The sequence below is a fragment of the Brevibacterium sp. S22 genome, from assembly GCF_004745485.1.
In the GTDB taxonomy this organism is placed as follows: Bacteria; Actinomycetota; Actinomycetes; order Actinomycetales; family Brevibacteriaceae; genus Brevibacterium.
This window is the reverse complement of record NZ_RHFG01000030.1, coordinates 1-48,540: the sequence shown is the minus strand read 5'-3', so window position 1 is coordinate 48,540 and position 48,540 is coordinate 1. Positions and strand designations below refer to the sequence as shown.

Below are 48,540 nucleotides of genomic sequence, written 5' to 3'. Positions count from 1 at the left end.
GAAGAAGTCGAAGAAGGAAATCCGACGCAAGCTCAAATGGTATCTAGCGCGTCGGGTCTACAAGATCCTCAACGCGCTAGATACCGTTCCTCAACCTGCTTGACAAGACATAGAAGGATCGAGGTTGTTAAGCCCCCGTCAGGTAGCAAATTGGGGGTGGTCAGCCGATGGGTTTGAGAGCGTGGGCGTTGACTCCGGCGACGTCGGCACCGGACAGGGCCCGGGCCACCCACAGTGACCGGGCGGCATCGGCCAGACTCGACGTCGATCCGCCCGAGGCGGCGCGCAGGTACCAGAACATGTTCGTGATCTCCCGGGCCACCGTCGCACCCATCCCGTACTGCGGATCGACCCCGGCACACAGCGCCAGATCGGTGGCGAATCCGCGCAGCCACGCCGCCTGCGCCTGCGGATGATCAGACGGGATCTCGGCCAATCGGTTCCACAGCACCGGAGCCAAGGTGTACGCGGTCGGACCGGCCAGGGGCTGCGGGTCGATGGCCTTCCATGTCGAGATGCCCGTCGGATCGGGATTGCCGGCGAGGATGTTGTAGTAGTGCAGATCGGCGTGGATGAGCCAATTCTCGTCCGAGGACGCCAGCGTCTGCATCCAGTTGCGGGCAAACGACAGCAGCAGAGGATCGTGCGGACCCGCCTCCGACCACCCGGTCATCAGCCCGGCATCGGCATCGAACGAATTCAGCCACCCGGCCACGACATCCTGGACGCGCAGGAACTCCGAGCTCGCCGGAATCTCCAAGGACCGCTGCAGGGCACCCCATACCGGCGGCACATCCGCCAAGGGCAGCACGGACAGATTGTCCTTCGTGCGCAGCCGCTCCTGCAGAGTGACCCGGAAACTGCGATCATCACGGATGACCCGGACCGCCCCGTGCCCGTTCCACATCTTCAGCGCCCGCAGCACCTGCGCATGTGCAGCCGTATGCGCCGAGGTGGGAGCGGCGAAGCGCAGCACTCCCTGATAGTTCTCCTGAGTGAGCACCGGAATCACCAACGACTCACACCCGGCCCACGGAGCCCCGGGCACATCGTCGAAGCGCAGCTTCCACCGGTCGAGGAGCTCATTGGCCATATAGTCGAGCGCGGCGACCCACGAATCGGTGCGGAAATCGCCGATGATCTCACGCGTCGCACGATAGAGAACCGGTGGAACCTTCACTCCTGCACCTCCGCCTGCCCGGGTTCGTCATAGGTGAAACGCAGCGGCTGCGGATCGGCGAAGACCGTCCGGGATCGAGCCGATTCCCACAGTCGCAGCATCGCCGAGGCGTCCGCCTCCAACCACGGCAGAAGTGCGGAGGCGATGCCGTCCTCGAGGGAGAGGGCGAGCTCTTTCGCCGAGTCCGCGTCCGTCGGGGTGGGATCGAGCTTCCACGCCGAGGCGGCCGGATCGGCCGCGTCCTCACCGAGGAGTTCCAGCATCTCTCCGGACAGAGCCCCCAAGGACTCGAGCCGGGTGAGCGCTCCATTGCGTTCGCGCGACTTCGCCTCGAAGTTCACGGCCAGACGTTCATATCCGTAGGCGGCGGCCCGGGATCGGTTGAGGATCGCATTGAAGACCTTCGCACGATCATCCTGTTCCTCGTCGCCGTCCTGCTTCGAATCCTGAGTCCTCTTCCCGCCCGTGTTCCGGTCCAACTCGTCACGACCGGTGCGGATGAGCTCATCGGCGGTGGTGATGAGCTCCGGCTTCTTCGTCCCGGCGACCAGGGTCAGGCCGGTCGCCGCATCGGCCAGGACGGCGATGAGACCCGAACCCAGGGACGACGAGGCTTCGAAGACGGCACGGGCGGCCACCTCGGCGGCCTGGACGAAGGTGCGCTCCTCCTCGGTCGGTGGCTTTTCAGTGGCGAACTCGGGCGGCGGTCTCCACACCGGTCCGACCGCTGCAACGAAATCGGCGAGGTCTTCACCTGCGGTTTCGGGGTCCCCTGCACCGGGAGAAGTGGAGTCGAGGACGCGGGCCAGACGATTGCGCAGCTGCTGGGTCGAATCCAGCGTGGGGATCTCGGGGTCCTGATCGAGTCGCAGGCCGCAGGCGGTGAGCAGGCCCAGACTCAACCCGCCGACGCCGGCAGTCAGCAGGCCGCGGCGACTGACGGGAAAACGCATACGGCAATCCTATCGGATGGCTGGTCATCGCCGAGGGATGCCCGAGTTGCCGCGGACGGAGACTCGTCGACCCCGCCGGGCCGGGGTGAAGGCTTAACCCAGGCGGCAGCTGTCGCTTAGGGTGGGTGAGAACAAGACGGCCACGCATGTGCACGGTGGGCCGGACCCCGCGCCCCACCTCGGCGCGGGAAAGGTCAGAGATATGGAGGAGAAATGGACGAAGACGTCGAGCGGATCAAGGGCCTGCTCGCCCCGCCCCTGCAAGAGGCGGGATTCCACCTCGAGTCCGTCAAGGCGGTAGCGGCCGGACCGCGGCGCACGCTCACCGTCGTCGTCGACCTCGACGAATCGAGCACCGACCCGATGTCGATGGAGAAGATCGCCGAATCGACGAAGATCGTCGGCGACGCCCTCGACGAGGTCGAGATCTTCCGGGACAAGCCCTACCAGCTCGAGGTCACGAGCCCCGGCGCCACCCGGAAACTCGAGACTCCACGCCACTTCCGACGCGTCATCGGCCGCCGCCTGGAGATCACCACGAAGAAGGACACCTTCAAGCTCGACCTCGCCGAGGTGGGGGAGAGTTCGATCACGGGCACCGACCCCCAGCGCAAGGAGTCGAAGACGGTCGACCTCGGCGATATCCGCAAGGCGCAGGTGGAACTGAAGTTCCGCTGAGGCAGATCTCACGCTCCGCCGACGGTGAGACGGCCCTATTGCAGACAGAGTGCAGGCGCGGACTGGGATAGACTGTGACGCCTGCATAAGTGAACACAGACAATTCAATGCTCGGTTGAGCCGGAGAGGATTTAGACATGGACATCGACCTCAATGTTCTGCGCGTGATCGAACGAGAGCGTGAGATTCCGCTGGAGACCCTCATCGAACTCATCGAACAGGCGCTCTTCCTCGCCTACCAGAAGACCGAAGGGGCATGGCCCGACGCCCGCGCCGAACTCGACAAGTCCACCGGCGAGGTGCGCATCCTCGCCGTGGAGTTCGACAACGACGACAACCCGATCGGCGAATTCGACGACACTCCCACCGGCTTCGGCCGCATCGCGGCCCAGACCGCCCGACAGGTCATCCATCAGCGGCTGCGCGACGTCGAGGACGAGACCCTGCTCGGCACGTTCAAGGGCCGGGAGGGCGAGATCGTCTCGGGCATCATCCAGCAGGGCAGAGACCCGCAGATGGTCCAGGTCGACATCGGCGATGTCGAAGCAGTCCTGCCTCCGCACGAACAGGTCCCCGGCGAGACCTATGCTCACGGCACCCGCCTGCGCGTCTACATCGCCGATGTCCACAAGGGGACGAAGGGCACCTCGGTCACAGTGTCGCGGACCCACCCGAACCTCGTGCGCAGACTCTTCGCCCATGAGGCCCCGGAGATCGCCGACGGCACCGTCGAGATCGTGTCCCTCGCCCGCGAAGCCGGCCATCGCACGAAACTCGCCGTGCGCGCCACGAAGCCCGGAGTCAACGCGAAGGGATCCTGCATCGGCGAACTCGGCTCGCGCGTGCGCGCGGTGATGAATGAACTCGGCCAGGAGAAGATCGACATCGTCGACTACTCTGACGACCCGGCGAAGTTCATCGCGCATGCGCTGTCCCCGGCCAAGGCCAAGAGCGTCGAGATCCTCGACGCCGCCGCCCAGGAATCGCGCGCCATCGTCCCCACCGACCAGCTCTCCCTGGCCATCGGCAAGGAAGGGCAGAACGCGCGCCTGGCAGCGAAGCTCACCGGCTGGAAGATCGACATCATCGCAGGCGAATAGCCTTTCACCGTGATTCGCACCACTGGCCCCCTGGCGCGAGCCGGGGTGTCGGTGCTGTAGAATCATTCATTGTGAATGTTGGTGATGGACCCGTAAGGACATGCATCGCCTGCAGGCAGAAGGCCGGTCGGGACGAGTTGACACGCTTCGTGTTCCGCTCCGATCAGCACCCCGCCGTCGTCCACGACGTGTCAGCGACACTGCCGGGACGTGGTGCCTGGGTGCACCCTGATGAGAAGTGCCTGAACAAGGCTCTGACCACTGCCGCCTTCGCTCGATCCTTTCGAACGAAGATCACCGCCTCGGACCTCCCGAGGCCGGACACCGAACCCAAAGAGAACGGGTAGCCGAATGGATGACAAGTTGTGAGTGTCGCACGATGACACCCAAACGGAATTCGAGAGAGCAGTGAAATGAGAACTGCTCTTCATTGATGAGGTTCTTTCCTGACCGGGAAAGAACCCGGACAGGAGAACTGTGGCAAAGCCCCGTGTCCATGAGCTCGCGAAAGAGCTCGGCACAACAAGTAAGAACGTCCTCGAAAAACTCCAGGACATGGGCGAATTCGTTCGCTCCGCCTCTTCGACGCTCGAAGCGCCCGTGGTGCGCCGCGTGAAGGAGGCATTCGCCGATTCCGCTCCCGCCGATGGTGCGAAGTCCGCGGGCAGTGCGAAGAAGGCCGCCAAGCCGGCCGCGAAGCCCGGAGCCCCGAAGCCCGGTGCGAAACCCGCACCCAAACCAGCCGCGAAGTCGGCGGCCAAACCGGGCGCTGCGAAACCTGCAGAATCGGCCCCCGCCGAGGATGCCGCCCCCGCTGCGAAATCCGCTCCGAAGCCCGGCGCCAAGCCGGCCGCTCCGAAGGCCGCAGAGCCGACCGAGGCGCCCGCAGCCGAGGCTTCCGCAGTCGAGGCTTCCGCGGCCGAGGCTCCTGCGGCCGAGGCCAAGCCGGCTGCCTCCTCGGCGCCGAAGCCCGGTGCACCCAAGCCATCCGGCGCGCCCAAGCCGGGTGCCCCGAAGCCCGGCGCACCCAAGCCCGGCGCACCCAAGCCCGGTGGCCGTGGTGCCGCGCGTCCCGGCAACAACCCCTTCGCCCCTTCCCAGGGAATGCCGAAGCCAGGCCGCGGACCCAAGTCCGGCGGTCGTTCCGGCGGTCAGGGCGGCCAAGGTGGTCAGGGTGGCCAGGGCGGACGCCCCGGCAACAATCCGTTCGCACCTTCGCAGGGAATGCCGAAGCCCGGCCAGAAGCAGCGCGGCGCAGGCGAGGATTCCTCGGGCGGTCCCCGTCCGGCACCTCGTCCGGGCGCACCTCGCCCCAACCCGTCGATGCTGAAGAACTCGGCGCTGAACAAACCCGCTCCCGGCCGCGGTCGCGGCGGAGGGCGCGGAAACGCCCCCGCCGGCGCACCCGGTGCCCCGGGCGGCGCTCCCGGCGGTCCGCGTCGTGGACCCGGCGGCGGTCCCGCTGGTCGCGGTTCGGGTCGCGGTCGCGGAAGCACACAGGGTGCATTCGGCCGTGGCGGCGGTCCCCGTCAGAAGGGACGCAAGTCGAAGCGGGCGAAGCGCGCAGAGCTCGAGCAGATGCAGGCTCCGTCGGTCGGTGGCGTCAGCGTTCCGCGCGGAGACGGGAATACGCCGCTGCGTCTGCGTCGCGGCTCCTCGCTGGCCGACTTCGCCGAGAAGATCAACACCGATCCGACGAACCTCGTGACCGTGCTCTTCCACCTCGGTGAGATGGCCACGATCACCCAGTCCCTCGACGAGGCGACCTTCGAGGTCCTCGGCGAAGAGCTCGGCTACAAGATCGAGATCGTCTCGCCCGAAGACGAAGACCGCGAGCTGCTGGAGACCTTCGACATCGACCTCGATGCCGAAGCCGCAGAAGAGGACGATGAGGACCTGCAGGCACGTCCGCCGGTCATCACCGTCATGGGTCACGTCGACCACGGTAAGACCAAGCTGCTCGATGCGATCCGTTCGGCCAATGTCGCCTCCCGCGAAGCCGGCGGAATCACCCAGCACATCGGTGCCTACCAGGTCGAAGTCGACCACGATGAACGGGAGCGCAAGCTCACCTTCCTCGATACTCCGGGTCACGAGGCGTTCACCGCCATGCGTGCCCGCGGTGCGAAGTCGACGGACCTCGCGATCCTCGTGGTCGCCGCCGACGACGGCGTCATGCCGCAGACGATCGAAGCTCTCAACCACGCTCAGGCGGCCGAGGTGCCGATCGTCGTGGCTGTGAACAAGATCGACAAGGAAGGCGCCAACCCCGCCAAGGTCATGCAGCAGCTGACCGAATACAACCTCGTGGCCGAAGAATACGGCGGCGAGACCATGTTCGTTCCGATCTCCGCGCTCAAGCGTGAGGGCATCGACCAGCTGCTCGAGTCCGTCCTGCTGACCACCGATGCGGCCCTGGACCTGCGGGCGAACCCCGACAAGTCCGCTCGCGGCATCGCGATCGAAGCCAAGCTCGACAAGGGCCGCGGTGCGGTCGCCACCGTCCTCGTCGAGTCCGGCACCCTGCGCCAGGGCGACGCCATCGTCTGCGGCACCGCCTACGGACGTGTGCGTGCGATGTTCGATGAGAACGGCAACCAGGTCGACGAGGCGGGCCCGTCCCGTCCCGTCCAGGTGCTCGGTCTCTCGTCCGTCCCGCGTGCCGGTGACTCGTTCATCTCCACCGATGATGATCGCACGGCCCGTCAGATCGCTGAGAAGCGTGACGCCATCGAGCGCAACGCCGCTCAGGCTCGCGGTCGCAAGCGCATCAGCCTCGAAGACTTCACGAAGGCTCTGGCTGAGGGCAAGGTCGACATGCTCAACCTCATCCTCAAGGGTGACGTCTCCGGTGCTGTCGAAGCACTCGAGGATTCGCTGCTCAAGATCGATGTGGGCGACGACGTCGACCTGCGGATCATCCACCGCGGCGTCGGTGCGATCACGGAGAACGACATCAACCTGGCCACGGTCGACAACGCGATTGTCCTCGGCTTCAACGTCCGTCCGGAAGCGAAGGCTCGGGACCTGGCCGACCGCGAAGGTGTCGACGTCCGCTACTACTCGGTCATCTACCAGGCGATCGACGACATCGAGAGCTCGCTCAAGGGCATGCTCAAGCCCGAGTACGAAGAGGTCCAGACCGGCACCGCGGAGATCCGCGAGGTCTTCCGGTCCTCGAAGTTCGGCAACATCGCCGGCTCGATCGTCCGCGACGGTCTCATCAAGCGCAACTCGACCGCTCGCGTCACCCGCGACGGAATCGTCATCGGCGACAACGTCCACATCGAATCGCTGCGCCGGTTCAAGGACGATGCGACCGAGGTCCGCGAAGGCTACGAGTGCGGTATCGGACTCGGCAAGTTCAACGACCTGCGCGAAGGCGACATCATCGAGACCTTCGAGATGCAGGAGAAGCCGCGCGACTGAACGGTCGCTTCCGACGAGTCACACTCGATGATCAGGAGCGCAGCAGCGCATCCAGAGAGTCGGATGGGACTCGCCACGTGAGTCGAAGGCTCCGGTCGGCCCCCGGACGGGGACCGACCGGAGCCGGTTCGATTCCACAGCTAATATAGGGTCGGAGAGAAGCTCCGGCCCCGAACAGAAGGACAAGCACCATGGCAGACTCGACACGGGCCCGCAAGATCGCCGACCAGATCAAGGTCATCGTCGCCGGCACCATCGAGCGCAGGCTCAAGGATCCCCGTCTCGGCTTCGTCACCGTCACCGATGTGCGGGTGACCGGCGATCTGCAGCACGCAACTATCTTCTACACCGTCTACGGCGACGACCAGGACCTCGTCGGCACCGGTCATGCCCTCGAATCGGCCAAAGGCTTCATCCGCTCCGAAGTCGGCAAGGGGCTGACGATCCGACTGACCCCGAGCCTCGAATTCATCGCCGACGCCGTCCCCGAGGCGGCCGCCCGCCTCGACGGACTGCTCGCTCAGGCCGCCGCCGACGATGCTCGAGTGGCCGGATTGGCCAAGAACGCGCACCCCGCCGGCGAGCCCGACCCGTACAGGAAGAACGACGGCGCCGACGAAGACTGAGACGCCACCGCGGCGATCACTGCATCGTTCCTGGTCATCGAGGGAAAGTCGCAGATCGACAGTGGAGAGCCCGATTTGAGCTTCGTCACGTCCGGAAAAAAGTTCTCGTAACAGTTTTGTTATCTTTCCGAGATGTCGTAGACTTTTTGCGGTAACGAAATGATTACGACTCTGTTAAGGGAATTCTGCATTGGGTAAGCACTCCTCACCGAAGCCGTCGTTCGCGAAGCAGCTGATCCGGGATCTGGCTCCCGGTAAGCGCCCCGCCGGCCGACGCGCAGCGAATGCGCCGTCCTCGGCGACTTCCGTGCTGGCGACCGTCAAGCAGCGTCCTGTCGTCGCCGCGATCGCTGTTCCCGCGGCTGCAACCGCGGCCGTCGTCGGTTCGACCGTTGTCATGGGACCGCCCGAGTCCGGCAACGTCACCACCGAGGCCGCATCGACGACTCCTGAGGAGTCGAGCAGCCCGTCGGCAGTGAGCCAGGAAGAGCTCGACGCCGAGCGCAAGAAGGCCGGCGAGAAGTACCTGGAGAAGGTCAAGGACGACCCGAAATACAAGAACAAGTCCTCGAAGTCCACCCTCGAGGTCAAGGCTCCGCCGAAGCCCAAGCCGACCGCCGAATCCTCGGCCGCTTCCGAGAAGGGCGACAGCGACTCGTCCTCTGATGAGAAATCCGACTCGAATGAAGGTGCTTCCTCGGACGAAGGAGCCTCCTCGGACACCTCGGCTCCGCCGTGCAGCGTGTCCTCCTCGATCGAGTCCGGTCTGCTGCCCAACGCCGTCAACGGCTACCGTGCTGTGTGTGCGAAGTTCCCCGAGGTCAAGACCTTCGGCGGACGCCGCCCCGGCACCGGCTCGGATCACAACACCGGTGAAGCCGTCGACATCATGATCAGCGGCGCCACCGGCGACCGCATCGCCGAATACCTCATCCAGAACCAGGGCGCCCTCGACGTCAAGTACGTCATCTGGAAGCAGCGCATCTGGAAGCCCGGCCAGGGCTGGAAGGGCATGGAGGACCGCGGAGACGCGACCGCCAACCACTTCGACCACGTGCACGCGTCGTTCAACTGATCGCCGGACCCAGTGAGCGATACTTCCCCGCAGGGCGTCCTCGTCTGCGATAAGCCGCAGGGACTGAGCTCCCATGGCGTCGTCTCCCGCATCCGCCGCTGGTTCGGGACGAAGAAGGTCGGCCATGCCGGCACTCTCGACCCGATGGCCACAGGCGTCCTCGTGCTCGGCCTCGGCCGCGGCACCAAGCTGCTCACCTACATCACAGGGGTCTCGAAGACCTATTTCGCCACCATCCGTCTGGGGTCGTCGACCCCGACGGATGATGCCGATTCGGAGCCCGATCGCTTCGCTGCTCCGGACGCTCTCGCCCGTGTCGACACCGCAGCCATCGAGGCCGCCGTGGCCGAGCTGCGCGGTCCCATTGACCAGGTGCCCAGCGCCGTCTCGGCGATCAAGGTCGACGGCAAGCGCTCCTATGCCCGCGTCCGCGCAGGTGAAGACGTCGAACTCAAGGCCCGCCGCGTCGAGATCTCGGCATTCGAGATCATCGACATCCGCTTCTCCGCCGACGACGGCCAGATCGACGTCGATGTCGAAGTCGACTGCTCATCCGGCACGTATGTGCGCGCCCTGGCCCGCGATGTCGGCACCGACCTCGGAGTCTTCGGCCACCTGACTGCGCTGCGGCGCACCCGCGTCGGAGACTTCCACATCGACCAGGCAGTGACCCTTCCTGAAGACCTCGATGTCCCCGCGGCCGACCTCATCTCCCTCGCCGAGGCGGCCCACACCCTCCTGCCGGTCGTGACCGTCGACGTCGACCAGGCCACAGCCCTCATGCAGGGCAAGACCGTGGCCTCCGCCGAGTGGCGTTCCGATTCGGGCGATGCCGACCTGCGTGCCGAGTCCGGTGCTGCGGATTCGGCGAACAGAGAAGTCGCCGTCGTCTGCGATGACGCCCTCGTCTCTGTGGCCGAGGTGCGCCGGGACGGCGGTCTCAAATCCCTCACGGCCTTCGCGATCGACCTCGCCTGAGCCGCTTCTCGTCGGTTGCAACATCAGTTTCAGTTGTACTTCAAGTTTACAACTGAAATGCTTGTATCTTCCGATGGTATCTGGTCTACTTGTCCTATGTTCGTCTTGACCATCGATCAGCAGGATTCGCGGTCGAACGTCGACGCGGTGCCTCGTATCCTCGATGCCCTGTCTCCGATCGCCACGGTCGTTCCCTTCGCTCGCACCATCGGCGATGAAGTCCAAGGTGTCCTCGACGATCCCGAAGCTGTCGCCGAGGGGGTGCGCCGAATCGGCACCGACTCCGGCTGGCATATCGGCATCGGCATCGGCGAGGTCGAGCGGCCTCTGCCCGAAGCGACCGCCGAGGGCAGGGGAGCGGCGTTCTATGCCGCTCGTCAGGCCGTCGAGACGGCGAAATCCGCACCTGCCCACCTCGTCGTGGACGCCGACCCGTACAGCGAGCACAGCGGCCTCGCCGAGGCGGCTCTGCGCCTGCTCGTCAGCACCCTCGGTGAGCTGCGCAGCCAGTCCCGCGGCTACGTCGGCTTCCGCCTCGACCATCCCGATGCGACTCAGGCCGAGATCGCCGCAGAATTCGACGTCTCCCAGCAGGCCGTCTCCCGGGTTCTGGCAGCCGGTCCGGCCGAAATCGTCGCCGGAGCCGAGCGCCTGGCCCGACATCACCTCGCCCAGCACGGCCCCGTCCAGTCGGAAGGAGCCGAGCATGTGGACTGACGTCCTCGTCGCCATCGCCGCCGCAGTGGCCGCGGCGCTCATCGGCTGGCCACTCGTCCCGATCCTCCTCCGTCTGACCCATTCGGGTCCGGGAGCCAAACCCGAACGGACCGGAGCCGAAGACATCGAGGTCCTGCGCGGAGGACTGTGGATCGGCATCGTCGAGCGTGCACTCATCGCCGGAGCGATCGTGCTCGGCCGCCCCGAACTCATGGCCGTCGTCATCGCGGTCAAGGGCCTCGGGCGCTTCGCCGAGATCAAGTCCTCGGCGGCCGCGGGGGAGCGATTCATCATCGGCACCTTCGTCTCGATCGCACTGGCCTCCCTCCTCGGCGTCATCGGCTGGGCGATCGTGTCCTGACGAGGGCGCGGCCGCCTCGGCGAGGTGCGGGTTATGAGGCGGAAGATCTCTGCGATAATCTGATTCGGTGCACGGAAGGAGCGAATGTCTGGTGGAGCGCTATCACGGACTCGATGAGGTCGAGGTCGACGCTGTCGGCACCGTCGTGACCCTCGGCAACTTCGACGGCGTGCACCGCGGACACCAGACGGTGCTGACCACCGTCGCCGCTCTGGCCAGGCAAGAGGGCCTGCGCTCGATCGCGATGACGTTCGACCCGCACCCGCGCACGGTCCACCGGCCCGAGGACCCGACCGTGATGATCACCTCCACCCGGCAGCGCGCCGAACTCATCGCCGCCACCGGGATCGACGGCCTCCTCATCCAGCCCTACGATCTCGAATTCGCCGCACAGTCGGCCGAGGACTTCGTGCGCAGATACTTCGTCGAAGCCCTGCACGCGAAGATCGTCGTCGTCGGCGATGACGTCCGGTTCGGGCGTGACAACGAAGGGACCATCGAGACTCTGCGCAGCCTCGGCGAGAAATACGGTTTCCGGACCGAGACGATCGACGAGGTCGGACGCGGGGGACGGTATTCGTCCTCGCGCATCCGGCAGCAGCTCACGGACGGCGACGTCGCCGAGGTGGCCGACCAGCTCGGGCGCTACCATGCACTCCGCGGCACCGTCGTCCACGGTGATGCCCGCGGACGCGACCTCGGATTCCCGACCGCGAACCTCTCCGACGATCCCGCAGGACTCGTTCCCGCCGACGGCGTCTACGCCGGATGGGCGACGTTCTCCGGTGAGGACCAGTCGTATCCGGCGGCGATTTCCGTGGGCACGAACCCGACCTTCCAGGGGCAGGTCCGACGGGTCGAGGCGCACGTGCTCGACAAGGAGTTCGGCGAATTCGACGTCTACGACCGTGAGATGACTCTCGAATTCGTCTCCCGCATCCGCGGCCAGGTCGCGTTCACCGGGATGAACGACCTCATCGTGCAGATGCATGAGGACATCGCCGATGTGCGCGAAGTCCTGCACACCTGATAAGCTGACCTCTGCCGTTTTCACCGGCCGCGGTCCCATAGTGCAGAGATTTCCGGTCCCTGCGCCGCGCAACGACTCAGAAGGAGAACTCCATGGCTCTCGATACCGCTGTGAAGCAAGAGATCATCAAGGAATATGCAACTCATGAGGGCGACACCGGTTCTCCCGAGGTTCAGGTTGCATTGCTGACCCGCCGGATCACCGAACTGACCGAGCACTTCAAGGATCACAAGCAGGACCACCACTCGCGTCGTGGTCTGCTGCTCCTCGTCGGTCAGCGTCGCCGCATGCTCAAGTACCTGCAGAAGGTCGACATCGAGCGTTACCGTTCGCTCATCAAGCGCCTCGGTCTGCGCCGCTGATTCGACGTCCACGCAGCTGTTGCACAAAGCGTCCCACCTTCGGGTGGGGCGCTTCTGTGCTTCTGCGGTAGACTTCGTACCGGACAATCACGCCATGGACGTTTCGGTCTTCGGTAGTGGCCTCCGGAGGAATGAGTGCCCCAAGCTTTTGCGGCGCCGGTTCCGTGGGCCCCGATCGATGACCGGCTTGGATCCATGGGATGTCCGAGCCAATATCCCGCCGGAACGGCGCGGGGTCTCGCACTGCTGAGGGCATACCGCCTGAAGCAGGGCGTTCACTCATGCGTTGAGAACAAGCACCTGCGCATCACAGACCACCGCGTGCCGGCACAACAGAGGAGACTACGTGGGACTCAACCCTGAATCCGCCGTTGCGAACATCGACAATGGCAGCTTCGGTTCGCACACCATCCGCTTCGAGACCGGACGGCTGGCCCAGCAGGCCGCCGGATCCGCCGTCGCCTACCTCGACGACGACACCATGCTGTTCTCGGCCACCTCGGCGGGCAAAAGCCCCCGTGAGGGCTTCGACTTCTTCCCCCTGACCGTCGACGTCGAAGAGCGCATGTACGCCGCCGGGCGCATCCCCGGATCGTTCTTCCGTCGCGAGGCACGTCCGTCGACCGACGCGGTCCTGACCTGCCGCCTCATCGACCGTCCGCTGCGCCCCTCGTTCGTCAAAGGGCTGCGCAACGAGGTCCAGGTCGTCGTCACCGTCATGTCGGTCAATCCCGACCACATCTACGACGCACTGGCCATCAATGCCGCGTCGATGTCGACTCAGCTCTCCGGCCTGCCGTTCTCCGGCCCCATCGGCGGCGTGCGCATCGCGCTCATCGACGGCCAGTGGGTCGCCTTCCCGAACCACTCGCAGCTCGAGGACGCCGTGTTCAACATGGTCGTCGCCGGCCGCGTCGTCGGTGACGATGTCGCCATCATGATGGTCGAGGCCGAGGCTACGGACAATGCCATCGACCGGATCAAGACCGGTGCTCCCGCCCCGACCGAAGAGGTTGTGGCCGAGGGACTCGAGGCCGCGAAGCCCTTCATCAGCGAACTCTGCCGTGCGCAGCAGGAGCTGGCTGACCGCGCCGCCAAGCCGACCGTCGAATTCCCCGTCTTCAAGGACTACGAAGATGACGTCTTCGAGGCCGTCAAGGAACTCGCCGAGGCGAAGCAGACCGAGAACTTCAAGATCGCCGACAAGCAGGAACGCGACGCCGCCGGCTCCGCCCTCCTCGACGAACTCCTCGAGAAGCTCGGCGAACGCTTCGCGGGACGCGAGAAGGAGATCGCCGGTGCGCTCAACGCTCTGACCAAGCAGGTCGTGCGCCAGCGCATCCTGACCGAACAGATCCGCATCGACGGCCGTGGTCTCAAGGACATCCGCCCTCTGACTGCGGAGACCAACGTCATCCCGCGCGTGCACGGTTCGGCCATCTTCGAGCGCGGCGAGACCCAGATCCTGGGCATCACGACGCTGAACATGCTCAAGCTCGAGCAGACCATCGACTCGCTGTCGCCGGTGACCTCGAAGCGCTACATGCACCACTACAACTTCCCGCCCTATTCGGTCGGTGAGACCGGTCGCGTGGGCAGCCCGAAGCGCCGCGAGATCGGACACGGAGCCCTGGCCGAGCGCGCCCTGGTCCCGGTACTGCCGAAGCGCGAGGACTTCCCGTACGCGATCCGTGAGGTCTCCGAGGCCCTCGGCTCGAACGGTTCGACCTCGATGGGCTCGGTCTGCGCCTCGACGCTGGCCATGCTCTCGGCCGGTGTGCCGCTGCAGGCCCCGGTGGCCGGCATCGCCATGGGGCTCGTCTCCGACGTCATCTCCACCGACCAGGGTGAGCAGACCGCCTACGCGGCTCTGACCGACATCCTCGGTGCCGAAGACGCCTTCGGCGATATGGACTTCAAGGTCGCCGGCACGCGGGACTTCATCACCGCGATCCAGCTCGACACGAAGCTCGACGGCCTTCCCGCCTCGGTGCTCGGTGCCGCACTCAAGCAGGCCCGCGAGGCCCGCATGGTCATCCTCGACGTCATCAACGAGGCCATCGACGCTCCGGCCGAGATGGCACCGACGGCACCGCGGATCATCTCCGTGAACATCCCCGTCGACAAGATCGGTGAGGTCATCGGGCCCAAGGGCAAGATGATCAACCAGATCCAGGAGGACACCGGGGCCGACATCAGCATCGAAGACGACGGAACCGTCCTCATCGGTGCCACCGACGGACCGGCCGCTGAGGCCGCCCGTTCGATGATCAACGCGATCGCGAACCCGCAGGTCCCCGAGGTCGGCGAACGCTACCTGGGCACCGTGGTCAAGACGATGAGCTTCGGTGCGTTCGTCTCCCTGACTCCGGGCAAGGACGGCCTGCTGCACATCTCCGAGCTGCGCAAGCTCAACGACGGCAAGCGCGTCGAGGACGTCGAAGACGTCGTCGGTGTGGGCCAGAAGGTCCAGGTCGAGATCACGAAGATCGATGACCGCGGCAAGCTCTCGCTGGCCCCGGTCACCGACGAAGACGAGACATCGGACGAAGAGGGATCAGACAACTGATACTGGATAGTTCACACACCGGGGAGGGCAGCCGAATCGATCGGTCTGTCCTCCCCGGTGGTTTGACGCTGACCACCGAACACATGCCCGGTCTGGCTTCGGAGACGATCGGCATCTGGGTCGCCGCCGGTTCCCGAGACGAATCGGCCGAGACCGCAGGTTCGACGCATTTCCTCGAACACATGCTGTTCAAGGGCACAGGGACGCGCGATGCGAAGTCGATCGCCGCGGCCTTCGACCGCACCGGCGGAGACTCGAATGCGATCACGGCCAAGGAGCTCACCTGCTACTACTCGCGGTGTCTGGTCACTGACCTGCCGAATATCACGGGGCTGCTGCTCGATATGGTCTCGAACGCCCAGCTCGACGTCGACGAGTTCGAACGAGAGCGCGGCGTCATCATCGAAGAGCTCGCGATGTCGGCCGACGATCCCGGAGACGTCCTCTTCGACGACTTCGACTCCCTGGTCTTCGGTGAGCATTCGCTGGCGCGGCCCGTGGGGGCGACGAAGGACCAGATCCGTGTGCTCGGCCACCACACCGTGATCGACCACTACTCCTCGACGTACATCCCGCCGCGGCTGGTCATCGCCGCCGCAGGTGGGGCAACGCATGAAGAGGTCCTGACGATGGTCGAGGACGCCCTCGCCGAGGCGGGGCTCGGCTCGCGTGCCGATGTGTGGTCGGGTGCGGTGGCCGGTGCCGATTCCTCACCTGGCGGGGCCGCCTCGGTGGCTGGTGTCGGTCCGGACTCCACGCTTGGCGGGGCTGCTTCGGTGGCGAAGGGATCGCACCTGGGCGGGGCCGCACGTGTGCGTCCGGAATTCCAGACCGGGAAGTCGCATACGGTCAAGGACATCGAACAGCTGGGCATTCTGCTCGGCTGCGAAGGCTTGGAAGAAGGTCACGACGACCGGTTCATCTACTCGGTCATGCTCACGATGCTCGGCGGCGGAATGTCGTCGCGACTGTTCCAGAGCGTGCGCGAAGAGCGCGGACTGGCCTATGCCGTTAACTGTGTGGCCAGCCAGTTCACGGACACCGGCACCTTCGGCATCTACGCCGGCTGCACTGCCGAGAATGCTCAGGCCGTCGTCGATCTGGCTTTGAACGAATGGGACCGGCTGGCGCAGGAGACGCCGAGCCAGTTCGAACTCGACGAGATCGTCTCCCAGCTGTCGGGCTCGATGGTGCTCGGACTCGAATCGTCGGCGGCACGGATGAATCGTCTTGCCCGGTCCGAGATCTTCGGTCTGCCGCTCGAAACACCCATGGATCTCATCGAGCGCGTCCGTTCGGTCACAGCCGAGGACGTCAGTGAGATGGCCGGACGACTGCTGTCTCGACCCAAGGCGATGGCCTTGGTCGGCCCGGCCGCCGAGGTCGCACTGCCCTGATCGGAGACTGAGACGATGGCGAGGAAGAGCGCAGCCGTACGCCGGGAGGAGATCCTCGCGGCCACGGTCGAGGAGATCGAATCCTCCGGCCTGCGCACCCTGCGCGTCTCCGACGTCGCCGCCCGTCTGGGCTTGAGCGCGAGCCTGGTCATCTACCACTTCGAGACGAAGGAAGCCCTTGTCAACGAGGCCTTCGACTTCGCCGGGCGCCAAGACATCGATCATGCCCGCGTGCTCGCGGCCGGGACGTCACCGGCGGGTGAGCGATCGAGAGACGGTGGCGCAGATGCCACGGCGGTGGTCGCCTCGGCGCGGGGACGATCTTCGGCGAGGCAGCGACTGCGGACCGTCGTCGGCTGGTACATGCCCCAGGGCTCCTCACGCAGTTGGAAGATCTGGATCGACGCCTGGTCGGCCGGACTCTTCGACGCGGATCTCAAAGCGACCTTCGCCGCCCTCGATCGCGAGTGGAAGTCCGTTCTCACGTGTCTTATGGACGAGGCAATCGACGCGGGGGAGTGCGGGTCGCCGGACGGCGGCACCGAAGCCTGTGCGACCCGGATTCTCGCCTTCCTCGACGGCCTCGCGATCCAAGTGATGGTCAACCCCGAGGCCGTCGATGTCGAGCAGCTGACGGCCTGGGTGGACGATTTCCTCACCCACGAACTCGGCTGAACCACATTCCTCACCGGGCCCATCGCCTCGCTTGCCGACGAAAGCCGACCCCGCGCGGTGGTGAAGGCGATTGTCTGGTCGATCCGCCGCGTTCTGGGCGCTTGGAACGCCCTGGATCGACCAGAGAATGCCGTCTGCCCAGCAGACTCCGTCAGTAGCGAGCGGAGAAGCCGCCGTCTGCGGACAGTAGCTGGCCGCTGACCCATCGACCCTCTGCAGAGAGCAGGAATGCGGTTACGCCGGCGATGTCCCGAGGAGTGCCCATTCGTCCGAGGGGCTGATAGGGGATCAGCTCGGTCCTGGTCTTCTCATCCATCCAGCCTGTATCGATCGGACCAGGATTGACGACGTTCGCAGAGATCTTCCTCGGTCCGAGTTCCCGTGCGGCAGAGATGACTATCCGATCGAGCGCACCCTTGGAAGCGCCATAGGGCAGATTGCCTGAGGTGTGGTCACTGGTGAATGCGATGATTGCGCCGCCCTCGTCGCCGATTTGTCTTGCGAACGCTGCGATGAGAAGCATGGAAGCGCGAGCGTTGACCGCAACGTGGCGGTCGAAGCTCTCTGCGGTGGTATCAAGGATTCCGGACTCTTCACAGTGCGCATGGCTGAGGATCAGTCCGTCGAGCGTGCCGTGGTCTCTCGACACTCTGTCGATGAGATCCTGCGCGCCTTGAGAGGACGACAGGTCGCACGGATAGTCACCGGAATCCAGATCGCTCGTGCAGACCGTCCAGCCATCGGAAACCAGTCGCGAAGTGATTCCGGCGGCAATGCTGTTGTCCCGGCCGGCGCCGGTGATGAGGACTGTCGACATGCCCTGATTCTAACGAACAGTGACCGACAGATTGCCCTCAGTTCAAGAAGAGGGCCTGGAACGCTTCGTATTCGAGCCCCCACGCGGTGATGTAAGCGATTGTCTGGTCGATCCGCCGCGTTCTGGGCGTCTGGAACGCGCTGGATCGACCAGAGAATTCCCTCGCGTCCGCCCTCGTCGGCCATTCTCGCTGGTGCGTGGTGGCGCGTGCGGCCGTGACGTGGTTGGTCACGCCGGTGGTGCGTGGTGGTGACCGTGGTCTTGACGCGGTGGCCCACGCCCCGTCAGACTGGAGTCCTGCATCTTACTGAATCGCGATTCAGTAACGGTCAGATCCCTTCTCTCCCGACGTTTTTCTGGAGGCTCCATGTTCATGGACATCACCTGGCAGGATCCGGTGACCGGCGCACACGGTTTTGTCGTCATCGACACCCTCGTGCGCGGCACCGCCTCGGGTGGGCTGCGCATGCGCAAGGGCTGCACCCTCGAGGAAGTGCGCGGGCTCGCCCAGGGCATGACCCGCAAGGAAGCCATCCACCTGCGGGAAGGCCGCAACTACGTCCCGGTCGGCGGTGCCAAGGGCGGCATCGACTTCGACCCGCGCGCTCCCGGTGCCAAGGACCTCCTCGAACGCTTCCTCGCCGACATCAACCCGATCATGCACGCATACTGGGCCCTCGGCGAAGACCTCGGAGTCCGCCAGGACGATATCGACGAGATCCTCGCCCGTCGCGAACTCGGTTCCGGCCTCTCCGCCGTCGACAAACTCGTCGGTGACCCAGCGGCCGTCCAAATCCGCGCGGATACGGCCTTCTCCACCGTTGTCGACGGCATCGCCCAAGATGAACTCGTCGGCGGACTCGGCGTGGCCACCTCGGTGATCGCCGCACTTGAAACCGCGGGACGCAAACCCAGCGATTCAACCGCCGTCATCCAAGGATTCGGCTCCATGGGCGGAGCCACCGCCCGCTACCTCGCCGAGGCGGGACTGTGCATCGTCGGCATCGCCGACGCCGACGGGTTCATCTCAAACCCGGACGGACTCGACGTCGAAACCCTGCTTGCCACCCGCGATCCCTTCGGAGGCATCGACCGTGCGGCACTGCGTCCCGAGGACCACGACGGCGATCGCGCCGGCTGGCTCGCCGCCGATGCCGACGTCCTCGTTCCCGCCGCCGTCAGCTACTCGATCACCGAAGATAACTGCGACGCGATCCGAGCCTCGCTCATCGTCGAAGCCGCGAACATGCCCGTCCTGCCCACAGCAGAAGAACGACTGCTGGCCCGCGGGGTCACCGTGGTCCCGGACTTCCTCGCGAACTCGGCGACGAACGCCTGGTGGTGGTGGGTGACATTCGGCGACGTCGACGGCAGCTGGGACGACAGTTATACCACCGTCACCACGACCCTGCGCGAACTCACCACTGAGGTGCTCGCCACCGCCCGTGACCAGAGCATCAGTCCGCGCGCGGCCGCACAGGCAAAGGTCGATGCGAACCTCGCCCGCCTGGCCGATCGCGCCGGAACTCCTGCCTCGGCGTCGGAGAGCTAGCGACATGGATGCGTTCTTCGATCCCGGCAGCGTCGCCGTCCTCGGAGCATCGAATGATTCCAGCAAATGGGGATTCTGGCTCGCTGCCGGAGCCCTGCGCGGAGCCGAGCGACGCCGTATCTATCTCATCAACGCGAAAGCCGCCTCGATCCAGGGCCAGCCGACCTTCGCCCAGCTGAGAGACCTGCCGGAGACCCCGGAGCTGCTCGTCATCTCCGTGCCCGGCCCCACCGTGGCGGGAGTCGTCGCCGAGGCTCTCGAACTCGGGGTGCGCGCCTTCCTCATCATCTCCGCCCGCGTCCCCGACGCCGACACATTGGCTGCGTCGATCCGCGAAGCCGGTGGCCGCCTCATCGGCCCGAACTCCTTGGGGCTCGTCGACTCGAGCAATGATCTGCTCCTGGCCTGGGGCAACTTCTCTCCCGGGTCCCTCGCCGTGGTCACCCAGAGCGGTCAGCTGGGCACTGAGATCGCGACACTGGCGGCCCGCAGCGGGCTCGGCATCTCCCGGTTCGCCTCGATCGGCGGACAGTCCGATGTCCGCGCCGCCGAAGTGCTCACCACCCTCGTCGACGACCCCGCCACCACCCAGGTCGCGCTCTACCTCGAATCCTTCACCGGCGGTGCCGCCCTCGTCTCAGCGCTCAAGGCCCTGCGTGCCGCCGGGAAGCCGACGATGATCCTGACCACCGGGGCATCAACGGCCGGTGCCCGCCTCGCGAGATCCCACACCGGATCGATGACCTCGGCCATGGACACTGTCGACGCCGCCTGCCGAGCCGCCGGAGCCATCCGCCTGACCACCCCCGGCCAGCTCGTCGAACTCGCCGGTTTCTTCGCCTCGACCTGGCTGCCGACCGGCCGGCGCATCGGTGTGCTCTCCGACTCCGGCGGGCAGGGAGCAATCGCTGCCGACACCGCCGAGAGCTGGGGACTCGACGTGCCCGAACTCAGCCCCGGCGCCACCGGACGCGTGAGCGAACTGCTTCCCGAGGCCGAGCACATCGACAACCCCATCGACCTCGACGGAGCAGGGGAGAAGAACCTCGACGCATACGCAGACCTCGCCGAGGCGCTGCTGGCCGATTCGGGCATCGACGCCGCCGTCGTATCCGGATACTTCGGCTGCTACGGCGAGGACGTCCCCGACCTCCTTGACCGAGAACTGTCCGTCGTCGACCGCTTCGGAGAGCTCGTCGCCGAGGCGAAGAAACCCGTCATCGTCCACTCGATGAGCGCATCCTCACCCGCCGTCACCCGACTCTGGGAACTCGGAATCCCCGCATACACCTCCATCGAGGCGGCCATGCGCGTACTCGCCCGAGCCGGCTTCTACGCCTCCCACTCCGGACGACTCGCCGAATCCTCCGAACTCAACGGGCCCGTCACCCCGTGGGGCACCGGATACGCAGCCGCCCGCGCCGTGATCGAGGAAGCCGGAGTTCCCGTCCCGGCCGCCGTGACCTTGGGCAGCGTGAGTCCGGGGGAGTCGCGTGAACCCGCCGAGGTGGTCCCGGCCTCCGGACTCAGACCGCCGTTTGCGCTCAAGGCCGGGTGGCCGACGCACAAGACGGAGGTCGGGGGCATCGTCCTGGGTCTGAACGATCTCACCGCGGTCGCAACGGCGTACGCGGACATGGTGAGCCGCCTCGGCGAGGGTGAGTACATCCTCGAGGAGATGGACACGCGCGAACACGTCGTCGAAATTCTGGTCGGAGGCCGACAGGACGAGAACTTCGGTCCGCTCGTCGTCGTAGCCGCCGGCGGGACGGAGACCGAGCTCTTCGCCGATACCTGGCTCGAACTCGCCCCTGTCACCCACGCCGAGGCGCTGGACATGATCTCGCGACTGAGCTGCTCGCGGCTGCTGACCGGATGGCGGGGCCGTCCCGCCGCCGATATCGACGGGCTCGCGGACGTCATCGTCGCCATCTCACGCCTCGTCGCCGGCAGCAACGACATCGCCGAGATCGAAATCAACCCAGTCCGCGTCGCCCCCGACGGTGGCCTGGCCGTCGACGCACTCGTCGTGACCACAGAGGCACCCACCCCGACCACAGAGAATCTGACCGCAGAGACTTCGACGAGCGAGGAATGAGAATGGAACAGACAGACATCACCGGCGGAGCACACCTGGCCCGCGCGCTCAAGGCCGAAGGGATCACCCGTGTCTTCGGGATCCCCGGCACCCACAACCTCGAGATCTTCGCGCAGCTGTCAGCCCACGGCATCGACATCGTATCACCCCGCCACGAACAGGGAGCCGGCTACATGGCCGACGGTGCCGCCCGCGTCAACGGTGACATCCAGGTCGTCGTCACCACCACCGGACCTGCTGCGCTCAACGCGCTGACCGCGCTGCTGCAGTCGTTCACCGATTCCATCCCCGTTCTCCTCATCACGCCGGGCATGCCGCTGACACATCCCGGGCGCGGCAACGGACTCCTCCACGAAGTCCGCAACCAATCCGCCGCGCTGTCGGCGGTACTGACCGAGGTCATGCGCGTCACGCGCCCCGGCGAGGTGGCACTGGCCGTCGGGCAGACACTGTCGGCCATGCGTTCGGGCCGGACCCGTCCGGCCGCCATCGAGATCCCGCTCGACCTCATCGAAGCCACCGGTCCCGGCCGCCTCCATCCGTCCCTGACCCGGGCCCTGCCCGGTCCGGAATCTTCCGAGGTCGATGCCGCCGCCGAGGCGATCGCCTCCTCCCGACGCCTGCTCATCATTGCCGGCGCCGGGGCACACGGGACAAGTGCCGACGGGGCGAGTGCCGGGGCAGAGATCGAGACGCTGTCCGAGTCACTCGGGGCGGGCATCATCCTGTCCTCGAACGCCAAAGGCCTCGTCGACGACCGCGCGGAATCGGTGATCGGTGCCGTCGGTGTCCTCGAACTGCTCCCGGAGCTCACGGGCGACGCCGATGCCGTCATCGCAATCGGTACGGAACTGGCGCCCAGCGACTTCTGGCCCGAACCCCTGCCGCTGCCCGACACAGTCGTACGCATCGACATCGACGAAGTGCAGATGCTCACGAACGCGGCCGTGACCCATCCGATCCTCGCCGAGGCGAAGGCTGCGACCGCGGCGCTGAACGAGCGAGTGGCCACGATGCGGGCGGAGTCTGCGACTGCCGCCGCACGGGACTGGAGGGCCGGCTGGAAGGACAGAGCCGCCTCGGCGATGGAATCCGAGGGGCGGCCGTGGGCCGAACTTTCGGCCGCACTCACAGCGTTCGCGGAATCAGACACCTCACCGCTCATCGTCGCGGCGGATTCGACGATGGCCTGCTACTACGGGGTGCAGACCGGGTGGAAGGCTCGCCCAGGCGACCGGTTCCTCTACCCGGCCGGGGCAGGAACGCTCGGCTACGGACTGCCCGCCGGGATCGGCGCGAAACTCGCGTGCCCCGATGCCAGAGTCGTCGCGGTCGAAGGCGACGGGGGATCGATGTTCACGATCGCCGAGCTCGCCGCGGCCGTGCAGGCAGGGGTGCGGCTGAGCCTCATCATCGTCGACAACGGCGGGTACGGGGAGATCCGCAATGAGATGGAAGACCGCGGGGACACACCGTCCGGGGTGAAGCTGACCGGGCCGGACTTCCCGGCGCTGGCACGGGCGATGGGGGCACGCGGGGTCCACGTCGACGGAGAGGATGCGCTGGTGGCGGCACTCACCGAGGCGGAGGCATCGACAGGCCCGACGCTCATCCACATCACCGAGGATTCCCGGGCCGGAGCGGACATGCTCGGCAGGTAGGGGTATTGGTCGGTGCGGATCTCACTGCCGCGGTCGGGTGCGATGGGGCACCCGACATCCACACATTTTTCGAAGGAGAACTGATGAGCTACACACCTTGGCCGCTGACCGACGAGCAGCACGACATCCTCGATCTGGTGCGCGGTTTCGCCGTGGACACGATCCGACCGGCCGGTCGCCGCGTCGACGAAGCCGACATCGAATCACCCGTCGACATCTTCGCAGCCGCGGCGAAAGTCGGGATCACCGACTTCATGATTCCCGAAGAGTTCGGCGGCGGCGGATTCACCGATGTCTTCACCCAATGCCTCGTCCAGGAGCAGCTGTGTTTCGGCGACCCGGGCATCGGGAACTTCGTGTGCTCGAACGGGTTCTTCGCCGATCCGATCCTCGCTTTGGGCACGCCGGAGCAGAAGGAGGAGTGGCTGCGCCCGCTGACCGGTGCCGGCCCGAAGATCACGGCACTGGCGACGACGGAGCCCGGCTCCGGGTCGGACTCGGCCTCGATCAGCACTCGTGCGAGCGCGGTTGAGGGAGGGTACGTGCTCAACGGTCAGAAGGCCTGGATCTCCAACGCCGGACACGCCGACTTCTACGTCGTCTTCGCCAAGACCGATCCTTCGCAGCGTTCGCGCGGGATCAGTGCTTTCCTGCTTCCTCGGGAGACGGAGGGGATGGAGTTCGGGACGCCGATGAAGAAGATGGGGCAGCGGGCCATCGTGTGTCGCGAGATCTTCTTCTCCGACGCATTCGTGCCCACGTCGGGCCGCCTCGGCGAGGAAGGGCAGGGTTTCTATGGACTCATGCGCACCTTCGACATCTCGCGGGTGGTGCTCGGTGCTGCGGCGCTCGGCACGGCACGGGCGGCCTTCGAGTATGCGCGTGACTACGCGCGGGAGCGCACGCAGTTCGGGGCCAAGATCATCGATCACCAGGCCGTGGCGTTCCGGCTGGCGGATATGTCCGCCCAGATCGATGCGGCGTGGCTGCAGGTGCTCAACGCGGCACGGATGCTCGACGCCGGTGATGCCGTGGATCGGCAGAAGGTGACGTCGACAGCGGCGATGGCGAAGCTGAACGCCTCGGAGACGGCGATGTTCTGCACCTGGGCGGCCGTGCAGACCCTCGGCGGATGGGGGTATTCGCGAGAGCACCCCGTCGAACAGTGGATGCGCGATGCCAAGCTCGAGGAGATTGAGGAGGGGACCTCGGACATCATGCGGCTGCTCATCTCTCGCAATCTCGGATGAGGGCACCCGTGTTCGTGCCGCTGAGTCCACCCGGTTCCCGCAATCTCGGGTGAGGTCACCTGGCGTCATATGGAATAGACCCGGCGGACCCCTTGTTGTCCGAGATGAGACCCTGGGATAGGGTCGAAATGAAGCCACCGTTTGGTGGACATCAAATCTCATCAGGAGGAATCTCATGGCTGAGCAGTACACACTTCCGGAACTGCCCTACGACTACTCCGCTCTTGAGCCGCATATCTCGGCTCGCATCATGGAGCTGCACCACGACAAGCACCACGCCACCTACGTCAAGGGCGCCAACACCGCCGCCCAGCAGCTGGCCGAAGCACGCGAATCAGGCAACCTCGCCAACGTGCCGAAGCTGACCCGCGACCTCGCGTTCAACCTGGGCGGTCACGTCAACCACTCGATCTTCTGGAACAACATGTCCCCGGACGGTGGAGACAAGCCGGTCGGTGAACTCGCCGCAGCCATCGATGACCAGTTCGGTTCCTTCGACAAGTTCCGCGAGCACTTCACCACCGCGGCCACCACGATCCAGGGCTCCGGCTGGGCCGTCCTCGTCTACGACCAGCTCGGCGGAAACCTCTTCATCGAGCAGCTCAAGGATCAGCAGTCCGACATCCAGCTCGGCGGCACCCCGGTGCTGCAGCTCGACATGTGGGAGCACGCCTTCTACCTCGACTACCAGAACGTCAAGCCTGACTACGTCAAGGCTTGGTGGAACATCGTGAACTGGGCCGACGCCGGCGCACGCTTCGACCGCGCAGTCGCTCAGACGAAGGGCCTCCTCCTCGGCTGACCCCCCTTCATTGCTACCTGACGGCGGCTCTGCAACCTCGCGCGAGGTTGCAGAGCCGCCGTCAGGTTGTTGGGGGAGTGCAAAACGGGCGCAGTAGGGCTGGCGGCAGCGGTTAGGGTGGACGAATGAGGGCACTTCTCAGACCATGGAAGTCCGATGACGCCGAGACACTGCGCGAGGTGTATCAGCAGGCCGATGCCGCCCTACTGAGCAACATTCCCGACGACCGCACGATCGACGGTGCTCGCGCATGGATCGAGACCATCACCGGCGCCGAGGCGGAAGGCAAGATCTGTGCCTTCGCCATCGTTGATCATGCCGATGGATCCGACCACCGCATTCTCGGTAACGTCATGGCCTCTGGGATCGAAAGCCGCCACTCGACTGCGTGGATCTCCTACTGGACTGCTGCCGAAGGGCGGGGTCAGGGGCTCACCTCGGCGGGACTGCGCAGCTTCGTCGATCACCTGCACGACGAACTCGGCATCTATCGCCTGGAACTCGGCTACCGAGTGAACAATCCGGCATCAGGAGCTGTCGCACGCAATGCCGGTTTCCTCGTCGAAGGCCACGAACGCCAGAAGCTGCTCTACGACGGCATCCGGTATGACACCGAAGTCTGCGCGAGGCTCACCGACGATCCTCGAACCGAAGGACCGCGGCTGCCGATCATCGCACGGCGGTGACTGCCGCCGGAGAACAGAACTTCCGCGCCGCGGCACCGCCAGAAGCACCTGACGGCGGCTCTGCAACCTGGCGCAAGGTTGCTGAGCCGCCGTCAGGTAGCAATTTGGGTGTTCTTTGAGTCACTGGATGTGAAGAGGCTCGCCGGGGGTCGCTAGACTGGCTGGCGGAGATCGCAGGGATCGTCACACCTCGCAGGGGCCATCACACAAGGAGTCACAGCATATGAGCATTCGCGTAGCCGTCATCGGAGCCAAGGGTCGGATGGGATCCCACGCCGTCGATGCGATCAACGACGCCGAAGGACTCGAACTCGTCGCAGCGCTCGGCAGCAACGACTCGCTGGAGACCCTGCTCGAGAAGAATGTCGACGTCGCCGTCGAACTCACCGTACCGAAATCCACCGAGGACAACGTCACCTTCCTGGTCGAACACGACATCGACACCGTCGTGGGCACCACCGGCTGGGACAACGACCGACTGGCCCGGCTCGAAGCCACTTTGAAGGACCACCCGAAGACCGCGGTGCTCATCGCCCCGAACTTCTCGATCGGTGCGGTCCTGGCCATGCGCTTCGCCGAGCTCGCCGCCCCGTACTTCGACTCCGCCGAGGTCGTCGAGACTCACCACACCCGCAAGCTCGACGCTCCCTCGGGTACCGCGAACCACACAGCCCAGCGCATCGCCGCCGCCCGCAACGCTGCCGGACTTCCAGCCGTTCCCGACTCCACGGAATCCGATCCGCTCGGCGCCAGGGGAGCGGTCATCGACGGCATCCACGTCCACGCGATCCGCCAGCAGGGCATGAACGCCCACGAGGAGATCCACTTCGGCTCCGACGGCGAAGCCCTGACCATCCGCACGGACTCACACTCCACCTCGGCGTTCATGCCGGGAATCGTCACCGCCGTGCGCTCGATCGCCGGATACACGGGGCTCATCCACGGCCTCGAGAATATGCTCGACCTCTGATGTCGAAGGCCAAGATCGGGGCGATCATCGTCTCCGTCGTCCTCGTCTTCTACTTCGTCCTCATGGGGCAGCGGGCCTGGATCCTCGTCCGCGAACCCGACGCCATCCCGCGCATCATGGGCATCGCCCTGTTCGTTCTGCCGCTCATCGGCGCCTGGACGCTCGTCGTCGAACTCATCTTCGGTGCCCGCACCGAGAAGCTCGCACGCATCCTCGGCGATGAGGGTGGACTGCCCGTCGATGATCTGCCCCGCACTCCGGGTGGAAAGATCATCCGCGAAGCCGCCGACGAGGAATTCGTAAAGTACCAGGCCGAGGCCGAGGCCGCGCCCGAGGATTGGCGCTCCTGGTTCCGCCTCTCCTGCGCCTACGACGCCAGCGGAGACCGCAAACGTGCCCGCGCCACGATGCGCAAGTCGATCAGCCTCTTCCGTGAAGGGGAGAAGCAGGGCGCCTAGATCCCGGCGACGCCGCACGGATGATGGCCTCGATCCCACCTTCGAAGGGTCCGCGCGGGTTGACGAACATCTTCCACAGCAGCGGAATCGCGATGAACGTCAGCGCGTGGACGGCGAATTCCGTGGTCTGCTCGGCCACCGTGCCGGGACCGTTCCACGGCTCGGCGACGAGGGCTAGCCGGGTGATCTCGAGCAGAACGACGTGCGCGGAGTACACGCTCAGCGGCATCGAGCCCGGTGCCGACAGGGGAGCGAGCACCCATGACCGACGGCCCAGAAGCTCCGCGGCGGCCTGGCAGGCGACGATCGTCATCACCGCGGTTCCGCCCGTGGAGAGCAGGTCGAACGGCGTGCCCGAATGCGGGCCGGCGATCGCCAACCACCACCACGAGGTCGCAGGAGTCACCCCATAGCTGCCGGTGAACAGGGCCGCGGTGAGATCCGTGCCCCACATCTGCGACACTTCGACGAGCGCGGCATCCCCGCCGAAGACGTTGAGCATCAGCCAGGAGACCCCGCGACCGGCGATGAAGAGCGAGAGTCCGCAGGCGAACAGGCCGAGCAGGTGCCGGCCGATGTCGAGCTTCGCCACGGCCATGCCGAGCAGAATATAGGACATCCACTGCAGCACCGGGTAGTAGCCGGTGAAGAAGAGATCGGTGAGCATCGTGCCCGGCGTCGCGAAGTCGAAGAAGCTCATCGGCAGATAGTTCGGTTCGAGACCGAACTCCGATCGCACCCACATCGACACCACGGGGGAGAGGAGCATCCAGACCCCTGCGATCGCGAACAGTGCCCCGACGCGCAGTCGCAGGAAGAACAGGGCGAGGGCGAACATGATCCCGTAGTTGACGAGAATGACCGCCAACAGGCCCGAGATCGATCCCAGGCACAAACCGATGAGCACAATGGCCGCCGCCCGGATGAGCACGCTCGGTGCGGCATCGCGCAGCCGTCCCCGGCCGTCAGGGGCCCCGTCGAGGCGGGAGCGCGTGGACAGCACCAGCGAGCAGCCGGCGAGGACCGCGAACAGCGCCGAGGCGCGACCGGCGAAGATCGCCGCCCACGTCGGCATTCCCGTGTCATCGGCGAGTGCGAAGATGTGCGTGACCATCATCGCCAGCAGTGCGATCCCGCGGGCGACGTCGAGCCCGATGAGCCGGCCCTCGGGGCTGAGTCGACGAACCGCCCTCGCCGAGGAGGCTGTGGAGTCTGCGTCGTGCGCTCGGTGGGGGTCCGCCGGGTGAGAGCTCATGGAACGATTCTCACATGACTTCGGCGCGTGTGCCGGCAGCCCGAACGCAGCTTTCGGCTTCCTCAGGATCCGACGGCGGCGATGAAGACCCAGCCGCGTCCGGGAGCGTAGGGCAGGTCATCAACCTCAATCTGGCTGAATCCTGCTTCCGACAGATTCTTCTTGAACACAGACTCTGAACCGAACGGCAGTGTTGACGTCGAAGCGATGCGTTCCTGAGCTCCCTATTGTCGGCCTGGTCGCGTCGAATTAGAGTGAACCGAAACTTGCGCAATGGGGGAGAACGCAACATGAGTTCATCGGTTGTACTGACCAGCGCACAGATCAACGAGGCGGGCCTTGGCGACTGGCGACAGCTGGCCGGGCCGATTCGCGCGCGCTTTCTCACCGCGACCTTCGCCGAGGCGTTGGAATTCGCAGGAGCTGTCGGAGAGGCAGCGCAATGGGCCGGCCTCACACCCGAGATCACCCTGACCGCCTCCAACGTCCTGGTCACTTTGAGCAGTGAAGACGAACGAGGGGTCACAGCCGACGACCTCGACCTCGCGCGCACCATCACCGATATTGCCGCCGAGGCGGGCCTGCGGGCCGAACCTGCGAGCTTGCAGCAGGTCGAATTCGCTCTCGATACAACTTCGAGCTCTCGAGTCGCCGGTTTCTATGCGGCCCTCCTCGACGCGGAATCCGACGAGATCCACACAAACGGAGGCCTCGTCGACCCGACCGGGCAGGTCAACACGGGACTGTGGTGGCAAGAGCCGCGGACAGACAGCCGGTTTCCGCTGCCGGAGACCGAGGTTCCGCAGCGCTGGCACCTCGACGTCTGGGTCGGCCACGACGAAGCCCAGAGTCGGATCGCCTCCGCGGTTGCCGGCGGCGGACGCCTCATCAGCGATGCCGCGGCACCGTCATACTGGGTGCTCGAAGACCCCGACGGGAATCGGGTCTGCATCTGCGCCCCGATGGTCGGCTGATTCCCACACAGATCGCAAAGCCGCCTGCGGACCGGGCGAGACCTCACAGCCGGGCGATGGTGTCCACATCCTCGCCGAACTCCCGGGCCGTCTCTTCGGACACGGTCGCCCTCGTCGCCCGCAGCGCATCGAGGTAATCGTCGGTCGAGAGCACCTCGGTGCGGGAAGCGATGTCGACCTGCCGCTGGCGCAGCGACGATGCCAACGCCTCCTGCGAAGCACGCCTGGCCGCATATTCGATATCTGCCGGGGTCAGCCCATCACTGGCATCGACGAGCACTTCGAGGTCGACACCGGTGATCGTGTGCTCAGGAATATAGCGCGACCAGATCGCCTCCCTGGCGGTGGCATCGGGCAGGCCGATGGGAATGACATAGTCGAAACGCCCATGCCGGAGGAACGCAGCATCGAGGGCGCGGACGAAGTTCGTCGCACAGATGAGCAGCCGACCCTCCCGGTCCCGGAACTGACCGACCTGCTTGAGCAGCTCGTTCGTCACCCCCTGCGTCGGAGACGGCGGCTCACCTCCGCGCTTCGATGCGATCTCCTCGACCTCGTCGATGAACACCACAGCATGCTCGAGCTCGTTGATCTGCTCGAATGTCGTCCGCAGACCCGCGGCCACACCACCGGGCTCCCCGGACAGACGTGAGGGGAACACCTCGACGAACGGCCAATCCAGACGCGACGCCACCGCCTTTGCGAACGTGGTCTTCCCCGTCCCCGGGGGTCCGAAGAGCATCACCGCCCGAGGCGGGACCACCCCGAAATGATCGGCGAGATCCGGTTCGGCCAGAGGCACGACGAGGCGGTCCTCGAGCATGTCCTTCTCCTCCTGCATCCCACTGACCCCATCCCAGAGATGGCGGGGCAGGATCCGTCCTCCGACCGCTTTGAGCCGGTCGAGTTCACGACGCTGGACGGGCAGGTGCCGTTCGACGTACTTCAACCCGGACCGGGCCTCGAATCCATTGGCCACCAGACCATCGCAAGCCGACGTTCCGGCGGGAACGAGCATCGACAGCTTGCCCAGGCCCAGCGGCATGAGGCGGCGTTCGAGCGCATCGAGCAGCCCCGCCTCGGCGCGGGTGCCCTGCTCCGGATCGGCACGTACGGCCTTTTGGACATGGAAGAACACGAGGACCCCCTGGCCATGGGCGGCACGGCCGACGGCAGCACCGACGATCTCCTCGTTGCGGACGGCGACGACAGCCTGATTGCGCTGGCAGGACGCGAGCACCTCGGAGAGCGGATAGAGGGGATGCGCGGGGGAGGGGATCGCCTCGGGGAGGGCCGGATCCGCAGTGTCGCCTGCGGCTGTCTCGAAGAGGCGGATGATTCCGTCGAGGTCGTCATCGTGGAAATCGCGGATGCGGGTGCGGGTCATCGAAAACTCCTCTGTTTCGGTGGCGGGCAGGGTCCAAGCGTAGACGATTCCCACCCTCCGTCCGTGATCTGTCTCTCACCATCCGCGCTCTGCTGCGTGCCCACGGACGGCACGGCCGCCTCGGCGAGGCACTGGCGAGGCGAACGACACCCGCAACGCGGGTGGACCACTGCACTGATGAGAGGAGGTGGGCGGTATCCTGGATCTATGGCGATTCTCGGTGACCAGGCAGCAGCGACTGCCATTGACGCGTTCGGTTCCGTCGGCACTGCAATGGTGACCCCATTCAAGCGCGACGGCAGCATCGACTATGCGTCCGTGGAGAAGGTGGCGAACCACCTCGTCGAGCTCGGAAACGACATGCTCGTCGTCTCCGGCACCACCGGCGAATCTCCGACGACGACCGACGACGAGAAGATCGAACTCCTCCGCGTCGTCCGCGGTGTCATCGGCAAGCGGGCGAAGATCGTCGCCGGCACCGGCAACAACGTCACCGCGCACACCATTGACCTCTCCCGCCGATCGGCCGATGCGGGAGCCGACGGGATCCTGCTCGTCACCCCGTACTACTCGAAGCCGACCCAGCCGGCGATCGAAGCCCATATGCGCGCGGCAGCCGACTCCACCGACCTGCCGGTCATGCTCTATGACATTCCCGGTCGGGCTGGTGCGCCGATCATCACGGATACCCTGCTGCGGCTGTCCGACCACCCGAACATCCTCGCGGTCAAGGACGCCAAGGGCGATCTCTTCGCCTCCTCGTTCGTGATGAACAATTCCTCGCTCGTGTACTACTCCGGCGAAGATGCCCTCAATCTGCCGCTGCTGTCCCTCGGGGCACTCGGACTCGTGTCGGTGGCCGGGCACGTCTGCTCGGACCGGTTCGCCGCCATGGTGGCCGCAGTGGCGAACAACGACCTGGACTCCGCGCGCACCCTTTCCCGCGACACCGCGGACGTGGTGGATGCGCTCATGAACCATATGCCGGGAGTGATCTCGGCGAAGGCCGCTCTGCAGGCCCAAGGAATACTCGACAACCGCGACGTGCGTATGCCGCTGCTCCCAGCTGATGAGGAGCAGATGGCGTTCGTCGCCGCCCAATTGACCAGGAGTGGCTACCTCAGTGAATAATGCATTGACCCAAGAACTGTCCCGCCCGCCGAAGATGGACAAAGAAGCCGTCCGCATCGTCGCGCTCGGCGGGCTCGGCGAAGTCGGCCGCAATATGACCGTCTTCGAATACCACGGCAAGCTCCTCATCGTCGACTGCGGTGTGCTCTTCCCCGAAGAGGACCAGCCCGGCGTCGATCTCATCCTCCCCGATTTCTCCTACCTCGACGACCGCCTCGATGACATCATCGGCCTCGTCCTGACCCACGGCCACGAAGACCATATCGGCGCCGTGCCCTACCTGCTGCGCCGCAAGGGCGACATCCCGATCCTCGGTTCGCAGCTGACGATCGCGCTCATCGAAGCCAAGCTCAAGGAACACCGGATCAAGCCCATCACCCGTGTGGTGAAGGAAGACGACGTCGACCAGCTCGGTCCCTTCGACCTCGAGTTCGTCGCCGTCAACCACTCGATCCCCGACGCCCTGGCCGTGTTCATCCGCACGGGCGCCGGCAACATCCTCCACACCGGCGACTTCAAGATGGATCAGCTGCCGCTCGACGGCCGCATCACCGATCTGCGCGCCTTCGCCCGCCTCGGCGAAGAGGGCGTGGACCTGTTCATGACGGACTCGACGAACGCTGAGGTCCCCGGCTTCACCGCACTGGAGAAGGACATCGGGCCGGTGCTCGAGAACCTCTTCGGCACCGCCGAACGCCGCATCATCGTCGCCTCCTTCTCCTCCCACGTCCACCGTGTGCAGCAGGTCCTCAACGCGGCTACGGCGCATGGTCGCAAGGTGGCCCTCGTCGGCCGCTCCATGGTGCGCAATATGAAGATCGCCGAAGACCTCGGCTACCTCGAGGTGCCTGCCGGAACGCTCATCGACATCAAGAAGGTCGACGACTTCCCCGAGGATCAGATCGTCCTCATGTGCACCGGCTCGCAGGGAGAGCCGATGGCCGCCCTGTCGCGGATGGCCAACCGCAGCCACCGCGTCGACGTCGGCGACGGCGACACCGTCATCCTCGCCTCCTCGCTCATCCCCGGCAACGAGAACTCCGTGTTCAAGGTCATCAACGGCCTCATGAAGCTCGGTGCCCGCGTGATCTCGAAGGCCGATGCGAAGATCCACGTCTCCGGCCACGCCTCCGGCGGCGAGCTGCTCTACTGCTACAACATCGTCAAGCCCCGCGGCGTCATGCCCGTCCACGGCGAATGGCGTCACCTGCTGGCCAACGCCCGCCATGCCGAGGCGACCGGGGTCGATCCGAACAACATCGTGCTCGCCGATGACGGCTGGGTCGTCGACCTCAAGGACGGCCACGCCGAGGTCGTCGGCGCCGTCGACTGCAACTACGTCTTCGTGGACGGATCCTCGGTCGGTGAGATCACCGAGGCGGACCTCAAGGATCGTCTCGTCCTGTCCGGTGAGGGCTTCGTGACGATCTTCATGGCTGTGAACTCGCAGACCAAGTCGCTCATCGCCGGGCCCGAGATCCACGCCCGCGGTGTGGCCGAGTCCGACGACGTCTTCGACTCGATCATGCCGAAGGTCCAGAAGGCCGTCGAGGATGCTCTGCGTGACGGCACCACCGATCAGTACCAGCTCCAGCAGGTGGTGCGCCGCACCATCGGCCGTTGGGTGTCCTCGAAGCTGCGCCGCAAGCCGATGATCGTCCCGATGGTCGTCATCGTCTGAGGCTGACTCGAACGAACGCCCGCAGGTGCCTTATGCCCTGCGGGCGTTGTCGTCCTCGGCGTAGTCCGTTGCCTGTGGCCCGACCCTTGCCCGCGAGTCCGATGCTAGCGCCGCCGCTCGTCGGCGCCAGCCGATGGTCGAGGTTGACGGCGGAGTCGAGGTCATCGGACCGGATGGTGCCGTCCCCGTTACCACGCTGTTCGGCGACAACGACGAACTCATCGTCTACCAGCAAATGTGGTACGACGGTGCGCCCCACCAGGGAAAGTGCGAGGGATGCACGACCGCGGCCTGGCAGCCCGACGACTCCGTCTACCTCGCTGCCCGCGGGGTCTCCTTCGCGATCCTCACGGTAGGCGAGTGGTCGGAGGTCGAGCGTATCGTCGACTTCATGGGCTATCGCGCACCGTGGTACTCCGTCCGTGGCCTCGACGTACCCATCGGCGGTGCGATGGGCAACCTCCAGTGCTACCTGCGCCGAGGCGACCGAGTGTTCCTCACGTACTCGACCACTGGCCGCGGCATCGAGGGTGAGGCCGTTCCTCGGGCTCCTTGACATCACACCCTACGGTCGCCGAGAGGGATGGGAGGAGGTCCCCGAGAGGTGGCCCGATCCGATCGATGCCGGAGCTCCGGTGGGTGGCCATGGGGCGCCGATCTCTTGGTGCTGGCGTACCACCGTCGATGGCGTGCCGGGCGGGGGACCGACGAGCCGGCCGGTTCCACAGTGGACGAGAGAGGGCGCTACCGCGTCGACGACGCTCGGCCGAGAAGGATCCTGTCACTGAGACAGCCGTGACCACAAGGGACTGAGAGCTTTCAGGGGAGAGCCGTCGGGCGCGAGCGGTGGGCTCCGGTTCGTCATCGTCGATGTCACAGCCGGAGCCTGCCTCAAGACCCGGCAGCGTCTCGTTGGGTGACCGGCGGCTCATGACCACGACGACGATCGCATTGAGGAAGACGAGTCATAACTGATTCTTTGCCCCAGTTGAGCACAGAACATGTAGTCACTAGCTGTGTCAGAAATGAAGGGGAGCTCCTGCGTTCGTCGTTCAGATTTGCATGACCAAGCGATAGAAGTACCTATCTGACTTGGTGGACTGAGACCACGGCGATACACGTGTGAACGACAAGATACGATGCCGGTATGTTTGTTGGATTTCACGACCAAGTCGACTTTCGGCCGGGTGGACGACGATGAAGTCGCTATTGGCAAAGATCCGTAGGTGCGCTTCTACCAAGTGGTGGCTGGGACCCGTCGCAATGTTCTTGTCACTGGTTGCACTCGTCGCTGCAGCTGGCTTTTTGGGTGATCCTGATGACCTCCCACCAGTGACCTTCTGGAGCGTAGCGAGTGCAATCGCGGTCTTGTTCGTAATAGGTGTATTCGCGCTTGCAACTTACGTTGATATGCAGCGAAAACGGGATGAAGACTACTTGGTGGTGAGAGTCGGTCAGATCGGATTTGGCGTATGGGTGGTCGCCACAGGCATTGCGGCGCTGGCAGGGTGGGGCGCCTTTCAAACCGGGGTAAGTTCCGCCTCGGTGTTGGTCGCAGCCTTTTCAGTTGCATTTCTGCTTATCGGTGTAAGCATGGCTGGAGCTCCGAAACGCAATTCTGAGCTGAGGTTTCTCCAATTGCTCAAACGCGTTGCAAACTGGCAACTCCTGGCCGGGAGCGCAGTCATTGCAGTGATCTATGTGCAACCTGCGCAAGGGGAGTCCTTCTTCGAACGTAATGGAGAAAATTTTGGACTGGCGATCGTCGAACTCTTCCTTTGGGTAGTCGGTGCAGGCCTCATGACAGTTTTATTGGAACCGCTCAAGTTCAAACGTGAGTCGGCCCAAGATTCTGGTGAGATAACAGATGCGGAGCGTGGACAAACTGCCTCTTAGTCGAGTGAGATGACCGCGCTATTGAGTCTCCTGCGCCGGGATGGCCGGTCAGTACTGAGCTACCCGATCCAGGATAGTTCTTCTGTCGGTGGAACTACCTCGATTTCACTCCGGTTTTCGTGATGGATCCACCCACCCGAGACGTCATCCGAGGGACGAGGTGCTCAGGCCCGGTGGGTGGGTTCCGGCTCGTCATCGTCGATGTCAGAGCCGGCGGCTGCCTCTAGGCCGGGCAGCGGCTTGCCTGGAGACCTGCGGATCATCACCACGACGACGGCCAGGCCGATGATGAGCGCGGTGAGCACGACGGTGCCCGCGTTGAAGCCCAGACCGTTGAGCCCGATGAATGCCAGGGCGCCCGCGGCCAGTGAATACACGAGCATCGGTATCGAGGTCCGACGAATGAGCTCGCCTTCGCGACCGACGAGTCCGACCGTCGCCGAGGCGGCCACGACGTTGTGCACGGCGACCATATTGCCCGCGGCCCCGCCGACCGCCTGTGCCGCGACCACGGTCTCGGGGCTGGCTGCGCCGATGGCCGTACCGGTGGAGAACTGGAACTGCGAGAACATGACGTTCGAGACCGTGTTCGATCCAGCGACGAATGCGCCCAATGCGCCGATGAACGGAGCGAGCAGCGGCCAAGCATCGCCGACGGAACTCGCGGCCGCCTCGGCGAGGGTGACCGGCATCGAATCCAGGCCGGCACCGTTGTAGTCGGCACCGGAGTTGATGAATACGCGCACCAGAGGCAGGGAACACAGCAGGGCCACGGCCGCGCCCGCGATCTGCGCACCGGCGATCTGCCACGAGCCTGCGATCTGCTTCTTCGTCATCCGGTGGATGAAGTACGTCAGCCCGCAGGCGAGAACGAAGATCGCGCCGGGCGACCACAGCAGATCCATGTTCTGGCTGATCGGGGTGCCGAAGATGTTGTCGATCTTGATCACGGCCGGACCGTTGAGGAACTCGCTGATCGCGGTCACATTGCGCGTGATGAGCAGCAGCGCGACGACGATGAGATACGGCGACCAAGCGCGGACCAGCGACATCTTTCTCTGCAGCTGCGCCTTCTCCTTGTTCGGATCGACGGTGCCCATCCAGAACGACGGCCACTTCTCACGCGGGGCGAAGTCCCAGGTCTTCTTCGGCATGAGGAAGCCCATCCGCGAGGTCGTCACGACGATGCCCAGGCCGATGAGCCCGCCGAGCAGCGACGGGAACTCGGGGCCGAGGACGTTGGCCACGATGAGGTAGGGAACGATCATCGCCAGAGCCGAATAGATCGCGAACGGAGCGACGGCCAGACCGTCGGCGAAGCGACGGTTGGCTCCGAAGAATCCGGTCATCAGGCACGACAGCAGCAACGGAATGAGGATGCCGCAGCAGGCGTGGATGAGTGCGACCTGGGTCGCGGTGTGGGCGACGAATTCGGCTTGATCGAGGCCGAGCTGACCGGCGCGCTCGGCGACGTCGGTCGACATCGAGCCGTCCTCCTGCGCCAGCCCGGAACCGATGCCCAGGACCATCGGAGTGCCCACGGCGCCGAAGCTCACCGGCGTCGACTGGATGATGAGACCGGCGAGGACTGCGGCGATCGCGGGGAATCCGAGGGCGAGCATGAGTGGAGCGACGACGGCGGCTGGGGTGCCGAAACCGGCTGCCCCCTCGATGAAGGAACCGAAGAGCCAGGCGACGATGATGACCTGCACGCGTCGATCCGGAGAGATCGCGATGAAGCCGGAGCGGATCGTCTCGATCGCCCCGGACCGAGTGATCGTGGCCAGCAGCAGAAGCGCACCGAAGACGATCCACAGCAGGCCGATCGCAACGAGGAGGCCCTGGACGACCGAGGCACCGATCGTCACCCACTCGATCTTCCACGCGAAGTTCGCTACGAGCGCGGCGGCGATCAGACCGACGGGCATTGCGTATTTGGCCGGCCAGCGGAAGCCGATGAGAAGAATTCCCGCCAACAGGATGGGGGAGAGTGCCAGTAGAGCTGCAACAGCGAGGTTGTCCACCGTGAGTCCGATCCGCGGCGTCTTTGCCGCATCGGCGAGTCCATGAGAGATGTTCCCCCTCATCGTCCCCAGCCCATCGGCCAGAGTCAATGATCACACCGTCTCGAATGCAGGATATGGTTTGACGAGACGTGCATCACCTCATAGTCTTTCGTTGTGTGAACATACATTTTCACAATGTGAAAGTTTCGCCGGCAAAACCCCGTTGACCAGCGAACATATCGCATCACCAGATGTGGACAAGAACGCAGCACCGATGTGCTGACAAAGGAGAACCAGCGATGACCGCTCAAATCGATAACCTGGACATCCCCGCCGGGATGGAGATCACCGGTGAGCTGCCGGACGGGGCTGAGAAGGTACTGACCCCGAAGGCGCTTGAGCTCATCGTCGACCTGCACCGGAAGTTCAACGGTGAGCGCCTCGAACGCCTCAAGGTTCGCAAGGAACGCCAGGCCGAGATCGCCGCAGGCAAGGACCTCGACTTCCTCGAAGAGACCGCTGAGATCCGCAATGATCCATCCTGGCAGGTCGCAGCCCCGGCCCCGGGCCTCGAAGACCGTCGAGTCGAGGTCACCGGCCCGACATACAAGAAGATGACGATCAACGCGCTCAACTCTGGTGCGAAGGTGTGGCTGGCCGACCAGGAAGATGCGAACACCCCGCAGTGGGACTCGGTCATCGAAGGCCAGATCAACCTGCTCGATTCGCTCAACCGCGAGATCGACTTCACCTCGCCCGAAGGCAAGGAATACAAGCTCGCTCCCGATGACCAGCTGCCGACCATCGTCGTGCGCCCCCGCGGCTGGCACATGCCGGAGAAGCACATCCTCATCGACGGTGAGGAGACCTCCGGTTCGCTCGTCGACTTCGCGCTCTACTTCGCCACCGCCGGTCAGATCCAGATCGAGAAGGGCCGCGGCCCCTACTTCTACCTCGCGAAGATGGAGTCCCACCTCGAGGCCCGCCTGTGGAACCAGGTCTTCGAAACAGCCGAGGACGCCTTCGGCCTGACCCGCGGAACCATCCGCGCCACCGTGCTCATCGAGACCTACACCGCGGCCTTCGAGATGGAAGAGATCCTCTACGAACTGCGCGAGCACTCTGCCGGACTCAACGCGGGCCGCTGGGACTACATCTTCTCCGTGATCAAGAACTTCCGCTCCCGCGGCTCAGAGTTCCTGCTGCCGGACCGTTCGGACGTGACGATGACGGTGCCCTTCATGCGTGCCTACACCGAACTGCTCGTGCGCACCTGCCATAAGCGCGGGGCACATGCCATCGGCGGCATGTCCGCCTTCGTCCCCTCGAAGGACGAGGCCGAGAACAAGGCCGCCTTCGACAAGGTCCGCGAGGACAAGTCGCGTGAGGCCTCCAACGGCTTCGACGGCTCCTGGGTCGCTCACCCCGGAATGGTCGCCCTGTGCAAGGAGGTCTTCACCGAGACCCTCGGCGACAATCCGAACCAGATCGACAACAAGCGCGAGGACGTCAGCGTCACCGCCGCCGACCTCCTCGATGTGAAGTCGACGCCGGGTTCGATGACCGAGGCGGGCCTGCGCACCAACGTGTCCGTCGGCATCCAGTACCTGCGTGCCTGGCTCGAGGGCAATGGCGCGGTCGCCATCAACGGACTCATGGAAGATGCCGCGACCGCTGAGATCTCCCGTTCCCAGGTGTGGCAGTGGCTGGACGCCGGAATCACCCTGGACTCCGGTGAGAAGGTGACGAAGGAGCTCGTCGAGCGCATCGTCGCCGAGGAGGTCGCCAAGCTGCCCGGTGACGACGCAGGTTGGCAGGACGCCACCGACACGTTCGTCTCGGTCGCCCTCGATCCCGATTACGTCGACTTCCTCACCCTGCCGGCCTACGCCCGCATGCCGTGATCCGACCGTCGTGACCGACCACGGCTGTCGCGCGTGCCCTGATCGGGCCACTCGGATCCACAGCCGGTGAGTCACCGGACGCCCTCGAAATCTGTGCCTGAGGCACCGATTTCGGGGGCGTTCTTCGCTAAGCTCGACGTACACATGCGCGCAGCGCCCGAGACCGCACGAACAGAGGTGGGGATGAGCCTGACCACAGACGAACTGCCCCGACTGGCCAGTCCCAGCAGCATCGCCGAACTCTCCGAGCTCATGGCCCGCGCCCACGCCGAGAACCGGACTGTCGCCGTGTTCGGCGGCGGCACCGCCTTCGACGATCATCCGCCGGTGTCCACTCCCGGACTGCTCATCGACCTGACCTCGATCGCCGAGGTGGCCGACCTCTCCGGTGCGGGCGACACCATCCGTGCCGGTGCCGGAGCCCGGATCAGCGCACTGAACAGGTTCACCGCCGAGTCCGGGCAGGAGATCCTCGCCGATCTTCCGCGTGACCGCATCGAAGCCGGGGCCACCCTCGGCGGGATGATCGCCACCGCGGCCATCGGACCCCGCCACCTGCGCCGTCCGCGGCTGGCGGAGACGGTGCTGTCCGTGACGACCGTCGCCGCCGACGGGACCATTGCCCGCACGGCTGATGGACTCCACCCGGAACTGGGCGGTCGGGATCTCCCCGGGCTCGTCGCAGGGTCCTGGGGGACCCGAGCGATCATCGCCGAGGCCGAGATCCGGCTGACGAACAGACCCGAAGCGCAGAGATTCGTGTGGATTCCCGGCGCCGAGGCGGCCGCCGACCTGCTGATCGCCCGCCGTGTTCCCGACGCGGTCGTCATCGAACGCCCACCAGGTTCACCTGCGGCGACAATCGTCGAACTCGAAGGCGATGAGGACGAGGCAGCGGGTGAACTCGATCAGCTCGTCGACCGGATTCCCGGGGCGACTGTCTGTGGGGAGCCGGAATGGTGGGGGCGTCGAGCGCGGCTGGCCGCGACCATCGGGGTGTCCGCGGCACCGAGTTCCATTCCGACTCTCATCACAGCTGTCGACCGGTTGGAGACGACGATCGGCTATCCGCTGCAGCTGCGGGGCGGTGCCGCCGGGCATTTCGAACTGGGCATCGGCGCCCCGGAATCCGAACCGGGAGTGGCCACCCGTGTGGTGCTCGAGCATCTGCGCAGCTTCGGTCTGCATAGGATCGCCGCGCGGTTGGTCCATGCGCCGGCACCGGTCTGGGATGAGGTCGACGCGTGGGGGCCGCAGCCGGGGCGACAGGGTCTGCGCGAGCTCAAGTCACTCGTCGACCCGCGAGGAATCCTGGCCCCGGGCCGCGGCATCGCCGGCATCTGACCTCACTTCACCAACAGCACCGGGCACTCGGCTTCGAGGATCACCTGTTGAGCACTCGATCCGAGCAGCAGCTTGACCACGGGCGAGCGGCGTTTGGCCGCCATGACGATGAGTCGTGCTTGAAGGTCTGTCGCCAGGCCGAGGATCTGCTCCGCCAGATCGGGGCCGGCACGGTGGACGGCATACTCGAGCCCCGCCTCGGCGAGGGAGGCACCCAACCGGGTGCACTCGGCCAGGGGAGACGTCGAGGGTGCCGTCGTCGTATCCGTGCCGAACACGACCGCCTGCAGCGCAGCGTCCTCACGGCGGGCCGCGGCGATCGCCTGCTCGAGCACCTCGTCCGAGGCATCGGGTCGCAGCGCCAGGACCACGGTCGCCGACGCCGAGTCGATGCCCGGTGAGGCAGTGACCTGCAGGGATGGGGCAGGAAAGCGGGACTGTGGGGTCGAATAGAGATCAGTCATCGTCGACCCGCTCAGCCGATTCCGATGACGCCGACGGCCACACCGACCGCGAGCATGACGAGAGCGACGATGAGGGCCCGCCACAGCACCTTCTTGTGGTGGTCGCCGAGCTCGACGCCGGACAGCGACACGAGCAGCAGGATCGCGGGCACCAGCGGTGACTGCATATGCACGGGCTGGCCGGTGATCGAGGCGCGGGCCATATCGGCGGAGGAGATGCCGAAGTGGGAGGCGGTCTCGGCGAGCACGGGCAGGATGCCGAAGTAGAAGGCGTCGTTGCTCATGAAGAACGTCATCGGGATCGACAGCAGACCGGTGATCACGGCCATATAGGGTCCCATCGAGGTCGGGATCACCTCGACGAGCCATTCGGCCATGGCATCGACCATTCCGGTGCCGGACATGATGCCGGTGAGCACGCCGGCGGCCATGACCATGGCGACGACGGAGATGATCGCGGTGGCGTGGGAGGCGAGCTCCTCCTGCTGGTCCTTCATCTTCGGGAAGTTGACCATGAGTGCGATGACGGTGCCGATCATGAACAGGTACGGAAGCGGCAGGATGTCGATGATGAGAAGGACCATCACGGCCACGGTCAGGCCCAGGTTGAACCAGAACAGCTTCGGCCGCAGGGTCGCTCGGTTCGGGTCGAGTGCGGTGTTCGCCAGGCCCGACCCCGAACCGCCGGTCGCGGTCGCGTCGTCCGCGGATGCGGAGCCCGCCTCGGCGGGGGTGTCGTCATTCGCCGAGGCGGCGCCCGAGCCTGTGCTCCCCTGACCTGAGGTCGTCGCCCCGTTGCCGGCAGCGGTTCCGGCGGTCGCACCGTGTGCCGAGGAGCCGGCGACGGCACCGACGAGGTCCTTGCGACGGTGTGAGCCGCGGTCTTCGACCCAGGTGACGCCGTTCTTGGACAGGCGGCGGCGCTCGGAGAGGCCGAGCAGGTAGGCGAAGAGCAGGCACACGAGCAGACCCGCGATCAGGGAGGGCACCATCGGAGCGAAGATTTCGTTCGCGTCGATCTGCAGCGCCGAGGAGGCCCGTGCCGTCGGGCCGCCCCAGGGCACGATGTTGAGGGTGCCGTTGATGAGGCCGGCCACGCAGGTGAGCACCACCGGCGACATCTCGAGGCGTTGGTAGATCGGCAGCATGGCGGCGGTGACGACGATGAACGTCGTCGATCCGTCGCCGTCCAGCGACACTGCGCCGGTCAGCAGCGCGGTGCCCAGGACGACCTTGACGGGGTCGTTGCCGGCGATCTTGAGGATGAACTCGACGAGCTTGTCGAAGAGGCCGACGTCGATCATGATGCCGAAGTAGATGATGGCGAAGAGCAGCAGCGCTGCCGTCGACGACATCGAGGCGATCGCATCCATGACCATGTCCCCGATGCCCAGGCCGGCCCCTGTGAAGAGGCCGAAGATCGTGGGCACGAGGATGAGGGCGAGGATCGGCGAGAGTCGCTTGGTCATGATCAGCGTCATGAAGACGAGGATCATGGCAAAACCGAGAATGACAAGCACGAGCTTCTCCTTCGAAGGCGAATGTGAGGCTCGAAACACCGTAGGGCCCAGATCACGTGCCGCGCGCGTTTGTGTGCACTGATGGCGTTTAGATCGTTGAGCGCCTTTTGCGCATTTCGCTCAACCGTAGCTACGCTGAGTGCGTGCCCCGGCCCCACCGTTCGTTCTCCCGTCGTGTGCTGATCTCTCAGCTCGCGCTCGTCATCGTGATCCTTGCCCTGGTCACCGGCGTGTTCGCGTGGATCGGGGCGCGCACCGTCACCGAGGTGACCGAAACCGAAGCGCTGTCCACTGCCCGCACGCTGGCGATCGACCCGGATGTCCGGGCCGCTGCGACCGCGGCCTCGGCCGAGCACGCCGACGAACCCGATGAGCAGCTGGTGTCCTCGATGCTGGAGATCACCGATGATCTGCGCGACCGGTCGGGCATCAGCTTCGCCGTCATCACCGATGATCGCGGCATCCGACTCACCCACCCCGACCGGTCGAAGATCGGGCACAGGGTCTCGACCTCCCCGGAGGAGGCACTGGCAGGACGCGAGAACGTCTCCCACGAATCCGGAACCCTGGGGGAGACGGTGCGGGCGAAGGTGCCGATCTATTCGAGCGAGGACGGCAAGACCGTCGTCGGTGAGGTCTCGGTGGGCATCTACGCCTCGGTGCTCGACGCCGATGTCCGCCGCGAACTCATCCTGCTCGGCACCGTGGCCGTGCTGGCCCTGGCCCTCGGCGGGGTCGTGTCGGTCATGCTCGGGCGCAGGCTGCGTCGGGAGACGCTCGGCGTCGGTCCCGAAGAGCTCGCCGAGATGGCCCGCGACCAAGGAGCCGTGCTGCACGGACTCGACGACGGGGTGCTCGGCTTCGATGCGAGCGGGTCCCTGACACTGAGCAACTCGAACGCGAAGGAGCTTCTCGGGACCGTTCCCGACAACACGGCTGCGGCCGTGTCCGACGGGAGGAACAGAACCGCCTCGGCGAAGGACGGAGACCAGGTCAACGACACGGTCGACGACAGCGGAGGCACCTCGGTGAAGAAGCTCGACGGCTCTGAGCCGATCGACGTCCCTGACGAGATCACATCGATGATGGCCGACGCCCCGGATGAAGGTGCCCTGCGGCGGCGGATCACGATCGGAGACCGGATCCTCCTGGCCACAGCGGTGCGCGTGCAGCGCGACGGAGTCTCCGTCGGCGGGGTCGTGACCCTGCGCGACGAGACGCAGATGCTGACCATGGCGCGCCAACTCGAATCCGTCACCGCCATGGCCCGGGCCCTGCGCACCCAACGTCACGAATTCGCCAACCGGCTGCACACCGTGCTCGGCCTCGTCGACACCGGCGCGACCGACGAGGCCCACGCCTACCTGTCCGCGATCCTCGGCACCGGGCCGATCACCACCCCGGTCGAGGACATCGATCTCATCTCCGATCCGTACCTGCGCGCCGTTCTAGAGGCGAAGGGGACGACCGCCGCCGAGGCGGGGGTGAGCTTGGCCGTGGCCCCTGACTCCCTGGCCGTGGGGACGGTCCGCGACCCGGAAGCGGTCACGCTCATCCTCGGCAACCTCATCGACAATGCGGTGCGGGCGGCCGTCGCGGGACAGCGGTCAGGCCGACGTTTCTCCGAGACCGGCGGCCGGGTCGAGGTGCAGGTGCTCAGCTCCGGGACGGAACTCCACGCGGTCGTCACGGATACCGGGGACGGGATCGACGACGAACTGGAGGAGAAGATCTTCGACGAGGGATTCTCGACGGCCGCCTCGGCGCAGGATTTCGGGATCGGCCTGACCACGGGAACCGGCACCGGGGACGGCCACGGACTCGGCATCGGACTCGCGCTCAGCCGCAGGGTCGCGGAGAGAGGCGGGGGAGCGGTGTGGCTCATCGACGGCCACGATCCCGAACTCGGCGGGGCGAGCTTCGGCATGCGACTGCCCGATGCCCTCGACGAACCGGCGGGGGATGACCCTGATGCAGCCGCCGACGACGACGGCTCTGCAGCGGTGTGCGAACGAGGTGCGGCAGCCGACGAAGACTTCGGAACGAATGAGGAGAGATGATGGTCAACGTTCTCGTGCTCGATGACGACTTCTTCGTCGGGCAGATCCATGCCCGCTATGTCGACGAGGTTCCCGGTTTCACGGCGCTCGAACCCGTCCGCGACCTCCGAACTGCACGCGAAGTCATCGCCGAGAACGACGTGGAGCTGCTCCTCGTGGACTATGTGCTGCCCGAGGGCACCGGGGTCGAACTCATCCGCGAGACCGATATCGATGCGATCGTGCTCTCGGCGGTCACGGATCCGCAGGTGGTCCGCTCATCGCTGCGGGCAGGGGCGATGACGTACATCGTCAAACCCTTCGCCGCCGAGGTGCTGCAGAACTTCCTGCGTCGCTACGCTCGGTTCCGTCGCTACTGGGAGCGGGAGAAGGTCGGACAGGCCGATCTGGAGAGGCAGTTGCGCAACCTCCACGTTGCCGCGGCTGTCGGCGGGACCGGGGCGAGCCCGGCCGGATCGTCGACGACGACCCGGATCCTCACCGCGCTCGAAGAGGCGAGCGGTCCGATGACGGCCCTCGAAGTCGCCGAGGCGGTCGGGGCTTCCCGTGCGACCGCGCAGCGGCATCTGGCGAAGCTCGCCGAAGCCCGCACGATCACGGTGTCCCTGCAGTACGGCAACACCGGCCGCCCCGAACACCTCTACGCCACCCGCTGAGCGGGCACGTGCGCCAACTGCGCCCCGTGTTCTTGTCGCAGTTCGGTGAAACTGCAGCAGCTCGGTCCAGGGGCCAAGCTGCTGCAGTCTCACCGAGCCGAAAGTTCAGAGCGTTCGTGCCGGACAGCCCCGTCACCGTCGTTCGGCTGTTCCGTCGTTACCGAGCAGATCGAGTTCGCGCGGGAGTTGGCGCATCCGCAGCAGCCGCGGGGCGAGCACCGGCAGTGAGCCGAGCAGTGCACAGGCCGCCAGGATCCACATCGTCATTGTGACCCCGAGCCAATCACCGAGCACACCGGCGAGGAAGGCGCCCAACGGCATCGGTCCCCACACCAGGAAGCGGATCGAGGCGTTCATCCGGCCCAGCAGCGGCTTCGGGCACAGGCGCTGTCGGAAGCTCACCTGAGCGATGTTGTAGACGACGATTGCCCAGGTCGCAAGGAACCAACCGATGAGCAGGGTCGGAAGTGAAGGCAGGACCGTCGCGAGTGGGACTCCGAAGAAGCTGAGGCCGCCGATCAGGGCACACACGGCGATGCTCGTTCCCTCACCGAGGATCCTCTGCACCCAGGCTGCGGTGAGGGCGCCGAGGATTCCGCCGATCGAGGCGACGGACATGATGATGCCGAGTTCGACCTGGTGGAGTCCGAGCGTGGTGAGGGCGAACAGCACGAGGAGAGCGAAGATCCCGGAGGACGCAAAGTTCGTCAGCCCCGTACACGCGGTGATCCGTCGCAGCAGCGGGTGGCCGAGAACGAAGCCGAGTCCTTCCCGGATCTCGGCGACGAACCCGGCCCGACTCTCGGCCGGCCGCGGGCTCTCACGGTGCCGGATGAGACCGACGAGGATGCTCGAGAGTCCCATGCAGATGCTGGTGATGCCGATGGTGAGCGGGGCGCCGATGGCTGTGACCAGGCCAGAGGCGAGCGTCGGGCCGGCGACTCCGGCGGTCTGCTGACTGGCTTGGAGCTTGCCGTTTCCGTCGGAGATCGCATCCCCGTCGACGAGCTCGGGCAGATAGGACTGGTTGGCGATGTCGAAGAAGACACTGGCGATCCCGACGGCGGCGGCAACGCAGTAGAGCTGAACCATGCTCAGCGCATCGAGCGCCCAAGCCAGTGGAATGGTCAGCAGCACCGCGGCGCGGATGATGTCGCCGGAGACGATGACGAGCTTCTTCGGCAGACGGTCGACCCAGGCACCGGCGGGCAGGCTGATGAGCAGGAACGCCGCAGACTCCAGGGTCGCGAGCACACCCATTTCGAAAGCATCGGCGTGAAGGACCTGCACGGCGATGAGCGGGAGGGCGAAGAGGACGAGTTCGGAGCCGAACACAGAGACGGTGTCGCCGGCCCACAGCTTCATGAAGTCCCGGTGCCTCCACAGGGAGGACCGCTGCGGTTGTCTCGGCCTTCCGGAAGCCAGCCTTGGTTCTCGGTCGGGAGGCAGAGGTTGCTGGTGGGTCGGCAGAGGTTCCGGTTCGCTCGGCGCAGGTTCCGGTTCGCTCGGCGCAGGTTCCGGTTCGCTCGGCGGTGCTGGGTCGGCTGCGGCCATTGCTCTTCCTCGAGTCAGCAGGCGAAGGATCAGTGAATGCGAACTGTTAAGCAGTCATCTTCCTGGAGCGATTGAGGGAAGTCAATCACTCCGTCGCTCACCGGGGAAGACTGATTGACTTCTCCCGATCACTCGTTAGGTTGGAGGCATGAACGCTGAGTCGACAGACCCGCACGCTGCGGGGGCGCCGCCCGGCCCGCATGAGATCCGGCAGCAACACGACCCACGCTCCGGCGGGGATTCCCCTGCCGCTGCCGCCCTCGCTCGAGCCGTCGAACGCAGGGACGCCACCGACGCCGAGGCCAAGGCTCTGGCCTCGAGCATTCGGATTCGGATCCTGCGGCTGTGCCTCGACGAGGCATTGAGCAATCGCGAGATCGCCGCGGCGACCGGACTCAATCCGGCGACATCGCTGCACCATGTGCGGATGCTCGCCGACACCGGTTTCCTCGAGGCTCAAGACGCTCGCCGAGGCAGGCGCGGGTCCAGAGAGATCCCGTACCTCGCCACCGGCAAGAGCTGGTTCCTCAACACCGGTGACATGACGAACGAGATGTTCGAGGCCTTCACCACCGAATTCACCGCCGCGCCATATGAGGAACGGACGATGGGGCGGATGGCTGCGATGCTCACCGAGGATGAGGTCGAGGAGTTCCGATCCCGCATCGACGAGCTGTTCGAAGAGTTCCGGTCCCGCAGGAAGAAGGACGGGGCGAAGCAGTGGGGTCTGTTCATCGCCATGCACCCGAGTGATCCGCGGACCAGCACCGACCAGGATGCGCCCGACGACGAAGATGGTCCCGACGACGAAGATGGTCCCGACAACGAAGATGGTCCCGACAACGAATGAGCCCCGCATGCCCGCTGACGACGCCGAGAGCCGCTCTGTCGATGCCGACGTGGGTCGATGAGCTCCGGGCCGCCTCGGCGGCGGACATCGGATGCGGACGCGGAACACTCGCCTCGGGGCCGCAGGCTGATTTGCTGGTCGATCCGCCGCGATCCAGGCTCGGAAACCACGGTGGATCGACCAGACAATCGCGGTCGGCGGGTGGGCGAGCAGGCGTGCCCTCCAACATGGGTCGATGACGGAAACTCTCCGACGCCACGAAGTATCTCTCCGAAAGTGACCTATGCGTGGGTCGCAGGCGGATTTGCTGGTCGATCCGCCGCGATTTCAGCGCTTGGGTTCAAGGAGTCGTCGCAACACCTCCAGTGAGGAGGATGTTGCCATGGTCCGTCCCGGACCCCGTTCCCTGCCAAGCACGGTCGAGGCCCAATTCT

41 protein-coding genes are annotated in these 48,540 nt (G+C 65.6%); 32 read left to right on the top strand and 9 right to left on the bottom strand.

Going from position 1 to position 48,540, the window contains the following annotated elements; all coding sequences use genetic code 11:
• Positions 1-160 precede the first annotated feature (160 nt).
• Together EB835_RS17630 and EB835_RS17625 are read right to left on the bottom strand one after the other, a co-directional pair.
• Complete coding sequence (locus EB835_RS17630; protein ID WP_135810755.1) at positions 161-1,180, bottom strand: aminoglycoside phosphotransferase family protein; 1,020 nt, start codon at positions 1,178-1,180, stop codon at positions 161-163.
• On the bottom strand, positions 1,177-2,133 hold the full coding sequence (locus EB835_RS17625) for a hypothetical protein (protein ID WP_135810754.1): 957 nt from the start codon (positions 2,131-2,133) through the stop codon (positions 1,177-1,179). The genes EB835_RS17630 and EB835_RS17625 overlap by 4 nt, the downstream gene beginning before the upstream one ends.
• A gap of 213 nt (positions 2,134-2,346) precedes the next feature.
• Here EB835_RS17625 and EB835_RS17620 point away from each other — a divergent pair, with 213 nt between their 5' ends.
• The 14 genes from EB835_RS17620 (at position 2,347) to EB835_RS17555 (ending at position 17,130) form a co-directional block, all read left to right on the top strand.
• Positions 2,347-2,811, top strand: coding sequence for a ribosome maturation factor RimP (locus tag EB835_RS17620; protein ID WP_135810753.1), 465 nt, complete (start codon positions 2,347-2,349; stop codon positions 2,809-2,811).
• A gap of 137 nt (positions 2,812-2,948) precedes the next feature.
• Positions 2,949-3,911 (top strand): transcription termination factor NusA, encoded by a 963-nt coding sequence (gene nusA / locus EB835_RS17615; RefSeq protein WP_135810752.1) that lies wholly within the window; start codon positions 2,949-2,951, stop codon positions 3,909-3,911.
• Between the two features lie 71 nt (positions 3,912-3,982).
• On the top strand, positions 3,983-4,258 hold the full coding sequence (locus EB835_RS17610) for a YlxR family protein (protein WP_135810751.1): 276 nt from the start codon (positions 3,983-3,985) through the stop codon (positions 4,256-4,258).
• Positions 4,259-4,388: 130 nt separating this feature from the next.
• Complete coding sequence (infB, locus tag EB835_RS17605; protein ID WP_135810750.1) at positions 4,389-7,340, top strand: translation initiation factor IF-2; 2,952 nt, start codon at positions 4,389-4,391, stop codon at positions 7,338-7,340.
• 191 nt (positions 7,341-7,531) lie between these two features.
• Positions 7,532-7,966 carry a 30S ribosome-binding factor RbfA gene (gene rbfA / locus EB835_RS17600; protein ID WP_135810749.1) on the top strand — a complete coding sequence of 145 codons (435 nt, stop codon included), beginning with the start codon at positions 7,532-7,534 and terminating at the stop codon, positions 7,964-7,966.
• A gap of 190 nt (positions 7,967-8,156) precedes the next feature.
• Positions 8,157-9,041 carry a ligand-binding protein SH3 gene (locus EB835_RS17595; RefSeq protein ID WP_135810748.1) on the top strand — a complete coding sequence of 295 codons (885 nt, stop codon included), beginning with the start codon at positions 8,157-8,159 and terminating at the stop codon, positions 9,039-9,041.
• 12 nt (positions 9,042-9,053) lie between these two features.
• The gene (gene truB / locus EB835_RS17590; protein WP_135810747.1) at positions 9,054-10,019 is read left to right on the top strand and encodes a tRNA pseudouridine(55) synthase TruB; all 966 of its coding nucleotides are present in this window, start codon (positions 9,054-9,056) and stop codon (positions 10,017-10,019) included.
• Between the two features lie 96 nt (positions 10,020-10,115).
• Complete coding sequence (locus tag EB835_RS17585) at positions 10,116-10,736, top strand: helix-turn-helix domain-containing protein (protein WP_135810746.1); 621 nt, start codon at positions 10,116-10,118, stop codon at positions 10,734-10,736.
• Positions 10,726-11,097: a hypothetical protein gene (locus tag EB835_RS17580; RefSeq protein ID WP_135810745.1), complete on the top strand. Its 372-nt coding sequence runs from the start codon at positions 10,726-10,728 to the stop codon at positions 11,095-11,097. Before EB835_RS17585 ends, EB835_RS17580 begins: the two co-directional genes overlap by 11 nt.
• 91 nt (positions 11,098-11,188) lie before the next feature.
• The gene (locus tag EB835_RS17575) at positions 11,189-12,127 is read left to right on the top strand and encodes a bifunctional riboflavin kinase/FAD synthetase (protein WP_135810744.1); all 939 of its coding nucleotides are present in this window, start codon (positions 11,189-11,191) and stop codon (positions 12,125-12,127) included.
• A gap of 92 nt (positions 12,128-12,219) precedes the next feature.
• The gene (rpsO, locus tag EB835_RS17570) at positions 12,220-12,489 is read left to right on the top strand and encodes a 30S ribosomal protein S15 (RefSeq protein WP_135810743.1); all 270 of its coding nucleotides are present in this window, start codon (positions 12,220-12,222) and stop codon (positions 12,487-12,489) included.
• A 346-nt stretch (positions 12,490-12,835) separates the two neighbouring features.
• On the top strand, positions 12,836-15,058 hold the full coding sequence (locus EB835_RS17565) for a polyribonucleotide nucleotidyltransferase (protein WP_135810742.1): 2,223 nt from the start codon (positions 12,836-12,838) through the stop codon (positions 15,056-15,058).
• A gap of 62 nt (positions 15,059-15,120) precedes the next feature.
• The gene (locus tag EB835_RS17560; RefSeq protein ID WP_240688829.1) at positions 15,121-16,455 is read left to right on the top strand and encodes a M16 family metallopeptidase; all 1,335 of its coding nucleotides are present in this window, start codon (positions 15,121-15,123) and stop codon (positions 16,453-16,455) included.
• A 15-nt stretch (positions 16,456-16,470) separates the two neighbouring features.
• The gene (locus tag EB835_RS17555; RefSeq protein WP_135810741.1) at positions 16,471-17,130 is read left to right on the top strand and encodes a TetR/AcrR family transcriptional regulator; all 660 of its coding nucleotides are present in this window, start codon (positions 16,471-16,473) and stop codon (positions 17,128-17,130) included.
• Between the two features lie 151 nt (positions 17,131-17,281).
• On the opposite strand, the gene EB835_RS17550 is transcribed toward EB835_RS17555, so the two are convergent.
• Positions 17,282-17,947 carry an SDR family NAD(P)-dependent oxidoreductase gene (locus EB835_RS17550; RefSeq protein WP_135810740.1) on the bottom strand — a complete coding sequence of 222 codons (666 nt, stop codon included), beginning with the start codon at positions 17,945-17,947 and terminating at the stop codon, positions 17,282-17,284.
• A 367-nt stretch (positions 17,948-18,314) separates the two neighbouring features.
• Between EB835_RS17550 and EB835_RS17545 the strand changes: the two genes are divergently transcribed.
• The 8 genes from EB835_RS17545 to EB835_RS17510 all read left to right on the top strand — a co-directional run bounded on the left by EB835_RS17545 (position 18,315) and on the right by EB835_RS17510 (position 27,424).
• The gene (locus EB835_RS17545) at positions 18,315-19,499 is read left to right on the top strand and encodes a Glu/Leu/Phe/Val dehydrogenase dimerization domain-containing protein (protein WP_135810739.1); all 1,185 of its coding nucleotides are present in this window, start codon (positions 18,315-18,317) and stop codon (positions 19,497-19,499) included.
• 4 nt (positions 19,500-19,503) lie between these two features.
• Positions 19,504-21,597 (top strand): acetate--CoA ligase family protein, encoded by a 2,094-nt coding sequence (locus tag EB835_RS17540; RefSeq protein ID WP_135810738.1) that lies wholly within the window; start codon positions 19,504-19,506, stop codon positions 21,595-21,597.
• Positions 21,598-21,599: 2 nt separating this feature from the next.
• On the top strand, positions 21,600-23,258 hold the full coding sequence (locus EB835_RS17535; protein ID WP_240688828.1) for a thiamine pyrophosphate-dependent enzyme: 1,659 nt from the start codon (positions 21,600-21,602) through the stop codon (positions 23,256-23,258).
• Positions 23,259-23,341: 83 nt separating this feature from the next.
• Positions 23,342-24,508 carry an acyl-CoA dehydrogenase family protein gene (locus tag EB835_RS17530; protein ID WP_135810736.1) on the top strand — a complete coding sequence of 389 codons (1,167 nt, stop codon included), beginning with the start codon at positions 23,342-23,344 and terminating at the stop codon, positions 24,506-24,508.
• Positions 24,509-24,683: 175 nt separating this feature from the next.
• Complete coding sequence (locus EB835_RS17525) at positions 24,684-25,310, top strand: superoxide dismutase (protein WP_101553700.1); 627 nt, start codon at positions 24,684-24,686, stop codon at positions 25,308-25,310.
• A gap of 125 nt (positions 25,311-25,435) precedes the next feature.
• Positions 25,436-25,996: a GNAT family N-acetyltransferase gene (locus EB835_RS17520; protein WP_135810735.1), complete on the top strand. Its 561-nt coding sequence runs from the start codon at positions 25,436-25,438 to the stop codon at positions 25,994-25,996.
• Positions 25,997-26,219: 223 nt separating this feature from the next.
• Positions 26,220-26,966 (top strand): 4-hydroxy-tetrahydrodipicolinate reductase, encoded by a 747-nt coding sequence (gene dapB, locus EB835_RS17515; RefSeq protein WP_135810734.1) that lies wholly within the window; start codon positions 26,220-26,222, stop codon positions 26,964-26,966.
• The gene (locus EB835_RS17510; protein ID WP_135810733.1) at positions 26,966-27,424 is read left to right on the top strand and encodes a tetratricopeptide repeat protein; all 459 of its coding nucleotides are present in this window, start codon (positions 26,966-26,968) and stop codon (positions 27,422-27,424) included. The genes dapB and EB835_RS17510 overlap by 1 nt, the downstream gene beginning before the upstream one ends.
• Here EB835_RS17510 and EB835_RS17505 read toward each other — a convergent pair.
• On the bottom strand, positions 27,387-28,679 hold the full coding sequence (locus tag EB835_RS17505; protein ID WP_135810732.1) for a heparan-alpha-glucosaminide N-acetyltransferase domain-containing protein: 1,293 nt from the start codon (positions 28,677-28,679) through the stop codon (positions 27,387-27,389). The genes EB835_RS17510 and EB835_RS17505 overlap by 38 nt on opposite strands.
• 290 nt (positions 28,680-28,969) lie before the next feature.
• On the opposite strand from EB835_RS17505, the gene EB835_RS17500 reads away from it, so the two are divergent.
• The gene (locus EB835_RS17500) at positions 28,970-29,653 is read left to right on the top strand and encodes a VOC family protein (protein WP_135810731.1); all 684 of its coding nucleotides are present in this window, start codon (positions 28,970-28,972) and stop codon (positions 29,651-29,653) included.
• A gap of 43 nt (positions 29,654-29,696) precedes the next feature.
• Here EB835_RS17500 and EB835_RS17495 read toward each other — a convergent pair whose 3' ends face one another.
• Positions 29,697-31,040 carry an ATP-binding protein gene (locus EB835_RS17495; RefSeq protein WP_135810730.1) on the bottom strand — a complete coding sequence of 448 codons (1,344 nt, stop codon included), beginning with the start codon at positions 31,038-31,040 and terminating at the stop codon, positions 29,697-29,699.
• Between the two features lie 207 nt (positions 31,041-31,247).
• Between EB835_RS17495 and dapA the strand changes: the two genes are divergently transcribed.
• The 4 genes from dapA (at position 31,248) to EB835_RS17475 (ending at position 35,748) form a co-directional block, all read left to right on the top strand.
• Entirely contained in the window at positions 31,248-32,171 is a 924-nt protein-coding gene (gene dapA, locus EB835_RS17490) for a 4-hydroxy-tetrahydrodipicolinate synthase (protein WP_135810729.1), read from the top strand.
• Positions 32,172-32,205: 34 nt separating this feature from the next.
• Positions 32,206-33,852, top strand: coding sequence for a ribonuclease J (locus EB835_RS17485; RefSeq protein WP_135810757.1), 1,647 nt, complete (start codon positions 32,206-32,208; stop codon positions 33,850-33,852).
• Between the two features lie 133 nt (positions 33,853-33,985).
• Positions 33,986-34,408 carry a DUF899 family protein gene (locus tag EB835_RS20705; RefSeq protein WP_240688827.1) on the top strand — a complete coding sequence of 141 codons (423 nt, stop codon included), beginning with the start codon at positions 33,986-33,988 and terminating at the stop codon, positions 34,406-34,408.
• 707 nt (positions 34,409-35,115) lie between these two features.
• Entirely contained in the window at positions 35,116-35,748 is a 633-nt protein-coding gene (locus EB835_RS17475; RefSeq protein WP_135810728.1) for a hypothetical protein, read from the top strand.
• A 164-nt stretch (positions 35,749-35,912) separates the two neighbouring features.
• Here EB835_RS17475 and EB835_RS17470 read toward each other — a convergent pair whose 3' ends face one another.
• A complete protein-coding gene (locus EB835_RS17470) occupies positions 35,913-37,835 on the bottom strand; it encodes an L-lactate permease (protein ID WP_135810727.1) in 1,923 nt (640 codons plus the stop codon).
• A gap of 218 nt (positions 37,836-38,053) precedes the next feature.
• On the opposite strand from EB835_RS17470, the gene aceB reads away from it, so the two are divergent.
• On the top strand, positions 38,054-39,658 hold the full coding sequence (gene aceB, locus EB835_RS17465; RefSeq protein ID WP_135810726.1) for a malate synthase A: 1,605 nt from the start codon (positions 38,054-38,056) through the stop codon (positions 39,656-39,658).
• Positions 39,659-39,841: 183 nt separating this feature from the next.
• A complete protein-coding gene (locus EB835_RS17460; protein ID WP_168216777.1) occupies positions 39,842-41,002 on the top strand; it encodes an FAD-binding oxidoreductase in 1,161 nt (386 codons plus the stop codon).
• A 2-nt stretch (positions 41,003-41,004) separates the two neighbouring features.
• On the opposite strand, the gene EB835_RS17455 is transcribed toward EB835_RS17460, so the two are convergent.
• Positions 41,005-41,466 carry a universal stress protein gene (locus tag EB835_RS17455; RefSeq protein WP_135810724.1) on the bottom strand — a complete coding sequence of 154 codons (462 nt, stop codon included), beginning with the start codon at positions 41,464-41,466 and terminating at the stop codon, positions 41,005-41,007.
• Between the two features lie 11 nt (positions 41,467-41,477).
• Positions 41,478-42,986: a CitMHS family transporter gene (locus EB835_RS17450; protein ID WP_135810723.1), complete on the bottom strand. Its 1,509-nt coding sequence runs from the start codon at positions 42,984-42,986 to the stop codon at positions 41,478-41,480.
• 143 nt (positions 42,987-43,129) lie between these two features.
• Here EB835_RS17450 and EB835_RS17445 point away from each other — a divergent pair, with 143 nt between their 5' ends.
• Both EB835_RS17445 and EB835_RS17440 read left to right on the top strand, forming a co-directional pair.
• Positions 43,130-45,046 carry an ATP-binding protein gene (locus EB835_RS17445; RefSeq protein ID WP_135810722.1) on the top strand — a complete coding sequence of 639 codons (1,917 nt, stop codon included), beginning with the start codon at positions 43,130-43,132 and terminating at the stop codon, positions 45,044-45,046.
• Positions 45,046-45,702, top strand: coding sequence for a response regulator (locus tag EB835_RS17440; protein WP_135810756.1), 657 nt, complete (start codon positions 45,046-45,048; stop codon positions 45,700-45,702). Before EB835_RS17445 ends, EB835_RS17440 begins: the two co-directional genes overlap by 1 nt.
• Before the next feature lie 132 nt (positions 45,703-45,834).
• On the opposite strand, the gene EB835_RS17435 is transcribed toward EB835_RS17440, so the two are convergent.
• Positions 45,835-47,088, bottom strand: coding sequence for an MFS transporter (locus tag EB835_RS17435; protein WP_276606010.1), 1,254 nt, complete (start codon positions 47,086-47,088; stop codon positions 45,835-45,837).
• A gap of 316 nt (positions 47,089-47,404) precedes the next feature.
• Between EB835_RS17435 and EB835_RS17430 the strand changes: the two genes are divergently transcribed.
• Positions 47,405-48,106: an ArsR/SmtB family transcription factor gene (locus EB835_RS17430; RefSeq protein WP_135810720.1), complete on the top strand. Its 702-nt coding sequence runs from the start codon at positions 47,405-47,407 to the stop codon at positions 48,104-48,106.
• Positions 48,107-48,540 lie beyond the last annotated feature (434 nt).

Excerpts from the sequence above, each read along its gene's own strand:
- EB835_RS17625 (WP_135810754.1), bottom strand. The coding sequence starts at position 2,133 with ATGCGTTTTCCCGTCAGTCGCCGCGGCCTGCTGACTGCCGGCGTCGGC.
- EB835_RS17620 (WP_135810753.1), top strand. The coding sequence starts at position 2,347 with ATGGACGAAGACGTCGAGCGGATCAAGGGCCTGCTCGCCCCGCCCCTG.
- nusA (WP_135810752.1), top strand. The coding sequence starts at position 2,949 with ATGGACATCGACCTCAATGTTCTGCGCGTGATCGAACGAGAGCGTGAG.
- rbfA (WP_135810749.1), top strand. The coding sequence starts at position 7,532 with ATGGCAGACTCGACACGGGCCCGCAAGATCGCCGACCAGATCAAGGTC.
- EB835_RS17585 (WP_135810746.1), top strand. The coding sequence starts at position 10,116 with ATGTTCGTCTTGACCATCGATCAGCAGGATTCGCGGTCGAACGTCGAC.
- EB835_RS17580 (WP_135810745.1), top strand. The coding sequence starts at position 10,726 with ATGTGGACTGACGTCCTCGTCGCCATCGCCGCCGCAGTGGCCGCGGCG.
- rpsO (WP_135810743.1), top strand. The coding sequence starts at position 12,220 with ATGGCTCTCGATACCGCTGTGAAGCAAGAGATCATCAAGGAATATGCA.
- EB835_RS17555 (WP_135810741.1), top strand. The coding sequence starts at position 16,471 with ATGGCGAGGAAGAGCGCAGCCGTACGCCGGGAGGAGATCCTCGCGGCC.
- EB835_RS17550 (WP_135810740.1), bottom strand. The coding sequence starts at position 17,947 with ATGTCGACAGTCCTCATCACCGGCGCCGGCCGGGACAACAGCATTGCC.
- EB835_RS17545 (WP_135810739.1), top strand. The coding sequence starts at position 18,315 with ATGTTCATGGACATCACCTGGCAGGATCCGGTGACCGGCGCACACGGT.
- EB835_RS17540 (WP_135810738.1), top strand. The coding sequence starts at position 19,504 with ATGGATGCGTTCTTCGATCCCGGCAGCGTCGCCGTCCTCGGAGCATCG.
- EB835_RS17535 (WP_240688828.1), top strand. The coding sequence starts at position 21,600 with ATGGAACAGACAGACATCACCGGCGGAGCACACCTGGCCCGCGCGCTC.
- EB835_RS17530 (WP_135810736.1), top strand. The coding sequence starts at position 23,342 with ATGAGCTACACACCTTGGCCGCTGACCGACGAGCAGCACGACATCCTC.
- EB835_RS17525 (WP_101553700.1), top strand. The coding sequence starts at position 24,684 with ATGGCTGAGCAGTACACACTTCCGGAACTGCCCTACGACTACTCCGCT.
- EB835_RS17520 (WP_135810735.1), top strand. The coding sequence starts at position 25,436 with ATGAGGGCACTTCTCAGACCATGGAAGTCCGATGACGCCGAGACACTG.
- dapB (WP_135810734.1), top strand. The coding sequence starts at position 26,220 with ATGAGCATTCGCGTAGCCGTCATCGGAGCCAAGGGTCGGATGGGATCC.
- EB835_RS17510 (WP_135810733.1), top strand. The coding sequence starts at position 26,966 with ATGTCGAAGGCCAAGATCGGGGCGATCATCGTCTCCGTCGTCCTCGTC.
- EB835_RS17505 (WP_135810732.1), bottom strand. The coding sequence starts at position 28,679 with ATGAGCTCTCACCCGGCGGACCCCCACCGAGCGCACGACGCAGACTCC.
- EB835_RS17500 (WP_135810731.1), top strand. The coding sequence starts at position 28,970 with ATGAGTTCATCGGTTGTACTGACCAGCGCACAGATCAACGAGGCGGGC.
- EB835_RS17495 (WP_135810730.1), bottom strand. The coding sequence starts at position 31,040 with ATGACCCGCACCCGCATCCGCGATTTCCACGATGACGACCTCGACGGA.
- dapA (WP_135810729.1), top strand. The coding sequence starts at position 31,248 with ATGGCGATTCTCGGTGACCAGGCAGCAGCGACTGCCATTGACGCGTTC.
- EB835_RS17485 (WP_135810757.1), top strand. The coding sequence starts at position 32,206 with ATGGACAAAGAAGCCGTCCGCATCGTCGCGCTCGGCGGGCTCGGCGAA.
- EB835_RS20705 (WP_240688827.1), top strand. The coding sequence starts at position 33,986 with ATGGTCGAGGTTGACGGCGGAGTCGAGGTCATCGGACCGGATGGTGCC.
- EB835_RS17475 (WP_135810728.1), top strand. The coding sequence starts at position 35,116 with ATGTTCTTGTCACTGGTTGCACTCGTCGCTGCAGCTGGCTTTTTGGGT.
- EB835_RS17470 (WP_135810727.1), bottom strand. The coding sequence starts at position 37,835 with ATGAGGGGGAACATCTCTCATGGACTCGCCGATGCGGCAAAGACGCCG.
- aceB (WP_135810726.1), top strand. The coding sequence starts at position 38,054 with ATGACCGCTCAAATCGATAACCTGGACATCCCCGCCGGGATGGAGATC.
- EB835_RS17460 (WP_168216777.1), top strand. The coding sequence starts at position 39,842 with ATGAGCCTGACCACAGACGAACTGCCCCGACTGGCCAGTCCCAGCAGC.
- EB835_RS17455 (WP_135810724.1), bottom strand. The coding sequence starts at position 41,466 with ATGACTGATCTCTATTCGACCCCACAGTCCCGCTTTCCTGCCCCATCC.
- EB835_RS17440 (WP_135810756.1), top strand. The coding sequence starts at position 45,046 with ATGGTCAACGTTCTCGTGCTCGATGACGACTTCTTCGTCGGGCAGATC.
- EB835_RS17430 (WP_135810720.1), top strand. The coding sequence starts at position 47,405 with ATGAACGCTGAGTCGACAGACCCGCACGCTGCGGGGGCGCCGCCCGGC.